Source organism: Chryseobacterium sp. Leaf201, assembly GCF_001421435.1.
Classification (GTDB): Bacteria; Bacteroidota; Bacteroidia; order Flavobacteriales; family Weeksellaceae; genus Chryseobacterium.
Genome location: NZ_LMKA01000002.1, coordinates 1 through 57,671, shown reverse-complemented (window position 1 = coordinate 57,671; position 57,671 = coordinate 1). Strand labels below are relative to the sequence as shown.

Sequence of the window (57,671 nt, the reverse complement as noted above, 5' to 3'; positions counted from 1 at the left end):
TCAGGTATTCGGGATATTTTTCGGCAAACTCCAGCGAAACATAGCCTCCCATTGAATGTCCCAGCAGGTGTACTTTATCTATATTCTGGTCATCCAGTACTTTTTTTACTTCTTCTGCCATCAGTTCCATGGTCTGCACTTCTGCCATTATTTCAGATTGTCCGTGGCCGGGAAGATCAATTTTCAGCAAAGAAAAATCACCGGAAAGATGTGGTTCCATATCACTCCATATTGTAAGGTTTTCCATGAAGCCGTGAAGCAGCACCAAGATTTCTTTACCGTTTCCTTTTCTTTCAAAATTCAGCATAATTCAATAATTAAAAATGGATATCGATATAATCAACAAATCCTGAACCATTGACCATATCCTGAAGCCTGAATGTTTTTCCACCGTCTTTGGACAGGAATGTTTTGGTACCTTTACGTGTGTATGGTTTTTCGCCGTCATTTTCAGAAATACTTTGGGTAATTTCTCCGGTGAAATTCATGTGTTTATCGGAAACAACCGCCATGAAACCTTTAATCTTCAGAGAATTTTTTCCTGAGCCGGCATTGCCTGAAACATTATAATGATCTGCTTCATCCTTAATTTTTTCGAAATTTACAGAGCCGGGATTCTTAATCAGGTTATGGGTGAATTTATGGGTGCCGCTGAAATCTTTGAAACGGTTTTTAGATTTAATACTGTCATTTATTTTGGTTCTTGCAGCATTAATGGAATCTACGATTTTTGTGCTGTCCGTATGGTTTGCGGTAGAAGAAGCTTCTTTTTTAGTACACGAAATTATAAGAACTGAGACTGCCACTGCGGTTAAAAAGTTTTTCATTGAATAAAATTATCCCCCAAAAATAAATAAAAAAGGGCATTCTGAAATGCCCTTCGATATTAAACTTTTGTTTATGAATATACTGCTTGGAAAGCTTTTCCTTATTATTTTCAAATTTATTATTGAGTTAATTCTTCATACACTTTCTTTTCCCATGGTTTAATGTCTGTTACTCCGTAGCGTTCTTTTTTGGAAATTGCGACATTGTCCAGGACATCTACGAAATTCTTATAATTCGCATCATCCGTTGGCTCAATAATAATAGTGAAGTTCTCTTTTTTAGGAGCATGGTCATACGCTTCAGAAATGATTTTAGTGATATTGATTCCGCTGAAATCAGTTTCTTTTAAATTATTTTTGTTTAAATCCTCCTTATTGCTCTGATGATAAAAAACGCGATTGTCTTTTCCTAAAATAAAAGTAACCTGATTTTTGTCTTTTACAACATTATGAGGTGGCTGTGGCCCTTTTGCCGGTAACCCTAAATCCATCACATTAGGTTTTGTGAAATTGGTGGTAAACATAAAAAATGTGATGAGTAAAAATCCTAAGTCTACCATGGGAGTCATGTCAACGCGGATTGGTTTTTTTCGCTGTTTGCCTGCTCCCTGCTTCTCTTGTGCAATGATTTCTGCCATGGTTGTAGTTTTTAAATATTAAACGGTTATTTCTTAGAGATGAGAATAGTATCTCTATTGTTTGTTTTTAATGCAAATTTCATACCTGATATTGTAAATATCTGTTGATTTTATATTCTTTGAATAGTTGTTCAGACAATACCTTAGAAATCAGGGCCATAAAAAAGCCTTACCGGTTAAATGATAAGGCTTTTGCTTTTATAAAGGAACCGTTATTTATTCTTTTTATAGAAATTAACACCGCATTCCAGGAATTTTTTGAAATCCTCTTTCGGCATATATCCTGAAACCGGAGTATTGATTACTTTTCCGTCCGGTGTTATCAATACATAGTGCGGCTGGGAATTGTTGTTGAAATTCACCTGTTGGAACAGGCTCCAGCGGTCCCCAATGGTTTTAACCTTTTTTACCTGCCCGTCACCCAAATCAATTTTTGTTTTCTGGTCTTCAGGAAGTTCTTCTTTATCATCAACATATAAAGAAGCCAGTACGATGTCATTCTGAAGGATCGGCAGGATATCGGGTTCACTCCAGACGAATTCTTCCATTTTCCGGCAGTTTTCACAGCCATATCCTGTAAAGTCAATTAACACAGGCTTATTTTCTTTTTTTGCGAGCTCTACAGCAGTAAAGAAATCATGCTCCGGATGCATTCCCAAGATTCCGTCTTTCTCGTCATGGAAGTAGCTTACATTCAGCGGAGGCAGGATTCCGCTCAGCAGCTGAAGCTTCGGGCGGTCCGAAGGAATTAATCCCTGTACCAGATAGATCACAAACCCTAATCCCAGGACACCTAAAATTTTTCTGCCCACTGAAATTTTCGGTTTTTTATCATCATGCGGAAATCTGATAAGCCCGAATAAATATAAAGTCAGTCCAAGAGCAATAATAATCCAGATGGCGATGAAAAGCTCTCTTTTCAGCAGGAATGTTTTAGAAACAAGGTCTGCTTTGGATAAGAATTTTAAGGCTAAAGCCAGTTCTACGAATCCTAAAACCACTTTTACCGTATTCATCCAGCCCCCTGATTTCGGAAGGCTCTGTAATGCCTGCGGAAACAGGGCCAGCAATCCGAAAATAATTGCCCAGGCCAGTCCGAATCCGGCCAGTGCAAAAGTCAGCAGCATCGGAACATTGGTAGAACCTGTTACGGCACTTCCCAGTAAGCTTCCCAAAATAGGACCTGTACAGGAGAATGAAACAATAACAAGCGTTAAGGCCATAAAGAAAATACCGATGATTCCGCCGGCCTCTTCTGCCTTTGAAGATTTGTTTGCAATTGAGCTCGGCAACGTAATGTCATAGTATCCGAAGAAGCTTCCTGCAAAGAAAATGAATATAATAAAGAATGCAATATTCAGCCATACGCTGGTGGAAATCTCGTTGAATACATTTCCTGCAATCCCGTCAATAATATGAAAGGGTACACTTAATAAAACAAAAATCATGAAGATGAAGAATCCGTAGATCAAAGCATCTCTTTTTCCTTTTGCCTTGTTTTTATTGCCTTTGGTAAAAAATGAAACCGTCAGCGGGATCATAGGGAACACACATGGCGTAAGCAATGCAATAAGCCCTCCGATGAAGCCCAGGAACAGATAAGTCCAGTAATTTTCATCCACTTTTGCGGCGGCTGTTCCGCAATCCGTCAAGGGTTTCTGGAAATCAATGGATACTATCTTTAATTGTTTCGGGTCCAGTTTTGAAGTTTCCATAACTGTAACTTCGTCCTTTTTGGGGTTTTCAGCAATAGTTTCCACGGCTTGTACAGAATCTTTGGCAGGTTCTGCGGTTTCAGCTGTGGCGGTTTCCTCAGGAATACCTTTAGGCGTAACCTGTTTAGTGAATTCCAGGGTGTTGGGTGCCAGACAGACCCGGTCGTCGCAGGTCTGATAGGTAATTTCGGCAACTGCATCGCCGGGTTTGGTTCCGTCCTTTAACCTGAACTTCTGCTTAAAACCCGCTGTATTGGAATAATACACGATATTTCCTCCGAAAGCTTCAGAAAACTCTTCATGTTTTTTTCCGGTTTCTGTAAATTTTCCGATCAGTTCAATGTTTTTCCCCGAAACTTTATACTCAGTCGGAATCCCCGTATCTTCCGGAATATCTTTGGAATAAATATGCCAGCCGCTTTCCATGGTTGCATTCAGCACGGCTTCATACTGGTTGTTCCCTAATTCGTTGATTGTAAATTTAAATTTTACAGGATTTTTGATTTGTGCATTAATTCCCGCTGCTAAAAACAGCAGAACCAATAAAAACCAGTTTCTAAATTTCATTTTTGCTTTTATTAAAAATTCTGAGAATATTGTTGGTTTTCTCATCCCCTGCATATCTCCGGTCCTGCCTGTACGGAATAATCCCGAGTATGGAATTTTCACGGTCAGCCAGAATCCATATTTTTCGCCTCGCTAAAATAGATATTTTTTCGTCCCTAAAAAACTTGGAGACTTTCTTTTTCCCTGAAAAACCGTACGGAAAAAATTCATCACCGTCCTGTTGCCGTCTTAACCGCAAAGGAAAGCGGAGTTTTCCGGCATCAAAACACCATTCAAAAGTTTTATTGATTTCTTCAATGCTGCCAATATTACTTTCGAGATTAATAATGATTTGGTTTTCAGAAAAATCAAAATTTTCAATCAGGACAATTTCTTCATCCTGATTTTGCTCTTCATCACCTGTCCTTTTTTTGAAAATCAGTTCTTCCCGGTTAATGATAAGCCGGTAATCTGCTGAAAAAAAAGAGCTCCCGTTTTCAGTATTAAAAATTTTAGGAATCTCGTTTTCCTGATTAAAACCGTATTTTTTTAAAATTTCAAATTTCGCAAAGTCACTTTCCTGAGCCAGTTTTTCACGGGATAAAATTGTATGCGGTCTATCAGCAATAGAAATCCGGTTTTCTGTCTCCTGGATCTTTTCCTGAACAAAATCCCTGGTCTGATTTAAATAAGACAGGCTTTTCCTGAAATTCTCCAGAAAATGATCATTGGTTTCCAGCAGTTCCGGAACAATACAGTTTCTTATCCTGTTTCTCAGGTAATCATTTTTCTGATTAGACAGGTCTTCACGATAGGCAATATTGTTTTCTCGTGCGAAACAATAAATTTCCTCTTTTGTGAAATTTAAAAGAGGGCGTAAAATACCGTTGCTGTTTGCCGGAATTCCGCTCAGCCCGTTAATTCCCGCTGCTTTGGAAAGATTGATGATGAATGTTTCCAGCTGGTCGTTCAGGTGGTGGGCAGTTACCAGAAATTCCAGATGTTCCTTTTCCTGAATTTCTCTGAAGAACCGGTACCTCAATTCCCGCGCCCAGAACTGGATGGAGTTTCCGGGCTTCCGGTCTTTTTCAGAAACTTGATATAAATGAAACTTAATATTGTTTTTTTTACAGAAATCTTCAGCAACTTTCTGGTCCAGATCCGAATCACTGCCCCGGAGCCCATAATTCACATGGGCAACCTGAAATGGATATCCCACATCCTTTAACTCATTAAACAGCCAGACGAGCACCATAGAATCAGCCCCGCCGCTTACCGCAATAAGATAGCTTCTGCGTTCAGAAAGATGGATAAGGTAATCTAATTGTTTTTTTAAGCCTGATGGGTTCAACATGGATGCTGAGAATTTCTTTGTACAAAGATAATCCATATAATTAAAATGAATTTTTTACCTTTGGACCGTCTAAAAATGATTATTTATGAAAATATTTAAAATCTTAGCAGTATCTGCAATGGTGTTGGGGATGACATCTTGTATCAGCAAAAAGCAGTATGATGCATTAAGCTCGAATTACAAACAGTGTATTGAAAACGTAGGGGAAAGACAGAGAGAAATTCAGGATCTGAAATCTCAGAACTCTGCTTTGGCAAGTGAAAACGGTTTGCTGAAAAGCCAGCATGACGCTTTAAAATCTTCGTTGGATGCCTGCCTTTCAAATACAGGGAAAAGTTCGGCAAACATTGATAAGTTAGTGGGCGAGATCAATTCTTCAAATTCTTATATCAAGCAGCTGATTTCAAGCAATGCGAAAAATGACAGCTTAAACCTGGCTTTATCAAACAAGTTGAAAAGATCTTTGGATAATGTAGCGGACAGCGATGTTCAGGTAAAAGTGCTGAAAGGAGTAGTAATGATTTCACTTTCAGACAAAATGTTATATAAGACAGGAGATTACAATGTATTGCCTGCTGCTCAGGAAGTACTTGGCAAAGTGGCCAAAGTAATCAACGACTATGACAAATATTCAGTACTGATTGAAGGGAATACCGATAATGCCCCTTTAAATTCGTCAAATTTACCGAGAGACAACTGGGATCTTTCTGCTTTAAGAGGAACTTCCGTAGCTAAAGTCCTGCAGACTCAGTTTGGTGTTGACCCGGCAAGAATTACAGCGGGAGGACGTTCTGAATTTAATCCTAAAGCAACCAACATGAGTGTTTCCGGAAGAGCTGAAAACAGAAGGACGGAGATCATCATCATGCCTAAACTGGATGAGTTCATGAAACTGATGGACATCACGCCAAAGAAATAATTAAATCAAAACATTCAATCAAAAAAAACAAATCCCGAATTGCTTCGGGATTTGTTTTTTTTATCAGATAAGTTCTTCTTTTTTAAGTAACAGGATGATTGATCCGTTTAAAAATTGATCCGGATATTTTCAGTTTGACAGTGTCTGGATAAGAATTCGCAGCACCTTGCGGCACTGCGGTTCTCTGATTCTGTGGTTAATTTGTTTTTTTTCTCCTTCATTCATCTTGGTCTTAGTGTTTACCCTGCGTTGCAAAATTAGAATTATTATCATACCAAACTATCCGTATTTCTACGGTATTTTAAGTAAATTTTTCTCTCGTGCTCTCTGTCTTCTGTATTATTCATGCTTTTTGCCTATATTTAAGTAATTTTGAATCACAAAATTTGTATCATGAGCTTTTTTGAAGAAAAAAATCCGGAAATGGACCGGTATCTGGAAACCCACGCTTCTTCGGAACCTGAAATTCTGAAAAAGTTAAGACGGGAAACCTATCAGAAAACCACGCAGCCGCATATGATTTCCGGTTATCAGCAGGGAAGGCTGTTAACGATCATTTCCAGGATGCTCCGCCCGAAAAATATTCTTGAAATCGGGACTTTTACCGGGTATGCTACACTATGCTTAACAGAAGGTCTTTCTGAAGACGGAAAAATCACGACACTGGATGTTAATGAAGACCTGGCACATTTGTCGAGGAAATATTTTGCCGAAAGTAAATATTCTTCGCAGATCGATTTCAGGCTTCAGGATGCCAAAGAATTTTTAAAGGAGACAGAGGAAATTTTTGACTTGGTTTTCATTGATGCAGACAAAGAGAACTATGCAGAATATTTCAGGCTTATAAAACCAAGAACAGCATCCGGATCGGTTATCATGTTCGATAATGTGCTCTGGTACGGGAAAGTGCTGGAAGAAAACCCGAAACAGCGGTCTACGCAGGTGATTAAGGAATTAAATGATTTGATTGCAAAAGATGACGATTTTGAAAATCTTATTTTACCTTTGCGGGACGGAGTAAATTTTCTCCGCAGAAAATAATCATTCAATAATATAACTTGATGGATAAAGGAATTTGTGTGGTTACCGTAGCACCCGTTCGTGCAGAAAGTTCTGACCGGGCGGAAATCGTTACGGAAATACTGTTCGGGGAAAGTGCGGATATTCTGGAAGTCAATAAAAACTGGACCCGGATAAAAATGCATTATGACGGCTATGAAGGGTGGATGGATACCAAACAGTTAAAACCTGTAACCGGGGAGGATCTGGCCAGACGGAAAGTTACGGTTATTACTGAAGATTTTTCTTCCGTTTTAATGCGTGACGGAAAGATGCTGCTGTCAATGGGTTCAGAGGTTGAATTTCCTGCAGTAGCTTCCAGACGGAGCCATGACGTGCGTGAGAGTATTTCCCTTACCGCTAAGGAGTTTTTAAATGTTCCTTACCTGTGGGGCGGAAAAAGTTATTTCGCGGTAGACTGTTCCGGATTTACCCAGCTGGTTTATAAAATTCACGGCGTAAAGCTGCCGAGAGATACTTCCCAGCAGGTAGAAGTGGGGGAGTCACTTACTTTTGTAGAGGAGAGCCGTCCGGGTGACCTGGCGTTTTTCGAAAGTGCAGAAGGAAAGATCATCCATGTAGGCATCATGCTGGACAATCAGAGAATCATCCATGCTTCGGGGAAGGTGAGGATTGATACGCTGGATTCTACAGGGATTTTCAATAAGGAAATGAATAAGCATACCCATAAGCTAAGGGTAATTAAAAATATTTTATAACGTTTTAATTCCTCTGAAATGAAAGATACATTTCTGGTTATTTTTGATGTTTTTAATTTCGGGCTGCTGGTTTTTTTATGGAGGTTTACCATAAAACATTATGCAACCCTGCCGCAGACCATTCCCGTTCATTTTGATTTTGACGGTAAAGCAGACCGTTTCGGCAACAGAAAATACTCTTTTTTACTGCCTGCTCTGCTCACTGTATTTTATTTTATATTCACATGGGTAAGCAGAGATGCCGGTGCTGCCAATTTCCCTGTAGAAATTACCGAAGAAAATAAATATGCACAGTTTCTTATCATGGAAATATTCATAAGGTGGCTGTTTGTTTTAATCGCACTGATTTTCCTGAACAGCCAGGATTATATGTTCAGGTATTCTTTTGATGAAACGGTGAAGCCGAAAGTTCCGTTGGCAATTTCATTTCTCACTGTCATCGGAAGTTTAATTACTGTTTTTATTCTCGTAGGCTTATTTAAATAATATCAGAAGCATGGCATTTTTGTATCACATATTTATTAATCTGCTCATCTTCGGGATGAAGGTTTTTTCTTTATTCAATGATAAAACTAAAAAAGGCGTTGAAGGGAGAAGAGAATCATTGCAGAAAGTAAAATCAGCTTTTTCAGGAACGGACCGGGTGATCTGGATGCATGCAGCCAGCCTGGGGGAATATGAGCAGGGACTTCCTGTTCTGGAGCAGCTGAAAGAAAAATTTCCTGACCGTAAAATCCTGGTTACTTTCTTCTCGCCGTCAGGGTACGAAAATGTTGTTAAAAAGAAGCATATTGCAGATGTTGTCTGTTACCTGCCATTTGACAAAAAATCTCATGTAAAGAATTTTGTATCACAGTTTTCCGTTGAACTGTTTTTTACGGTGAAATACGAGTATTGGTATCATCTGCTTCAGGAACTTAAAAATCAGGGAGCAAAAACGTATGTGATCTCGGCTCTTTTTTATGACGGACAGTCTTTTTTTACCTCTTACGGAAAATGGTTTGTACAGCAGCTGCAGAAAAATATCGACTGGTTTTTCCATCAGACGGATATGTCTTTTGCTCTGGCAAGAAGCATTGGCCTGATGCAGGCTTCCGTAACGGGAGATACAAGGTTTGACCGCGTAAAACAGCTGAGGGAACGGGATAACCACGTTCCTTTTATCACAGATTTTATCGGGAATGACAAGGCTGTGGTTTTTGGCAGTTCCTGGCAGGCGGAAGAGAAAATTGCAGAGGAAGTTTTACTCTCCAGTCCTTATGTAAAGCTGATTATTGCGCCGCATGACCTGAAACGGGTTCAGCACTTAAAACAGGTTTTTCCTGAAGCGGTTCTATACAGTGAAATTACCGGGCCGGATGAACAGTTCACATCGAGGGTTTTAATTATAGACAGCATTGGTTTACTCTCCAAATTATATTCTTATGCAGACATTGCCGTTGTAGGCGGAGGTTTCCATGATGCAGGACTGCACAATATTCTTGAAGCAGCCACTTTTGGCGTTCCGGTGATTTTCGGGAACCATTACAGAAAAAATCCGGAGGCAGATGAACTGATTTCTGTGGACGGAGGGAAACCTTTTGAAAATGCAGGCCTTGCTGCTGATTTTGTGATCTTCCTGATCAATAATGAAGAAATGCTTCAGGTTATGTCTGCCAAAGCTGAAAAGTTCGTCAGCGAAAAACCGGACTCAACAGAGTTGATCATCAGGAAAATGCTATCGTAAGAAGCCCTGGCTTTTTATATCTTTAATAATAAGGTCAAAATGATCAGGAATATTTTCAGTCCTGAGCCAGTTGAAATCTATTTCATTGTTGATAAAAAGCTTCGATAAATAGTGGTTTTTTAATACCTTTTCTTTCAGGTTTTCCAGCTGCTCATCAAATTCCATCCAGTAATCCTCATCCAGTTTTTTAATCAGAAGCAATGACCTTACTGTTTTATTGATGAGGTAAAGATAAAGCTTATACACATTGTCAAACCGCTGCCGGCTGAGATCTTCATTATGCAGTAAGATGGCATCAACCAACAGTAAATTAAGAGATACGTCCCCGAATTTATCAGTGGTTATTTTGACGTGTTCCGTAATTTCCCCGCTTATTTTCCGGATGATGGTCAGGAAATATTTAGGATTGCCGATGTATTTCGAGGCCAGCTGCACTTTCTCCTGAATATGCTCTTCCATCGCACTTCTCTTATCATCAGTCGTTTCAGGATCAATCAGTTCAAAATAGAGCTTTTTAGACAACAGCGGATCCTTCTTTAACAGCCTGAAGATAAGGCGGTCTTTCTCTATGCCAGAAAATGCACTCAATGCAGCTTTAAACTCTTTAGAATACTCCATCAGTTAAAAATTTTAGAATATTTTAGAAACCCGTTCAGGGCCCAGTTCGCGGTGTAATATAACGACGTAAAAGTAGAAAATCCCATAAAATCTTTATACACAAGATACTGATCTTTGATGATGTTTTTCTTTTTCCTGGAGACGCTGTTCTCACGCATCCTGTATTTGGCCATGGTTTTCTGTACAGGATGTCCTTCCGGGATTTCTTTCAGTAAATTCAGCCACATCACATGGTCTTCACGCTTGCTTTTTACCGGAAAGAAAAATTTCCCGACCCTTTTCGAATCATAAACGGTTGAAACCGGGGCCAGCCTGCAGGTTTTAAGCAGATTGGAAAAAGTAACGGTTTTATCCGCCAGGAAATCCTTTAAAATAGGTTCCATAGTATGCTCGTCACATCTGGAATAATTGCAGTATGCCAGCTCAGCATTATTTTCCTTCATATAAGCCGTCATCGTTTCCAGATATTCCGGATACCAGTAGTCATCAGAATCAAGGAAAGCGATATACCTTCCCTGCGCTCTTTCAAGGCTTTTATTTCTGGCATTTCCGGCGCCTCCGTTCTGCTCCAGTACCTGTAACTTAATTCTGGGGTCATTGTATTTCAGTAAAATTTCTACAGTCTGGTCACTGGAAAGATCATCTGTAATCAGCCACTCCCAGTTTTCATAGGTTTGGTTTAGTACGGACTGTATTGTTTCCTCAATAAATTCTGCGGAATTGTATGACGGTGTGATGATGGATACCAGGTCTTTCATTCGTGTTTTGCAATTAATTATAAAAATTTTTTCTCATACAGGTGCCATGAACTGATACCGACCGCAATAACCACGAGCATGCAGACGAATGCCATGACAAACGGATTGTAGTCTTTAAAAAATCCCAGTGTGGTAAAAACCCGGATGATAGGGAAGTGAAAAATATAAATCCCGTAGGTAAAGTCTCCGTATTTTCCGAAATTGTTCAGGAATTTGAGGGAATAAGCAATATAAAGAACAATGATACCGATCATCATCGGAGAGAAAAGTTTAATATCGAAAATCAGATCAATCCAGACCGTAACCACTGCAATAATGAACAGGATATTTTTATGTTTGATAAACTTGTCAAAATTAAAATAGATGAGCATTCCGGGGATGAAATAACACAATACTCCGGGAATCTGCTTGGACAGTGAAATTTTATCCAGGGATTCAAAATAATTAAGATAAACCAGCGACAGGAAATAAATAACCATTAAACTGACATTCCTGTATTTATTGTTTTTGCCAAAAAACAGGAACAACAGCGGAACGGAAAAGTAATAGCACATTTCTACCTTAAGGGTCCAGAGTGCACCGTTAACCGCCTGGTTGCCGAAAACGCCTGGAAGCCAGGGTGCCTGAAAATTTAAAAATACAGAATTCCAGAACAGGTATTTATAAACCTGCGTATTGCTGAAATATTCTTTAAAAGGAAGTGTGCTGACAAAGCTTAACAAAATAGCACATAAAAAAACAACCAGCAGATAGGCCGGGACAATTCTTTTGATCCTCTTTTTCAAATAGCTTTTTAAACTTGAAGACCGGTCATAGCTTCTGGCAATAAGGAATCCGCTGACAATAAAAAAGCCGAAAACGGCAAGTTCTACAGGACTTTTTTCGAAAATTTTGAGTTCTTCAGAGGCACTGAGTGCTCCCAGGTGTCCTACAAAAACGATAAAAGCGAGGAGAACACGTAAGAAGTCAAAGTTGTTTTTCGTAATGTCTTGCATTTGCATTGTTTTGTGCAAAAATAGTTTTTTTTAAAGAATACAGGTTTATTCCTGTATTCATAATTTATTAAATAGAGGTAATATTGTACGCCTTCAACGTTATATTTTTGAAAATAAAGGGCTTTGTTATAAATTTTTGATAAAAAATTATTAAATACATCAAAAAAATTATAATTTTAGGGCTTCAAAAATTTGATACATGAAGAAATTAGCATTACTGTTTGCAGGCTTATCATTATTCGTTGCTACCGGATGTGATAACGATGACAATGATAATACCATAGAATATCCTATTGTCGGGACATGGCAGCCTATAAAGAAAGTCGTTACAATTGTTCCTATAGGAGGTACGCCTGTTTCTGATGGTATTTCTTATGACACCACATGCCAGAAAACATCACGATGGGTATTTAAAGAAGGTTCAGCCGGGAAAAGGACAGACAACGGAGACAGTGCAATACCGGGGACGTGTGAACCTAATTTCGACAGAAACTTTACCTATACTTATGACAGAGACAGTAAGGCGATCCAGGTTAAATACCAGGGAATTGTAGAGCCGGGCAAAGGAAAAGTAACATTGCTTAATGACACCACTTTAAATGTCTCTTTTGAAGATACAACAGATCCTACGGAATTTCATTCTGAGACCTTTACATTGAAAAGAATACCTCAGTAAGATCAGGTTATTTATAAACAATATACAATCTCATCTCCGGATGGGATTTTTTTGTTTTATCATATTTAATCCAAAATTAAATTTCCATTTCTTTTAAAATCATTATTTTTGTGAATCCTGATTTTTGGAGTTAAAGAAATTTTAAGTCCGATATCTAATTCTAACATCTAATATCTAAATATAAAAAGTGTTTTACGATCATCAGCAGATAGAAAAAAAGTGGCAGAAATATTGGGAGGATAACCAGACCTATAAAACTTCCGATAAGACAGACAAACCTAAATTTTATGTTCTTGATATGTTCCCGTATCCATCCGGGGCGGGCCTCCACGTAGGTCATCCGCTTGGATATATTGCCTCTGATATTTATGCGAGGTATAAAAGACATCAGGGGTTCAATGTTCTTCATCCGGTAGGGTATGACAGCTTCGGGCTTCCTGCTGAGCAGTATGCAATCCAGACCGGGCAGCATCCTGCCGTTACCACGGAACAGAATATTACGAGATACGAAGAGCAGCTGAGAAAGATCGGTTTTTCTTTCGACTGGAGCAGGGAACTGAGAACTTCAGATGCTTCCTATTATAAATGGACACAGTGGATCTTCATTGAACTTTTCCATTCATGGTATAATAAAGATACCGATAGGGCAGAACCGATATCAACCCTGATCAGTCATTTTGAATTAAAAGGAACGGAAGGATTACATGCCAATCAGAATGAAGAACTTCATTTTAAGGCAGAAGAATGGAATGCCGCTTGTGAAATTGATAAAGAAGATATCTTATTGAATTACCGTCTGGCCTACAGAGCGGAAACAACTGTAAACTGGTGCCCTGCTTTGGGAACCGTACTGGCCAACGATGAGGTGAAAGACGGAAAATCCGAGAGAGGAGGTTTCCCGGTTTTCCAGAAAAAAATGATGCAGTGGAGCATGAGGATTTCCGCTTATTCAGAAAGATTGTTACAGGGCCTTAAAACATTGGACTGGCCTCAGCCTTTAAAAGATTCCCAGGAATACTGGATCGGGAAATCCCAGGGCGCGCAGGTGAGGTTTGAGATTGAAGGACTGGAATCAACAAAAGACAATGAAAACACCTCCGAGCCGACATCTGTTAATTATATAGAAGTATTTACCACAAGGCCCGATACTATTTTCGGTGCCACTTTTATGGTGCTGGCCCCGGAACATCCTTTAGTGGAAACCATTACCACGGCAGAACAGAAAGCTGAGGTAGATGAGTATATTGAAGAAACTTCCAAAAAAACGGAAAGGGACAGGATGTCTGACGTGAAAAACGTTTCAGGTGCCTTTATCGGAGCTTATGCTACCAATCCGTTCAGCAATAAAAGCATGCCGGTTTATATTTCGGATTATGTTTTAATGGGCTACGGAACAGGAGCTGTAATGGCCGTTCCCGCACATGATGAGCGTGATCACAGATTTGCAAAGAAATTCAATCTGGAGATCAGAAAAGTGGTTGAAACGGATGAAGACATTCAGGAAAAATCCTTTGATTCCAAAACGAGTACCTGCGTCAATTCTGATTTTCTGAACGGACTGAGCTATGAAGAAGCAAAATTGATGATCATTGCTACCATTGAGAAAAAAGGAATCGGTCAGGGAACCACGAATTACAGACAGCGTGACGCTATTTTCTCAAGACAGCGGTATTGGGGCGAGCCCGTTCCTGTTTATTATAAAGATGGGATGCCGTATACTTTGCCGGCTTCAGCATTGCCGCTGGAACTTCCGGAAGTTGAAAAATACTTACCGACAGAAGACGGAGATCCGCCGTTGGGAAATGCAAAATCGTTTGCCTGGGATGAAGCAAACCGCAAAGTAGTCGACACCGATTTGATTGACGGAAAAACAGTGTTCCCGTTAGAGTTGTCTACCATGCCCGGATGGGCAGGAAGCTCATGGTATTTCCTGAGGTATATGGATTCCCATAATGACAATGTTTTTGTTAAAAAAGAAACAGCTGATTACTGGGGACAGGTAGATTTATACATCGGGGGAAGTGAACATGCCACCGGCCATCTATTGTATTCCCGTTTCTGGAATATGTTCTTAAAAGACAGGGAATATATAAATAATGATGAGCCTTTCCAGAAACTGATCAATCAGGGGATGATTTTGGGGATGAGTGCTTTTGTATACAGAGTTGCCGGAACAAGTCAATATGTATCCAAAAATTTAGCAAAAGATTACGAGACCCAACAAATCCACGTTGATGTATCTTTATTAAAAGGAACATCCGATGAATTAGACACGGAAGCTTTCAAAGCCTGGAGACCGGATTATGCAGAGGCAGAATTTATTCTGGAAGACGGAAAATACATTACAGGCCGTGAAGTGGAAAAAATGTCCAAGTCAAAATACAATGTAGTCAATCCTGATGATATCTGTGAAGAGTACGGAGCAGACGGTTTGAGGCTGTATGAAATGTTCCTTGGTCCGTTGGAGCAATCTAAGCCATGGAATACACAGGGACTAAGCGGAGTGTACGGATTTCTGAAGAAATTCTGGAACTTATACTTTAATGGCGAAGTTTTTGAAGTGTCAGAGGCGGAACCGACGAAAGCGGAATATAAAGTATTGCACACCCTAATAAAGAAGGTAGTGTATGATATCGAAAACTTTTCTTTCAATACCTCCGTATCGTCATTTATGATTGCTGTGAACGAACTGCAAAAAATAAAATGCAGCAAACGCAATATTTTAGAACCTTTAGCCGTTATCATTTCGCCGTATGCTCCGCACATCTGTGAAGAGCTGTGGAGTTTATTAGGCCATAAGGAATCTATCGAGTTTGAAAAGTTTCCGGTTTTGAACGAAGACTATCTGGTAGAAGATGAAATAGAGTATCCGGTAAGCATAAACGGCAAAACAAAGTTCAAGTTGTCGCTTCCGGCACAGTTTTCGGCTAAAGAAGTGGAAGAAATAGTGCTTAAAGATGAAAAAATCCTGCAGATTCTGGAGGGTAAAGCACCGAAAAAAATCATTGTAGTGCCTCACAGAATTGTGAATATCGTAATTTAAAAGAAAGTTAACATTGGGGATTTAAGAAAAATAAGTGTGAATTTTTTTTGAATTTTTAACATAAACACCCAAATTAGGGAATATTACCAATAAAAGTTAAAATAATTATAATATCGAAAGCGTATTAAAATTTCATTGTCAAAAAAAAATAAAATGTTATTTGAGACTATTGTATTTTAATTATTTTTGCCTTTAATTTACATTTGTAAAATTTTAAAACAATATAATTTAGTTAAATATGGAAATGAATGTTTCAAAAAATGATGAGCAATTAGTTGCTAGAAAGGCGGGAGGTTTAAATCCAGCTGTTATTATTCCTATCATCTTAGCTATAGGAATTTGTATTTATTTATTCGTCTTGGGGAGCCCGGGGAACTTTAAAGATGCTGACAAATTAGGTGCGGCGTCTGTAGCTTTCTCCGATGTTGAAGGAAAAGACATTCACCCGGATTCGTTCTTGGGAATTATCTACAAAGGAGGGGTAATTGTACCGATCCTGATCACTTTCATGCTTACGGTAGTGGTTTTCTCTTTTGAAAGATATTTCGTGCTTAGCAAAGCTGCCGGAAAAGGTAACTTAGACAACTTCGTTGTACAGGTAAGAAGCTTGCTTAACCAGAACAAAGTTGATGAAGCTTTAGAAGAGTGCGACAGACAGCAGGGTTCTGTTGGTAATGTAGTGAAAGAAGGTCTTACGACTTACAAAGCTTTGTCTCATGACACAACATTAAACAAAGAGCAGAAAATGGTAGCGCTTAACAAAGCAATCGAAGAAGCTACAACACTTGAGATGCCAATGCTTGAGAAAAATATGATGATCCTTTCTACACTAGGTACTGTTGCTACCCTAATTGCACTACTTGGAACGGTAATCGGGATGATCAAGGCATTCTTTGCATTAGGTTCAGGAGGAGGTACTCCGGATGCAGCTGCACTTTCTACCGGTATTTCTGAGGCCTTGATCAACACGGCGTTAGGTATTGGTACTTCAGCAATCGCGATCATGCTTTACAACTACTTTACTTCTAAAATTGACGGATTGACTTATAAGATCGACGAGATCGCAATGAGCATCCAGCAGTCTTTCGCTGAATTCAACTAAGAATCAGCAGGGAATTTGTATTAAGTAACAGAAGTTTAATTAAAAATTATTAATAATAATGGCGAGAGTCAAACCAAAAAGACATGGAGTAGTTACGGATATGACGGCGATGTGTGACGTTGCATTCCTACTGCTTACATTCTTTATCTTGACCACTCAGTTTAAAAAACCTGACGTGGAGCAGATCAAACCGCCATCTTCAATATCAGAGAAGTTACTTCCTGATGCCAGCTTGATGACCATCAACGCTACTCCGGACGGAAAATTTTATTTCCAGCCGGTAGAAAATGCATCAGAGAGAGTACAGCTTTTGGAAAATATGGGTAAAAAGTACGGGGTTACTTTTGACAATAACGAAAAAGTTGCATTTCAGAAAGTACAGGCTATTGGGGTTCCTATGAACCAGCTCAAGAGCTATCTTGATTTGCCAGATGACGAGCAGAAGAATTTCAAGAGTCCTACAGGGATTCCTATGGATAGTACAAATAAGCAATTAGTGGATTGGGTAAAAGAAAGTTTAAGCGTGAATCCTGAATATAAGTTAGCGATTAAGGGTGACGTTACTACTGAATATCCAAAAGTTAAAAGCCTGTTTGAGGGTTTAAGAGATATTGATTTTCTTAAATTTTGGTTGATTACATCACAAGAAGGTAAACCTAATGAATAATATCATTTAGAAATGGCAGAAGTACAAGTACAGGAAAAGGGCGCCAAAGGCGGGAAGGTACGTTCCAAGAAACAGAGTACCAGAGTCGATATGACTCCGATGGTGGACTTGGGTTTTCTATTGATTACCTTCTTTATGTTCACAACTACATTCTCTAAACCGAATGTGATGGATTTGGGTCTTCCGGCTAAACCGAAAGATGATAAAATAAAACCACCTCCAACGGAAATTAAACTTTCAAACTCTATCTCTTTGTTGTTAGGGAAAGACAATAAGATTTTCTGGCACCAGCAGGACAATACGTCTTTAACGGACCAGACGCTTAATGAAACTTCTTTCGACAGAGAAGGAATCAGAAAGGTTATTGAGCAGGCAAAAGCAAATGCGGCAGATAGAACCAAATTTACGGTGATTATCAAACCGACTGACGATGCTGTATATAAAAACTTTGTTGATATTCTTGATGAAATGGCCATTACAAAGAGTGAGCAGTACGGAGTTACTGATCTCAAGCCTTGGGAAAAAGCCATTTATGATAGAAAAGTAGGTAACTCCGGAGCAGCTGCTGCAGCGCCGGCAACAAAGTAAATTAACCATAAAATTGTAAATCTATGGCAAACGAAAATGCGTACGATTCTAATCTTACTTTAGATGAGATTGTATTTGAAAATAGAAACAAAGAATATGGTGCATACGATTTAAGAAATCAGTACCCTAGGCTTCTGACAAAATCTTTTATTGTTGGGACAGCATTATTCCTTGTTGCGGCTTTGTCTCCTTTTATTTATCTTACAATCAAGAGACTTACTGAACCACCTCCACAAGAGGTTAAGGCAGATTTAGTAGAGATTCTTCAGGAAGATAGAATTATCGAGCAGCCGAAAGAAGAAGAACCACCTCCACCACCTCCACCAAAAGAGGAGGAGAAAATTGAGGTGATCCAGAACGTAGTTCCGGAGCCTGTAAAAGCTCCTAAAATTGAAACGCCGCCACCTCCGATTTCCAAGCAGTTGGAAACACAGACAGGTCTGGTAGCACAGGAAGGGGTAAAAGCTCCGGCTTATACACCACCGCCGCCACCGCCATCTACCGGTACCAGAACTTCAACAGCAGAAGTTAAGCCACAGGTAAATGAAAACCAGGTATATACCGAGGTTGAGCAGACTGCGGAATTCCCTGGAGGTATTAATGCCTTCAGAAATAAAGTTTCAAGTAACTTTGACGGTTCTGCGATGAACGGAGACGAAGGTACCGTGAAAACTGAAATCACTTTCGTAGTAGAAAGAGACGGAAGTATTACAGACGTTAAGGCTTCCGGAGGAAATTCAGATTTTAATTCTGAAGCGATCAGGACAATCAAATCTATTAAAAACAAATGGACGCCTGCTAAAATCAACGGGCAGTCTGTACGTTACAGATTCAGATTACCTCTGACTATGAACTTTGAAGGTTAATTATAATAAATTATCTTTAAATAATATTAAAAAAGGGAAGCATATGCTTCCCTTTTTATTTTTTTTGGTATTTTTGCTATATGATGTTCAATTGGTTATCCCTGATTACGGGATTGTTTTATATTGTTCTGGGAGTTGTAGTGATGCTTTATAAGTTCTTCTTTACAGTTCTGGAACCGGGTATCGCATACGCACTGGGTGTTTTGCTTATCCTTTACGGACTTTTTAGAATTTACAGGGCAGTAACAAGAATAAAAAACTCGGGAGATGAAAAATAGTGCTAAAATTATCATGCTGTTTTTCCTCAGTATTATAGCAACAGCCTGTAAAAAAGAAGAAAAATCACCGTCTTACCATAAAGGGGAAATGACGATTCTTACCGATGAATCCTTTAAAAGTGTTACCGAAGCTTTGGCAGAAGGATATATGATCAATTATCCCGAAACCAAAATTAAAGTAGTAACCAAAAAGGAAGATTTAGGCTTTCTGGATTTGCTTAAAGATAAGGCAAAGATCATCGTAATGTCCAGAGATCTGTCAGCAGAAGAAATAAAGTCATACGAAGAACAGGTAGACCTGAAATTCCTGCCTGCGAAATTTGCGGCAGATGCCGTTATTTTTGTTGTTCCTAAAGATTCACCAAGAGAAAGTATTTCCATAGAAGAAATAACACAGGGAATGCAGTCTGATGATAAAGCTTTTATTTTTGACGGAGCCAATTCCAGCAATCTGAATTTTATAGCCCAAAAGCTTAAAAAACAGCCCAAGGAGTTGAAGTTTTCCATTATTCCCGGAAGTAAGAATGTCATTGAAGATCTTAATAAATATCCCGGTAAAATAGGTGTTATCGGCCTTAATACATTCAGCCGCCCCTATGACAAAGAGTCTGAAAAGCTGAAAAGTATGGTTAAGATTCTGCCTGTTGAATACAAAGGCAAACAGTATACAGCAGATGCCGGAAACCTGCGAACGATGAATTATCCTTTCACAAGAGTTCTGTACTTTTTAACTAATGAGGGAAATTTTAATCTAGCTAATGGGTTCATCAGGTATTCATGTACGCAGCTGGGACAGATGATTGTGGAAAAAGAAGGTTTGCAGCCTTACAATATCTACAGAAGAGAAGTCCAAATGCGTTAAAAAGTATTAAAGTGTATCTGTAACCCAGATAAATATATTATTTTGGTCTGGAAATTGTGGACATATAATGTCAATTATAAATAAAAAAATGAAAGATATAATGAATATGAATGTAAAAAAGATTGCTTTTGGAGCAGCTGTGGTGTTTTTTACCAACTTTGCTTTTGCACAGACGGTACAGGATGGAATTAACAGTATGGATAGCGACAAGTATGCCCAGGCAAAAACTAATTTTACGAACATGATTGCTTCAGCACCAACTGCTGAGAATTATTTTTACTTAGGAAATACTTACTTAAAGCAGGGTGAGCCTGATTTTGCGGCAGCAACCGACAGCTTTAATAAAGGTATTGCTGCAGACAGCAAAAGTTATTTAAATAAAATTGGTTTAGCAACGGTTAAACTTGGAAAAGGTGATAAGAATGCAATTGCTGAAATTCAGAAGATTGTAAGTGATTCAAGAGAGAAAGATGCAGAAGTATTGTTCAGGGCTGCTGAAGCTTTGACATTATTTGAAAAGAACAACTCTCCTGATCTTGCCATTCAGTTTCTGAATAAAGCCATCGAAAGAGCTCAGAGAAAAGAAGTTCCTGCATATTACTACTATACACTGGGTGATGCATACAGATTAAAGAGAATGCCAGGAGACGCTATGACTGCGTATGACAAGGCACTTCCTTTAGCGAAGAATAAAGCTTCCGTATATACAAGAATCGGGACATTATGGATGGCAGCACAACAATGGCAGCAGGCTAAAACAAGCATAGACAAAGCAATTGCTACTGATCCGACGTATGCACCGGCTTATAAGGCCTTGGCAGCATATGATATCAGATACCAGCAGAATGCAAAAGCGACTCAGGATTTGATCAATTACACGAAATATGCTGATGAAGATCCTTACACTCAATTAGAGATTGCCAAGCTTTATTTTACCAATGAAGATTATGCAAACTCTAAGCAGGTGTTAGATAAAATCTTTGATAAGATCAATGATCCTATTAAATTTAAGTTAAGAGCTTATCAGTTGTATGCGGACGGAAACTATGCAGAAGCAAAGCAAAACCTTGATAATTTCATTTCACAGGCAGAAAAATCAAGAGTTCAGCCTGCCGATCAGGGATTACAGGGGCTAATTGCTGCCGGTCTGGCAAAAACAGAAAAGGATGCAGCTAAAAAAACTGCTTTAATGACTGAAGCACAGCAGAAAGTAGGAATTGCAAAAGCAGCAAAAGACGAAACCCTGAAGTGGGATATGGAATTGGTGAAAATTGCAGGAGGCGGAGCTTCTCAGTCTGATGTAGATGCCGGGCCTACAAACCCGACAATTGAAGGTCTGAAACAGAAGGTAGCAGCCAATGCTCAGGATTCAGATTCACTGTTTAAGCTGGCAACTGCATATCAGGACGCAAAAAACTGGAACGGGGCTATTATGACATGGCAGAAGATGAATGCGCTTCTTCCTGACTGGGCTCCCGGATATTACAGCTTAGGATATTCTTATCAGCAGGCAGCTAACAATGATGCCGCTAAAATGGCTTATGAAAAGTATATCAGCACGGTAAAACCTGCAGAAGTTGAGGCCAACAAGCAGACATTAGCGTATGCTTATTTTGCAGTAGCTTATCTGTCTAAAGATTCTGATCAGGCAAAAGCCAAAGAATATGTAGCAAAATCAGTACAGTTGGATCCTACGTATCAGGATGCCGTAAAACTGAACGCTGAGATTAATAAATAATTTTAGTCTTATTATAATATTGACTTCCCAAACATTAAGTTTGGGAAGTTTTTGTTTAAATCTTATCTTTGAAAATATGAAACGCCGGAAATTAATGAATCTTAAAATAAAGGAATTAACTGGGCGTTCCATTTGACCAATTAAAAATAAAAATAACAGATGAAGACAGATATACTTGCATTCGGTGCCCATCCGGATGATGTGGAGCTGGGTTGTGGCGGAACAATAGCGAAAATGGTTTCAGAAGGAAAAATTTGTGTTATTGTTGACCTTACCAAAGGAGAACTCGGAACCCGCGGAACTGATGAGACCAGAAAAGAGGAAGCAGCAGCATCCACAAAAATTCTTGGTGTTTTAGCAAGGGAAAATCTTGGGATGAAAGATGGGTTTTTGACAAATTCTGAAGAATACCAGATGGAGATCGTAAAAATGGTACGCAAATACCGCCCGGAAATCGTTTTGGCCAATGCAATTGATGACCGACATCCGGATCATGCAAAAGCAGCGAAATTAGTCTCGGATGCGTGCTTTTTAGCCGGACTGAGAAAAATAGAAACAATTTTGGATGGAGAAAACCAGGAGGTGTGGAGACCGAAACTGATTTTTCATTATATCCAGTGGAAAAATATTGAACCGGAATTTGTAATCGACATTTCTGAGCATCTGGATAAGAAAATTGAAGCCTGTATGGCATACAAAACCCAGTTTTATGACCCGACTTCAAAAGAGCCGGAAACACCAATTACTTCAAAGGATTTTTTTGAAAGCCTCACGTACCGTGCTCAGGATTTAGGACGGTTATCGGGAGTGACTTATGCTGAGGGATTTACGTCTGAGAAGCTGATTGCGATGAAAAATTTTGACGGAATTGTTTGGTAATTAAAAAACATTTCCTATATTTGCACTCACAAAACGGTGATTGTAGCTCAGTTGGTTAGAGCGTCGGATTGTGGTTCCGAAGGTCGGGGGTTCGAGACCCCTCATTCACCCTAAAAAGCATACTTTTAAAGTATGCTTTTTTTATTTCATACATCTTTTGAAAGCGTGTTCCATTCTATTATTTTCAAAAATTCTAAAAAATCTTCCGTACAGCTGATTCGGATATATAATTTAAGCGAATAGATAATTATTTAAATTCTATTTTTGGCGCTGTTTCCTGCATTTCATTGCCATCTTTTTTTTCAAAAAAGAATTTTTACTGCAGTCATCCCTTACAAATCTGTTTATGATTATAAATAACTGAGAATTGTAAAATGTGGTAGTGAAAATATTTTCCTATTTTTAGAATTACAATCTACAAGATATATGGAAATAAAAGTCACTGTAAAACAACTGGGCAGGAAGCATCCTGTTCTTGCAGAGCAAAGTATTGAAATTGCGCATCACGAAAGTCATATTTCATTAGAACATCTTTTACAACGGGTTGTGCAACAGCAGGTGACAGCATTCAATACAAAATCATTTGAGCTGGAAGATGAAGACCTTTCCAAAATCCCGCAGGAAAATTATCTGAATATCTTAACAGATACGGGAAAGGTTGGTTTTGGGAGCATTTATAATCAAAAAAGAGCAGATCTGCAAAAAGCACAGGAAAATGCGATTCAGGCTTTTGAAGACGGTATGTTTGCTGTTTTTTATAACGACGAACCTATTGAAAGTCTTACACAGATCATCGACTTAAATTTACAATATACCTTTACTTTTATCCGGCTCACCTTTTTGTCAGGAAGCTATTGGTAATTATAATACACTAAATCACAACATCAATGGAAATCAGCGAAAAATTAAAATCGAAAAAAATTGTCGATTACCACAGGAACTTAAAAAAAGATCTGAAGGAACAGGCAGAAAAAGGATTGCTATCCAAACTTTTTTCTAAACCTAAACTAAAAAAGGAAGTTGCAGAATTCGGATTGCTGCTTCTGGGCAAGAATGATCATTATGAACCTCCTACATTAGGCTCCTCAGCAGCTGAAAAAGCAAAGGAATATATTAAAAGCAATATCTGGGAAGATAAAGATTACTATGATTTATTGGTGTATTTCTTTGGCGATAAGGCAGATCTGGTAAAATATGCATGGAACAAAATGCCTTTCAAAATGTACCAGACAGGTTATGACCGCCGTTCATTCCGTGCACCGAATAATGAAAGGTTTGCTCTGCTGAATCAGGTTAATTTAATGAGAACTTTGCTGGAACTTCCAAGTATCTATTCTTACAGTTCGGGATATGAGTCCTATGATATTTCGTTGGAAGAGCAGATCATCTATGATACCCAGTTGTCTAATAACATGAGCCAGTTTTATATTTGGTCGGCGGCAATTGATACAGGAAATAAAGACATTTATCAGTTGATTGAAGATATTATTTTCAATAAACACCCTGAAGGAAAAGTTTCACAAAATATTATAAAGGCTTTACTGAACAGCGAGCAGAAGCATTGTTGGGAATTGGTAGAAAAACTCTTATTGGCTGCCCAGCGGCAGGAAGGTTTACGGCAGACTGTTTTAGAAGCTCTCGATGAAACCAATACACAGGCTTTGCAATACCTGACGAATGTAATTGTTGAAAATAAACTGACCCGTTTTTCATCTGTTGTAAGGGCTATCGGAACCTGGACAGGCCTTGGCTGGGAATCTGAAAAAGAAACTGTTGTTAAAAATATTGTTTCGCTGGCCAATACTTACTTTAACAATCCCGGACAAATTTCTGAAGCTGTAAAGAGTAAAAACAATAATGAAGTCTATATGGCGCTCTGGGTTCAGGGTGTCTGGGATGTGGAACAGACAGTTCCGTATCTGCATCAGCTGTTTGATAAAGGCAATATCGAAAAGAAATGTCTGGCCATAAAGTTCGCTGCGGAAACCGGAGATCCTTATATTCAGATGCCCCTGTATTACAAAGCTGTTCTGGATGGTGATGTACAGGTTCTGGCTTTTGCAGGGCAGCCGATGTCTGCGTTGTTAAGCGTAAATGTAGATTCTAAATTTTTCATCAATAATAAAGACTACCCGGATTTCTTTGAAAAAATTCATGAATTAATCCAGAAAACTGAGGTTAAGGAAAAAAAATTCGAAGGCAAGGTTTTTTCATGGCTTCATGCGGCATTCAGGAAGAGTGATTTTTATGCCTCAATGTTCTATCTGGTAGGAGAAGACAATGAAAAGCTGGATTTGATATTGTCTTATTTCGATCAGTTTGATTTAGCTTTAAGAGAGCAGTTAACAAGAAACCTTTTAGGCGATTTCTACTGTTATTCTTATTCCTACAATTTTGAGAAAAAGAAAAAATCCGTAACGCCCTTCCAAAAAGAATTTGCCTTTAAAATTATCAGAGACAGAGGAGAATCGTTGGTTGCGTCAGGAATCAATGTTTTACAGCAGAATCCTCTAAATAAAGAAGAAGCGCTGAGCTTATTTGATTTATTTAAAAGAAAAGGCGGAACACTCCGTAAAAAACTGATCGAATTGATGATGAAGCAGGAAGATTCTGTATTGATGCCATTGGCAGATGAATTAACGGTTAAAGGTGATATTGAGCAAAGAACCGCTTCTTTAGATATTATGCTTCAGCTTCAGAAGGATAAAAGGCTGTCCGGTGAGATTAAAAATTGGACGATGCAATATGCTGAAAAAACAAAGATTTCAGATAGGGAAAGAAGCTTGCTGGATCAGATCAACCCTTCCGAAGACAAGGAAATTCTTTCTGCCGAAAACGGATTCGGTTTTTATGATCCTTCTGTAAAATCAAAATATGAACTGCCAAAAGTAGAAGCCGATTCGGTCTATGCAAAAGCAACGGAAAAAGATACATACGGTTTTACGCAGCCTTTGGACCATATTAAAAAAGAATTAAAAAAGCTGAATGATTTATTCCTTGAATATAAAGATTACGAATATGAAGTTGAAGACTGGAACGATTCAGTAATAAAAGTGCTGTTAGGAAATAATTTCCGCCAGATAAAAAATAAAACTGAAGGCTTCACACCGGAACAGCTAACGGAAAATTATCCCCTGTATGAAGTTTGGGAACAGTGGTATAAAGATTCTAAGCTGGAGCCGAGAGATCTGTTTTTACTTACGTTTGTTGAAAGCTGTGACCGTAAAAAGTTCAGGGATTTTCTGGAAAAGTATGTATTCTATTATAAAGATGTTATTCCTAATCCTCTTAAAAACGATTATTACTGGAATAGCCCGGTTAAAAGCATCCTTGAGTCTCTGGAATATAAATTTGCATTTAGAGAAAAGACCGATTTTCTGATTGATGCCTGCAGTACTTTATTTGCTAATCTTCCCGAAGATATCATTAACTACAAGGCCAAACAAAATGACTACTATTACAGTAATACCGGAAACGGATGGCAGTCTTCAGGCTTTTTCAATGTGTTTTTGCAGGGCATTCCGTTAAAAAAGCTAAGCGATGAGCAATTTGTAAAAGTCTGGAATTTATACCGATGGATGCAGTTTAACGGATTGAAAGAAAACATACAGCATACGGTGCCTGCTTTCTATTTATTCGGAAAGGCTTATGAATTAAAAATTATTACCAAAAATGAACTGTATGAAGGGATTTTCACAGCAGAAAGAGCCATCAGAGATCTTACAACAACGAAATTCTATCATCACAACGAAAAATATCTGGACATATTCACTTTCTTAAAGCCTGTGATTGATGAAATACAGAATAAATTTCTGGATATAGAACTTATTCGTGGGGATGCCGGCACTGCCGTTTCTCACTTTGTACAGGAATTCCAGACGATATACGGCGCTGAACGATTCGTACAGATTTTAAGAGGATTAGGGAAGTCAAATTTATATGCGAATTATATATTCAGTTATGGCAGTGAAAGTATGACGAAGCAAAAGCTGTTTTCTTATCTTTTGTCGAACTGTTATCCTTTGGAAAGTGATACGCAGGAATCATTTAACGAAATGATGAAAAAAGAAAAAATTGCGGAGCTTCGCCTGATCCAGGCTGCGGTATATGCTCCGCAGTGGCAGAAGTTCATCAGTAATTATTTAGGCTGGAAAGGTCTGGATTCTGCCATCTGGTGGATGCATGCCCATACAAAAACGGGTTCTTATCAGGCTCAGAATTCAAGTCTTGAAAGTGAAGTGGCTAAATATTCTTCCGTTGATGTTCAGGAGTTTCAGGATGGAGCGGTGGATAAAGACTGGTTTACAGAAGCTTACCGGGAATTGGGAAAAGCCCGTTGGGAAATGTTGTATGAATCGGCAAAATATATTTCTGAAGGAAACGGCCACAGAAGGGCCAAGTTATATTCGGATACCTTAACAGGCGATTTAAAAATAAAAGAGGTAACCACAAAAGTAAAAGACAAGCGTGACCAGGATTACCTTCGGGTGTACGGACTTGTCCCTTTAAGCAAGACAAATCCTGAGAAAGATGTTTTAAACCGGTACGAATATATTCAGCAATTCAAGAAAGAAAGCAAAGAATTCGGTTCAATGAAACAGGCGAGTGAGGCGCTGGCAATTCGTGTTGCTTTAGAAAACTTAGCCAGAAATGCAGGATATCCGGATCCGATCCGGTTAACCTGGGCGATGGAAACCAGGCAGATTCAGAATCTTTTATCAAAAGAGACCCAGGTAACTATTGACGGGGTTACCGTTGGTTTAATTATAGAAGATAGCGGAAAAGCTGAATTGGTGGTTTTCAGAGACGATAAACAGCTGAAATCCATTCCTCCGAAAATTAAAAAAGATAAAGCGGTTGTAGAGTTGGGAAATCACCGTAAAATCATGCGTGAACAATGGTCCCGCTCCCGAAAAGGATTGGAGGAAGCAATGATCAGAGGCGATAAGTTCTTCTATGCTGAAATTAAAAACCTTTTTGAGCATCCGGTTATTGTAAAACATCTGGAGAAACTGTTATTTATTTCAGACAACAGTAAGATAGGATTTTATCATGGTGGGAATCTGTTAGACGCCCAGGGTGAAATTCATGAACTGAACGATGAAAGTACATTGAGAATTGCCCACTGTGTAGATCTCCATCAACATTCTGTCTGGAGCGATTTTCAGCATTATTGCTTCAAAGAAAGACTGGTTCAGCCGTTTAAACAGGTTTTCAGGGAGCTGTATGTTCCTACACCGGATGAACTGCAGGAAAAATCAATATCCCGCCGTTATGCAGGACATCAGATTCAGCCGAAACAGGCATTGGCGTTATTAAAAACAAGAGGCTGGAAAGTGGATTATGAAGAAGGACTGCAAAAAGTTTATCATAAAGAAGGCTTTCAGGTAAAGCTCTATGCTGTGGCAGATTGGTTTTCACCGGCTGACGTGGAAAGTCCGACACTGGAAACTATAGAATTCCATTCTTTAAAAGATTATAAAAATATTCCTTTTGAAGAAATTGATCCCCGGGTGTTTTCAGAAGTGATGCGGGATATAGATTTGGTGGTTTCCGTGGCCCATGTAGGTGGAGTAGACCCGGAAGCCAGCCATTCATCTGTTGAAATGAGGGCTGTATTGATGGAGGAAACGGCAAGATTATTTAAGCTGGATAATATAAGCATTGAAGGATCCCATGTATTGATTAAAGGGCAGATGGCAGAATACAGCGTGCATTTGGGCAGTGCCGTTGTGCATCAGGTCCCGGGGAAATATTTATCGATTCTTGCTGTTCATTCCCAGCACAGGGGAAGACTGTTTTTACCTTTCGCGGATGATGACCCGAAATCTGCTGAAGTGCTGTCTAAAGTCTTGTTATTGGCAAAAGACAGTGAAATACAGGACCCTACGATCCTGGCTCAAATCAGGAGAGAAGTGATGTGACATTTTAAAATTCCGGAACTAAAAAAGGTACACTTTTACGGGTGTACTTTTTTATTTTATAATATTCCTACATTCCACTTTAAATCATATTTTATTCTAAAATGCAGTACTTTATTTAATAAATTCTTGGTGCATTTAATCTCAGGCTAGGTAATGGGGATTTTTCTTAAATAAGTTCAGTGTTTTTTTTAAGTTTTTGCGTCATTACCAATATTTATTAATAAAACACTATATGGTATTCAAATTTTAATTAATTGTTTGACCCCTCCATAAAGAAAGTATATTTTTGCAGTCCACAACATGAAAAATCATCATAATGATGTGTTGTTATTAAAAACAAAAAAATCATCTGAAAAAGAATTCAAATTAAATAAATTATGAAAAAAACAATTATTGTTTTATTATTCCCATTATTTTGTTTTGGACAAACTCAAATAGGATCAAATATTAATGGTGAAGCTGCAAATGATTATAGCGGTAGGAGTGTTTCTTTATCATCAAATGGAAATATTATTGCTATTGGTGCCTCTCAAAATAATGGAAGTGGTACTGATGATGCAGGCCATGTTCGTGTGTATCAAAATGTATCAGGTGTTTGGTCACAAATAGGTGCTGATATTGATGGAGAAGCAAATGTTGATTTAAGTGGTGTTTGTGTTTCTCTATCATCAAATGGCAATATTGTAGCTATTGGTGCTAATGCAAATGATGGAAATGGTAATCTTTCAGGTCATGTTCGTTTGTATCAAAATGTATCAGGTGTTTGGACACAAATAGGTGCTGATATCGACGGAGAAGCTTCATATGATCAAAGTGGTGAAAGTATTTCTTTATCATCAGATGGAAGTATTGTAGCTATTGGCGCTCGATATAATGGAGGAAACGGTACTAATTCAGGTCATGTTCGTGTGTATCGAAATATATCAGGTGTTTGGACAAAAATAGGAGCTGACATTAATGGAGAAGCTGAAAATGATTATAGCGGTTATAATATTGCTTTATCATCGGATGGAAGTATTGTAGCTATTGGTGCCGCTCAAAATGATGGAGGCGGTACTGATTCAGGTCATGTTCGTGTATATCAAAATGTATCAGGTGTTTGGACAAAAATAGGAGCTGATATTAATGGAGAAGCCGCAAATGATCAAAGTGGCAGAAGTGTTGCTTTATCTTCAGATGGCAGTATTGTAGCTATTGGCGCACGTCTAAATGATGGAAATGGTACTGATTCAGGTCATGTTCGCATTTATCGTAATGTTTCAGGTGTGTGGACAAAAATAGGATCTGATATTAATGGAGAAGCTGCAAATGATTATAGTGGTCATAGCGTTTGTTTATCAGCAGATGGAAGCATTCTGGCTATTGGTGCTTATCAAAATGATGGAAACGGTACTGATTCGGGTCATGTTCGTGTTTATCGTAATATTTCAGGTGTATGGACAAAAATAGGCTCGGATATTAATGGAGAAGCTGCAGGTGACTATTGTGGTTATGGTATTTCTTTGTCATCAGATGGAGGTATTTTAGCTGTTGGTTCCAATTATAATGACGGAAACGGTACCAATTCAGGTCATGTTCGAGTTTATAATTTAAACGGTATTTTAGCTTCAGATTCTTTTGCTCAATCTAAATCTAGCCCATTATTATTCCCAAATCCTGTAAAAGATTTTTTAAACCTTTCTTATGATAAAACAATTACTTCTGTAGTAATCTATAATATGATAGGTCAGCAAGTGTTTGTTAAGGAATTAAATGCTAAAGAATTTAAAATTGATACTTCTAATTTAGTTGCTGGAACTTATTTAGTAAAAGTAACTTCTGATAATGAGGTGAAAACATTTAAAATTGTTAAAAAATAAAATAAATATAAAGCTTACCAAAGCTGTTTTTATCAATAAAAGTCTGTCTCACAACTAGTGAAAACAGACTTTTTTTATGATTTTTTTCGACCTCGTGTCGAAGAATGAATTTCACCCAATCCTGGGAAATATTTATCGATTCTTGCTGTTCATTCCCAGCACAGGGGAAGACTGTTTTTACCTTTCGCCGATGATGACCCGAAATCTGCTGAAGTACTGTCTAAAGTCTTGTTATTGGCAAAAGATAGTGAAATACAGGACCCTACGATCCTGGCTCAAATCAGGAGAGAAGTGATGTGACGTTTAAAATTTCAGAACTAAAAAAGGTACACTTTTACGGGTATACCTTTATAATTTCTTAAAATCAGACCACAAAAAAAGCATCTTCTTTTCCAGATGCTTGTGTTTTTTTTTAATATTCTAAACCTCGTCGTCAGAATCAATCGTATATGATCTGCTTTTGAAGTCTTTGTCATGCTTTTCAGATATTACATCCTCTCCCTTCTCATTAATGATGAAATCTGTAGATTCATTAAACATCTCCTGGAAACTTTTAAAATCCTCTTTGTAAAGATAAATTTTGTGCTTCTCAAATGTGGCTTCTCCATTTTCTCCGAAGTTCTTTTTACTTTCGGTAATCGTAAGATAATAATCCCCTGCTTTCGTCTCGCGCACATCAAAGAAATAAGTTCTTCTCCCTGCTTTTAACACCTTGGTGAAAATTTCATTTTCATGGCGTTCCTTGTATTCACTCATTGTTAGATATTTTTTAATCTTGTTAAGAACAAATATAAAAGTTTTCTTTTAATCACAAAATTATTTTTATGATTTATTTAACATTTGTGAATGAAACTGCTAAGCGGTTAAGGAATTGTTAATTTCAGTAAGGTTTATAATTTTATCAGCCTTCTGGGCACTTGACTCTCTGTGTGTAATGATTATGGAAGTGGCGTTGATGATTTTCCTTTCAATGTTTTCAAGGATATTCTGTTCCGTTTCAGTATCCAGAGCAGACAGCGAATCATCAAAAATGATAATATTGGGGTCTTTGATCAGGGCTCTGGCAATACAGATCCTTTGTTTCTGGCCCCCGGAAAGCATTACCCCGCGTTCACCCACCATGGTTTTATACTGTTCTTTGAATCCCACAATATTCTTGTCGACATCAGCAATTCTGGCATACTCCACTACCTTTTCATGGGTAGGATGGTCAACTGCAAAACCGATGTTGTTTTCAATAGAGTCTGAGAAGAGATAACTTTCCTGTGGGATATACCCGATAAAGTTTCTGTAGTTTTCAAGATTATGGTCTTTCAGATTCCTGCCGTCAATCAGGATTTCACCTTCGGTAGGGTCAAGCAGCCTGCACAGCAGCAGGGCAATGGTAGATTTTCCGCTTCCGGTTTTTCCCATAATGGCTAAAGATTCTCCCGCCTTTACCGTGAAGCTGATATTATCCAGGGCTTTAATTCCTGTATTGGGATAGACATAAGAAACATTTCTGAATTCAATATTGCCTTTGATCGGGTAATTTTCAAAATTTGTATTGACGATGTCAGATTTCTTATCCATGAATTCGTTGATTCGCTGCATGGATGCCTCCGCTCTCTGGTTGACAGAAGTTACCCAGCCGACCATTGAGAAAGGGAAAATCAAGGTATTGATATACATAAAGAAATCTGCAATCTTACCGATGCTCAGTTCTCCGGCAATATATTTCTGGCCGCCGATCCATATGATGGCAACATTCAGCAATCCGATAACAAATAAGATAATGGTAAAGAAATACGCTTCGGTTTTTGCCAGATCCAAAGCCTTATCCTGATAATCGGTCACTTTTACGCCATAATTTTTCTCAATATATTTTTCACGGGCAAAAAATTTAACCACCCTGATCCCTGAAAAGCTGTCCTGGACGAATGTTGAGATGGCAGACTGGCTTTTCTGCATAATTTTCGACTTCCTGTTGATTACAGAACTTACTTTATAAATAGCGTACGATAAAATAGGAAGTGGAAGCAATGTCCAGAGCGTCATTGAAACATCGGTCTTCAGCATGTAGATGGCTGTAATAACAACAAGGACAATCAGGTTGGCTACATACATCACACCAGGGCCCAAATACATCCGTACCGCAACAACATCCTCACTTAAACGGTTCATTAAATCCCCGATGGTTGTCTGCTTATAGTCCGTTAAAGAAAGATCCTGATAGTGCCGGTAGATTTTATTTTTCAATTCATACTCAATCCGTCGGGATGCTACAATGATGGTCTGCCGCATCATGAAGGTGAAAAACCCGGTCAGTAAAGAACAGCCGACGATTATTGCTACGTAGATCAGAACCTGCTGATTAAATCCGAGGCTTCCATTTTCGGCAGAATCTTTTAATACATCCACCGATTTTCCTACGAACTGGATTTTATATATGTTGAAAAAGTTGCTGGCAATGATAAATAATACCCCCCAAAATAATAATATTTTGTGCTTCCAGAAATAGGGGTTCAGAGTTTTTAGCGCTTTCATAAAGTTTTACAAAATTACGAAAAATGTACTCAGCCTGAGAATTTCATCAATTTAAAATTTTGTATCTTTGCGCCCATAAAAAGCTCTTTGAATGTTAGGAAGACGACAAATCCGTGAAAAAGCAGTACAGGCTGTGTACTCATATTATCAAAACCCCATAAAGTTTGATGTATTGGAGAAGAATATGTTCTATGGAATAGAGAAAATCTACCATCTTTATATCTATGAACTTAACTTTTTGGTTGCGCTTAAAGAATTGGCGGAACATCAGATTGAAATCGGTAAAAACAAATACATCAAGTCTGATGCAAATACCAATCCTAACCAAAAATTCATCAACAATCAGGTTTTAAAAAAGCTGGAAGAAAATCCCGAGCGGTTATTTTTTACAGGTCAGCATAAGGAGCTGAAATGGGATCTTCATGATGATCTTCTTGTAAAGACCTTTCAGCGAATGACGGGAGGAAAAAGGTATCAGGATTTTATGAAAGAAGAGGGATATTCTTTTGAAGAAGACCAGAAATTCATCGGAAAACTGTTTTTAAGATATATTGCGGAAAATGATGATTTCCATGATTATCTCGGGGATAAGGAAATTTCCTGGTATGATGATATCCACATTGCCAATTCAATGGTTCAGAAGACAATCGGTTTCCTGAAGGAAAATGAAGAAAGCAGGACCTTAATTAAAATGATTAAGGATGATGAGGATAAAACCTTTGCCCTGAAGTTATTGAGGAATACACTGGACAGCTGGGAGAATAACGAGAAAAAACTGAAGGAAAGACTTGAAAACTGGGATCTGGAGAGAGTTTCCCTGATGGATAAAGTCATTCTGTCAACAGCAATTACGGAACTGGATAATTTTCCTTTTACGCCTTCAAGAGTTATTATCAATGAATATATCGAAATTGCCAAAGTATTTGCAACCGACCGTTCAAATATCTTCGTTAACGGGATTTTAGATAAATATTGTAAAGATCAAAATAGAATATAAATCAATTATATGAAAAAGACGTTATCAATTATTGCCTTGTCTGTTATAGGCCTTGGTTTAGTTTCATGCAAAAAAGAAAACAAAGAAACAACAGGTACGGAAACGACTGCTGCAGATTCTACATCTATGAATGCACCTGCTGCAGTTTCCGGTGATTCTTCTGCCGTAACTCCGGTTTCAGCTGATGCTGCTACTGCTGCGCCGGCTTCTAACCAGCCTTTCACAACAATTGCCCTTTCTGAAAGCAACTTTGATTTCGGAAACATTAAAAAAGGAAATAAAGTAGAGCATGTATATGAAGTGACCAATACAGGAACCAATCCTTTGGTAATTTCAGAAGTAAAACCGGCTTGCGGATGTACAGTGCCTGACTTTACGAAAGAGCCGATCATGCCCGGTAAAAAAGGAAAAGTTACACTGCATTTCGATTCATCGAACTTTGACGGAAACGTTAATAAATCTGCCGATGTATTTGCCAACGTAGAAAAAGCGCCGATCAAGTTAACATTCACTGCGAATATCCAACCTTAAGAACATGAATATATTATCCGTTTTTTTACAGGTTCCTGCGCAGGGAGGAAATTCATCCATGATGCTGATCATGATGGGGGTGATGTTCGTAGGATTTTATTTCCTGATGATCAGACCTCAGATGAGAAAGCAGAAGCAGGAAAAGAACTTCCAGGAAACCTTAAAAGTAGGGACGAGGGTTGTGCTTACATCCGGCCTTCACGGGAGAATTGCCCAGGTTCAGGATGACGGTTTTGTTATTGAAACCTTATCCGGAAAGCTTAAATTTGAAAAAGCCGCTGTATCAAGAGAGTTTACAGAAACGCGTTTCGGAGATAAAGCAAAAAATGCAGAGAAACCTGCAGACAAAAAAGAGATTGAAGCTGAGAAAAACTAATTTTCCAGGTTTAAAATATTCGTTTCGGCGGGGTGAGCAAAGCTCACCCCGCCGAAACTTTTTTATGATCAGTTTACCTTCATTTATTAGAATAAGCGATAGCAAGTTTGAGAATGTAAGAATTAGTTCTTGCTTAAATATGCTTGAAATATAGATTAGAAGTCTTCAATAAAGTAATTAATTCCGTCAAAGCATAATAACGTCATATTCATTCACAATTATTCCTGAAATTTTAAGGTTTAAATTATCTTTGCCGGATGAATCCTGATCTCCAAAAAACCGTCCTTATTCTCGGTGCCAATTCAGATGTGGCCAAGCAGTGCATTAAACAGTATACAGCAAAAGGATTTGCCGTAATCGCTGCGTCCAGAGATACAAAATCACTGGATGAATTTGTGCAGATAAATAATTTGGAATCAAAAGTAACGGTTTTATATTTCGACGCAGTTGATTTTGATTCACATCAGAAATTTTATGATGAGCTTACCGTCAAACCTGATATTGTTGTGTATGCAGCAGGTTTTCTTGTGGATAATGAAAAAGCACTGCGGGATTTCAAAGGAACCCGGCAGATGATGATGGTCAATTATATGGGAGCTGTTTCCATCCTCAATATCATTGCCATTGATGAAAACAATAAAAAGTTAGAAAGAATCATCGGGCTGTCTTCACTTTCGGGCGTAAGAGGCAGAAAAAGCAATTTCGTATACGGAAGCACAAAAGCGGCTTTTACGCAATACCTGGCCGGATTGAGGCAGGAGCTGGCTTCACGGAATATTAAAGTCAATGCTCTGGTGATCGGTTATATCCGTACAAAAATCAATGAAGGGCTCCAACTAAACGAATCCCTGATTATGGAACCTGATTATGTGGCAAAACATATTGTTGATGCAGGAAATTCTTTCACGATTGTGCCGAATTTTAAATGGAAAATAATCTATCTGATTTTAAAAGTATTGCCGGAGAGTCTGGTAGCGAAACTTCCTTGACACTATTCCATATCCTGCAACAATTCCAGTGCCTTCATCATATCAATCCCTTTTCCTAAAACCGGTTTAAACAGATCGCCTTTTTCTTTGATTCTTTCCAGAGCATTATGGATGGTAAAATCAGTTGGCTTTAATCCCGGTTTTACCTCATCCCATTCCAGCGGCATAGAAACAGATGCGCCTTCTTTCGGCCTTATGCTGTAGACGCTGGCTAGCGTTTGTCCCTGCCGGTTCTGAAGATAATCCAGATAGATTTTATTCGTGCTTCTTTTCTGAAGGCTTCTCTCAAGCGTGGTGATTTCCGGAAGTTTTTCGTTGACCTGTTTCATCAGGATATAGGCAAAGTCTTTTACCTGGTCATAGTCATAATGTCCGCCCATCGGAATGTAAATATGGATTCCGGTGCTTCCTGAAGTTTTGCAGTATCCCTTTATCTGAACCGATTTTAAAACTTCATTCACCTGCAAAGCCGTTTCAATAACATCATCGAAAGTATTCTTTTTTGAAGGATCTAAATCAAGCACCAGATAATCCGGGTGTTCCAGGTCAGGGATTGCACTGTTCCACGGGTTCATATCAATACAGCCTAAATTGTTAAGATAGGCAAGGGTAGCTTTGTCATTGCAGATAATATAATCGATATATTTATCAGTAGATTCCGAGAACACTTCGGTTGTCTTAATCCAGTCCGGGATATTTTCACTGGCATCTTTCTGGTAAAATCCCTGTTTTTCGATGCCGTTAGGAAACCGGTTCAAGGATAGCGGACGGTTTTTAAGATACGGTAAAATGTATTCTGCGACAGACTGGTAATATTCCACAATATCGCCTTTGGTTACCTCATCTTCCGGAAAATAAATTTTGTCCTGATTGGTGAGTTTCACTTTGTGCCGGTTCAGCGTAATTTCTGTTTCGTCATCAGATGCTTTATTTTTTTTCGGAACAGTGGTTTTAGGTTTCATATCTTCAGGTTTTTCAGTGATGGATCGGATGGTCCCTGTGACTTCCTCCGGTTCTTTATCTTCACGGATCGTAAGGAAAACAGGATGCCGGAAAATACCGTCGTTGGTAATTTCCGAATATTTAATTTCACACACCAGTTCCGGACGCACCCAGGTAACGGGCGAATTGGTTTTAGGCTTATGCTCAAAAGGCGAGTTTTTAACAGCCATTTTATCAAGCCTTTCATGAAGTTCCAGCAGCGATTCATGGCTGAATCCGGTACCGGTATGGCCGCAGTAGATGAGTTCGCCGTCAATATATTTACCCAGGATCAAAGCGCCGAAGCCTTCTCTGGAACCTCTGGGCTCTGTAAAGCCGCAGATAATGGTTTCATCGGTATTGGAAAATTTAATTTTCAGCCAGTCGGTGGTCCGGTGGTTTTCCGTATAAACGCTGTCAGCTTTTTTGGCCATCATGCCTTCCAGCTTCATTTTGTTCATTTCCTCAAAAAAACTGATCCCTTTTTCATGGACGTGGTCAGAATAGCGGATGATATCGGTTTCAATTAAAGCCTCCTTTAAAAGTTCTTTGCGCTGGATCAGCGGAAGGTTTTCCGTAGAATGTCCGTTCAGCCAGAGCAGGTCAAAAACCTGATAAACCAAAGCAAGGTCAGGATTATCCATAACCTGCTGCAACAGCTGGAAATTAGGCCTGCCGTTCGAATCGTAAGCCACAATTTCACCGTCAAGGATCATCTTATGCTCCTGCTTGCTGAAATCGTCAGCTACTTTTTTAAATTTGGACAGGAAAGAAATTCCGTTGCGTGAATAGAACAAAGGTTCATCTTTACTGAGGTCGGCAACGGCCCTGTAACCATCCCATTTGATTTCGAAGATCCAGTCTTTATGGTCAAATGCTTCATCATGAAGCTTAGCAAGCATCGGACGGATAAAAGAAGAAAGCTTTTTCTCTTCATTCAGACCACTGGGATCTTTGAATCTTTTATAAGGGGTTATGTGTGTTTTTTGCCCGTTTTTAGGCTTTTTTTTTCCTCGAGGAATTTAGAAACTTCAGACTTGGAGGAAATATGTTCTTCTGCATCGTAATGTTCTTCTGCATATTCATCTTTATGCTTGATGAGAAGCCAGGCATTGCCTTCGGAATTTTTCATTTTAACCAAAGCAAATTCGCCTTTCAGTTTTTTACCATGCAGGACAAACTTTAATGAACCTCCCTTTAGCTCTTTAAGCATTTCTTTTTCATCAGAAAGCCTGCTGGTTTCATCCAGAGGCTCATAGGTTCCGCTGTCCCAGACTTCTACCTGTCCGGCACCGTAATTTCCTTCAGGGATATTCCCTTCAAAATCTTTATAGTCATAAGGGTGGTCTTCCACCATCATGGCCAGGCGCTTGTCTTTCGGATCTAACGACGGGCCTTTCGGAACGGCCCAGCTTTTCAGAACACCGTCCATTTCCAGCCTGAAATCATAGTGAAGCCTTGAAGCGGCATGTCTCTGAATAACAAAAATCAACTGATCTTTGCTTTTTTTAGCCGTACCCTTAGGTTCACTGGTTTCATCAAATTTCCGTTTGCTGTTATAATCTTGTAGAGCCATCAGGATGCATTTTTAGATTTGGAATTCTGTAAACTTGCTTTCAGTTGAGCCATTAAATCAACCACTTTACCGTCTTCAACAGGTTCAATCTTTTTGGATTTTACGGTTTTTCCTTTTGCTTTCTGCTTAATGATTTTCAGCAGTTCATTAGAGTAAGAATCTTTATACATCGTAGGATCAAACTCCTGCGAAAGCTGTTCGATAAGGTTGACCGCCATTTTAAGCTCAGCCGGTTTAGGTGCTTTTTTTGCCGGGATTTTAAGATCGTTGTAATCCCGTATTTCCTGGGCAAACCGTAACCGGTTCAGGACCAAAATATCATCATTATAAGGCCGGATCATCCCAATAGCTTCACTTTCACGGAGGACAAAAGTCCCTATGCCCACCATTTCTGTTTTTGCCAGAGCTTTCAGTAAAAGGCGGTAAGCATTTTCACCGTTTTTCTGTGGTTCTAAATAATAGGGGTTTTCAAAATAGACAGAATCAACTTCCTCTTCTTTTACAAACTGGTCAATAGAAAGGATCTTGGATTTCTCAGGGCTTGCCGCTTCATAATCATCTTCATCCAGAATGATGTATTTATCATCCATAAGATAGCCCTTTACAATGTTTTCCCATTTCACTTCTTTACCCGTACTTTCATTTACCCTTTTAAACTTGATATTGGAATAGTCGGATTTATCCAGCATATCCAGGTCTAATTTGGTAGTTTCCGTGGCAGAATAGATCTTAACAGGAATATTTACTAAGCCAAAGCCAATGGCGCCGTTCCAGATTGCTTTCATTGTCTTGATTTTCAATAAAGGCGTACAATGATTGTGCCGTGTAAATGTGTTTGCGGCGTGTGTGGTATTTAATGTAAAATCTGAATGTTAATTGTAAGAATTGAAATTTTTATTCGTACACAGAACTTCCCTTCAGAATGTCAGAGAAAATTTTCCAGTCAACTTTTTCTAAACCCATATGCTGATTTGTGTTTTTATAATATCCATCTATATCTTCAGTATAACGAGATATTGCTTCAAGATAATCTTCAATGGTTTTGTTCTCCCATTTTTCTTTATTTTGAATAAAATCTGTACGAAGATTTTCTATAAATTCAATGAATTGTTGTTTAGTCATTTGAATGAAATAAAAAAGCGGAGAAAAATCTCCGCTTCTAATTTATGCTTTTAAATTTAATTTCAGTTCCAGTTCATCAAGTTGTTCATCAGCAATGGCAGCCGGCGCGTCAATCATCACATCCCGTCCTGAATTATTCTTAGGGAAAGCGATATAATCCCTGATTACTTCGTTTCCGTCAAGGATCGCTACCAGGCGGTCAAATCCGAATGCTAGTCCACCATGAGGTGGCGCTCCGTATTTGAAGGCGTTCATTAAGAATCCGAACTGCGCTTCTGCTTCTTCTTTTGAGAATCCTAATAAATCAAACATTCTTGACTGCAGGTCTTTATCAAAAATTCTGATGGAACCGCCGCCGATTTCGTTTCCGTTCAGTACCATATCGTAAGCGTTGGCTCTTGCTTTTCCGGGATCGGTTTCCAATAAATGGATATCTTCCGGTTTTGGAGAGGTGAATGGGTGGTGCATGGCGTGGTAACGTCCGCTTTCTTCGTCAAATTCCAACAGAGGGAAGTCAACTACCCAAAGCGGTGCAAATTCGTTTCCTTTTCTTAATCCCAAACGGTTTCCAAGTTCCATTCTCAACGCAGAAAGCTGGGTTCTTACTTTGTGCTCGTTGCCGGAAAGGATCAACATTAAGTCGCCTTCTTTTGCCCCGAATTTTTCGATAATTTTTGCTAAGTCTTCCTCGTTATAGAACTTATTCACAGAAGAAGTTTTCACACCATCATTCTGGAATTTAGCCCAAACCATTCCTGAAGCTCCGATTTGTGGACGTTTTACCCAATCAACAAGCTCATCGATCTGTTTTCTTGTGTAATCTGCACAACCTTCAACATTGATTCCGACAACCAGTTCGGCATCGTCAAATATTTTGAAATCTTTTCCTTTAACCAATTCGTTAAGTTCCACGAACTCCATTCCGAAACGGATATCAGGTTTGTCGTTCCCATATTTCTGCATTGCATCGGCAAATGTCATTCTTGGGAAAGTTCCGAATTCCTGACCTGTGATATCTTTGATCAGGGTTTTCGTCATGCCTTCGAACACATTCATCACATCTTCCTGGTCTACAAAAGCCATTTCACAGTCGATTTGTGTAAATTCAGGCTGTCGGTCGGCTCTCAAATCCTCATCACGGAAGCATTTTACAATCTGGAAATATTTATCCATTCCGCCCACCATCAACAATTGTTTGAAAGTCTGCGGAGACTGTGGCAATGCATAAAACTGGCCCGGATTCATTCTGCTTGGTACAACGAAATCTCTTGCTCCTTCCGGCGTAGATTTAATCAAAACCGGAGTTTCAACCTCAATAAATCCTTCGTCTGAAAGATAATTTCTTACTTTCTGTGCCATTTTGTGACGGAAAATCAATTTATCCCGTACCGGAGCCCTTCTGATATCCAGGTAACGGTATTTCATTCTCAATTCTTCACCGCCATCCGTTTCATCTTCAATGGTGAAAGGCGGAAGCTGGGATTCATTAAGAACGGTTAATTTCTCAACTAAAATTTCAATTTCCCCTGTAGGAATATTCGGGTTTTTGCTGACTCTTTCAATGACTTTTCCTGTCACCTGAATCACAAATTCACGTCCCAGTTTTTTTGCATTCTCCATCAGTTCTGCCGAAGAACGGTCCTGATCGAAAACCAGCTGTGTAATGCCGTAACGATCCCGGAGATCTATCCAAATCATAAATCCTTTATCACGAATGGTCTGTACCCATCCTGAAAGTGTAACTTCTTCATTAAGATTTTTGAGCGTTAATTCTCCGTTTGTGTGCGATCGAAACATTTTTTTTAGATGTTAGATATTAGACTTTAGATATTAGACTTTTATGTATCTAATTTTTCGTTGGCAAAGATAGGTTTTTTGAAAGTTTTAGAAACAAAAAAACTCCCCGAAGGAAGTTTTAAAATATTTTTTGTAGAAATTTTTATAAAATCAATACAATTATTATTTCTTGATAAATTTAGAAGAGAATCTTCCGTCTTTATTTTCTATCGTTAGAATGTAATTTCCTTTAATAAGTGAAGAAACATTTACTCCTTTGCTTCCATCTATATTATCTTTAGATAGTACTAATCTTCCTTCAGATGAATAAATATTCATTTTACCGGTTGCATTGAAGTTGATGATATCATCTGCAGGATTCGGATAGCAAACTATATTTTTGGTAAGTTTAACTTCTTTTGTCCCTAAAACAGTGGTTTCAATATAAACAGCATTTTTAAATACCGGTCCCCAAACTCCCTGGTTATCTTTTACTCTTACATTAAAGATGTGAAAACCTATTGGTTGTGCAATTGGTATGTTATTTTGTAAAATATTTTCAACAGCATTATCAAAGCTGCCGTCTAAAGCTGTTAAAACAGTTGCATTTCCTTCTCCCGGATCTGCATCCCAAAAATATTCTGCATTTGTAAGATTTACCGCTCCTGTAATAGAAGGAGTTCCGGTATGAATTACATTTTTAAATATTGGTCCCCATACCCCCTGGCTGTCTTTTACCCTCACATTAAGAACGTGAAAGCCTGCAGATGTTGGAATCGTAATGTTATTTTGTAAAATATTTTCAATAGTATTATCAAAACTTCCGTCCAAAGCTGTTAATGGATTCGCACTTCCTTCTCCCGGATCTGTATCCCAAAAATATTCTGCACTATTTACTTTTACTTGTGCTTGAAATAAAAATACAAATAATGAAAAAACACCTATAAATATTTTTTTGTTCATTGTTTTCATATTTTTATTATTTAGATATTCCTGTTGCTTCTGCCTGAATAGTAGTGGTTCCCTGATAAACTCTTCTTGGCGTATTTAAGAACATTACTCTTGGCTTATTGCCAGGATTAAGTGACCAATAGTTTACCCAAGAATTTGAACCTCCTAAGGGACCAATATCGTTTCTGCTAAGATCTAAATCTTGATATTCTTCATCAGGCACTCCTGCATTTATTATTGCTCCAGAAGATGTTAGATTGTTCAGATTCAAGTTGTATGTTGCATTAGCAATATTATTGCTTTGAATATCTACGCCAGATGTAAGAAAACCATTACTAGACAAATTATAATTAGCGATTGCAGTTATCAATGGTGTATTAGGGTTTACGGTGATTTTATCTGTGTTCGTATTACCAATCAAGATGTTATTTATTATCACTACATTAGCTGTTGTGGTACTATAAGCTGCCGAGACATAAACTGGAGCGGCGTTATTCCACAGGGTCTGAACTCTATTATTTTGAATAGTATTTGTAGATCCAGGTTTAAGATCGGTTATCCAAATTGGGAGTCCACCATATATAATGTCATTGTTTAAAATATTTATTGGATAAGAGGAATACGGATTAATTTGACCGGAGGTATTGCCAATAACATATATTTCAGACGTAGCTAATGGAGCTGTATCTCCAGATATAGTCACATTTTCACAATTATTACCTGTAATTTTACCATGAACAATCTTGATATTTTTGCAAGTATTACCGTGAATATTTGCAGTAACATTTTTAGTGGCTAAATTAATGTCTAGATCAACAATACAATTAATAATGTTTACAGTAGCTCTTCCACCAGATAAAGTTACAGCTGAGGTAGAGATATTACTTTGAAAAGCATACATGTTGTTGATTGTAACGACTCTGTTTACCGCAGGAACGATAGAAATAGTCCCCTGAACATAATACTTATTAAAATTAATTTCAGATGCAAAAGTAAGTGATTTGTTAATGGTAAGATTCTCTAAATAAGGTACGTTCCCCGATTTAGGTCTGATGATAATACGGTCACCATCATTAGCGGCAGTTATTGCGGCAGAAATTGTAGGATAAGCTCCTCCAACACCTAAATCACGTACATATAGGTCAGTCGCTTTAATTTTCCCAAGACTAATTATGCATAATAATGCACAAAGAAGATACTTTGTTTTCATGGTTGTTATTGTTTATTTTTTTTAATTAGCTGGCAAAACTACATAAAAAACTTTTACTTCAGAAATAAATTTATTGTAAACCCCAACAATCTGAAGTTCTGTGGTATTTATCAGGGTTATTGGGAGTTTGCTTAAATGTAATTATTGTTGGATTTTAAAGCTTACCACTCAGTATTTTTCATTGAAAGATCATTAAGATTAACTTTTAATCCAATCCACTGCTTTTTCCAGCACTTCATCCTTGTTGTTTTTAATTCCGTCAACCGTTGGTTTTACTTCAACATCAGGAACGATACCTATTCTCTGGGTTTCTGTTCCGTCCGGGTAATAAACGCCGATTCCGCTGATCATGGTTGAAATATTTCCGGGAAGCACAATATCCGAAACATTTCCGTCGGCTCCTGCAGTTATCGAACCGAAAACTTTAGCATTCGGGGCGGTCCTGAAAGCCATCGTATGATATTCTGCACTGCTCTGCGTGATTTCATTAATTAAAATAGCAATTTTCCCTTTGTAATAATTGTTTCCGCTTCCCGGAATTTTCTGGCTGGATGTAAAAGTGAAAAGTCCGGGCTGGCTGTTGTCGGTGTTGGTAAATTTTACAAATTCCGTAGAATTTTGTTTTAACAGTTTCCCCATTTTAACAGTCACGAAATCAGAAGGGTAATTTCTGAAATCAATCACCAGGCCTTTTGTATTTTTTATCTGGTTAAAAACATCATCAAGCTTTTTAGAATCTACGCTTCCCATATAGACATACGCAACGTTGTTGTCCAGCATTTTGAAGAATTCTTTTTCCTGCTTTTTATAGTTAAGCTCTTTGAAAGAATAGGTTTTTACTGTTTTTGCTTCTGTGTTTCCGTTTCTTGAAATAGTAAGATCAATTTTGTCGGAATTACTTTTTAAAATATTGTAAGCAATATCCCTCAACTGAGTCGGATAGTTGGAAGCTGGCGTATATTTCAACCTGTTTTTAACGATATTTTCTACACTTTCGCCATTGATTTCCGTGATCACATCTCCTTTCTGAAGTCCGGTTTCTTTACTTAAATTCTCATTATAAAAACGTTCGATAACTAATTTATTTTCGGCAAAAATTACTTTCATCGGAGGATATTTTTCACCATAATATTTACCCAGTACTTTATTGTTTCCCCAGATTCCGGCGTGCGTATCATGCACCCTTGCAATAATTTCCAATGATGCAAGCGTGTATTCTGTTTCGTTTTTAGCATTCAGAAATGTTGGGATAAATTCCGGTAAAACGCTTTTCCAGTCTTCCTCGATGAGGTTTTTGTAAGGAAAGTAATACTGAATCATATTCCAGTATCTGTAAAGAGCCAGCAGGCGGTAACCTTCATCGGGAAACGTCATGCTTTCGTAAGCTTTTTCGTTTTTAAACTCAGGATTTTTAACACCGCTCACAAAATCCACATAATGATTGACTTTCGGTCTTTTCGCATTTTTAAGCTGTAACAGTTTTTCTTCCAGCTCTTTTGAAAATCCTGAATTGGTGATCCAATCAAGATCCGGTTTCATTTTTACATCTTTCTCGTCTTGAGAGGGTGCTTTTTCGGTCTGGAAAGTTCCCAATCCACTGATCCAGTTTGTCAGAACCTCATCTCTTTCTTTTGCAGACATACCATTGATTTTTGGAAGTATTCTGAACAGTTCATAATCCCAGTTGTAATTTCCTGCCGCAACGTTTGGATGGTAATACTTTAGATATCCCCAGATTAAACCAAGATTTTTCAGGTTGTTGATATTATTCTGATCTAAATTAATAGTGCTGATTTTCGAACCGTTATCAAATTCTTTATCTGCATCCGCTTTAGTTAATTTCTTTTCTAAAACCTTTGCCTTTTCAACATCTTTTCCGTCAATACTTATCTTCAGGTTATCAACCCACATTTTTCCTTTCCCGGATAAAAGAGCTCCCAAAACAATTTTCTTAGAGTTTTCGGGAGACATATTAAGTGTTATTTCATATTTCGTCCATGGAGTAGTGCCTTTAATCCCTCTGTTCTGCATATTGTCGAAAGCAATCTGAGGATCAATACGCATCCAGAGTCCGGCAAAACCATCGGTAACATTTTCAGTTTTGATGTATCCTGAAACGGTTATTCTTTTTCCGGCATAATTTTCAGGAATGGTGAAACCGAGGGCTTTAAAACCTTCACTTTCATCAGACTCAATGGCAGCAGAGAATTTTCCCTCCTGTTTTTCGGCAGTATCGGCAAAAACTTTTGCTTTTCCGTCGCCAAAAACATCCCAGCTTACAGGAAGATTATTATCGGTCTTTTCGAAATTCAGATTGTACGTTTTGTTCTGGGCAAAACAGGCAAGATACATTGCCAGCAAGGGGAGAATCAGATATTTTTTCATGGTTAAAAATTTTGTCAAATCTATGGATTAGATTCAGCGGTGATCATGATTGATGCGAATGTTTATATGATTTTATAATGTTAAAAAGAATTTTAACAGAAAATTTTAATTTTAAATCTTAAGAAATCTTAAATCCTCTTTGTATTATGAGCAATATATCCGGCAATTAGCCTGTAAAAAACGTTGGATTACCGGATATAAAGTTTATCATCTGGATTTTAGAACCATGATTTTTATTCTAAAAGTTTGACAAGCTCAGCTTTTTCATATTTTTTGGCGTAATCCAGCGCACTGTATCCTTTATCGGTTTTAGTTTCTTTTTTGGCTCCGTTTTCCAGAAGCTTTTTTGCAAATTCTAGATTTCCGTACTTCGCGGCAAACATCAAAGGTGTTTTTCCGTCGCATATTTTTTCCAAATCAGCTTTTTCTGAAATTAACTTTTGGAAAACCTGCTTACTGTTCAGTTTAATCGTCAGTGCCAGCAATGAGTAGGAATTGTTTTCATTCTGATAGCAGGTATTTATATTTTCTTTGTTTACCAATGCTGAAAATTTCGCCAGATCATCATAGGTTACCATATATTTATATTCGGTGGTCAACTCCTGTGCCGACAAAAGGCTAAATGCGATCATTGATGTCGCTAAAAATAATTTTTTCATTTTTTATACTGTTTAATTAAGGTTTATATTCCAATATGTCTCCCGGCTGGCAATCCAGTACCCTGCAGATGGATTCCAGGGTTGAGAGTTTGACAGCTTTTGCTTTTCCTGTTTTTAAAATGGAAAGATTAGCCTGTGTAATACCTATCTTCTCCGCGAGTTCCTGAGACTGCATTTTTCTTTTCGCCAACATGACGTCTACATTGATGATGATTGCCATAATTAAATAGTTAAGTCAGCCTGATTTTGAAGTTCCAGACCTTTTTTGAAAAATTCAACAACAAATAATATTAATCCGCCAAAAAATAGGAATGGTATTCCGGAATAAGCGAAGGCATACAGATCTTTTGCATTAAAAAAATTAATTATAATCATGATTACTGTGAAAATAACATTAAGCCATCCAAATCTCCGCAACCAAAGTACGACTTTGACATTAAATACATTTTCATTACTGATTCCTTTAAAAATCTGATAGCTGCTGTAGAGAAAGAGCATGATAAATAATTCTCTCAAGATATTATTCATGACACTGCCTGCATTAAATATTCCCGTAATAAGATTTTGCTTCGTAAAAGGAACATAGAATTTGAATTTAAGTAAATCATTCATCGGTAGCGTCCACTTATTTTTAGACCAGCCCACGTCAGTTCCGATAATGAAAAAATCAGAAAATATATGATTTCCTGTCTTAAGATTATAATATGACACACTAAAACCAATAAGTGCATAAATACATTGGCAGGCGAATAAAATGAATAAGATAAAAAGCAGATAGCTGATATACTGTGAAAGAGAATTTTTCCCGATTAGTTTCATAGATTTATATTTTATTACCGCAAATATATAAATAATTATTGTTTTACGATAAATATTTATTGTTGTTTTTTTTCTTTTGAATGTTGAATAAAAACTTTTCCTGTGCCAAGCCGTAATTGTTTTTGAATCTATATTTTTGCTGAAACTTAAATAATCATACGATGATGAAATATATTGCCTTCTTAAAAAAAGCGCTGAATGGCGAAGAGGCAGATTATACACGGGGCAGTATAAGAAGTGCCGTGCTTCTTCTGGCTATCCCGATGATGCTGGAAATGGCGATGGAATCTGTTTTCGCGCTGGTGGATCTGTATTTCGTCGGGCATCTGAAAGAAAGTGGTTATGCTATCCAGACGGTCGGGCTTACAGAATCTGTACTGTCCGTAATGTATTCCATTGCCATCGGGATGAGCATGGCTGCAACGGCAGTTGTTGCACGGAGGATCGGTGAGAAAAATCCTGAGCAGGCTTCCCGGAGTGCGGCACAGGTCTTATTGGTTTCTCTTGTTATCACCGTTGTCTTAAGTTTCTTCGGAGTGGTTTATGCAGAAGAAATCCTGGTGCTGATGGGCTCAAAGCCTGAAGCAGCGGCTTACGGGAAAGATTTTACAAGGATCATGATGGGAAGCAGTGTGATCATTATGCTTTTATTCCTCATTAACGGGATCTTCAGGGGAGCAGGAAATGCGGCCATTGCAATGAAATCACTCTGGATTGCCAATATCGCCAACATTATTCTTTGTCCGGTTTTAATTAAAGGTCTTGGGCCGGTGCCGGCAATGGGCCTTACCGGCGCTGCTTTAGCAACTACCATCGGGAGAAGTATGGGTGTTGCATATCAATTGTACCATCTGCTGATTGCGGATAGCAGGCTCAGGATTCGGCTTCATTACTTTAAGCCGGATTTCGGAATGATAAAATCAGTTATAAAAATTGCAACACCGGGGATTTTCCAGTTTGTCATCGCTTCGTGCAGCTGGATTTTCCTGGCTCAGCTGGTTGCCACAACAGGCGGCGAAAATGCATCGGCCGGCTATCAGACTGCATTACGGCTCATGATGTTCTTCATGCTTCCGGCCTGGGGATTAAGCAATGCCGCATCCACGCTGGTAGGCCAGAATATGGGAGCCGATGAAATGCTGAGGGCTGAGCAGTCTGTTATGAAAACGGTAGTCTACAATGTTATATTCATGGTAACAGTGAGCCTGATCTTTTTCTTTTTAGGAGACTTTTTAGTAGGATTTTTCACGCAGGACACTGAAATTAAAAGTTTTGCTGAAAATGCCCTTCATATCATGAGTATCGGATTTGTTTTCTACGGTATCGGTATGGTGATGATCAATGCTTTTAACGGAGCCGGGGATACCTGGACGCCTACCTGGGTCAATCTTTTCGGGTTCTGGCTTTTTCAGATTCCGTTAGCGTATGTTCTTTCAAAATATTTGGAAATGGGCCCGAAAGGGGTTTTCATATCCATTCCTGCTGCCGAAACCCTCATTACTGTTGTTGCCTTTATTTTGTTCAAAAAGGGTAAATGGAAAACGGTTAAAGTTTAGTTTTATAAAAATTTTAACAGCTTCGGTTTTTATTTTTACTTCATATTTTTTAATTTCGTATGAAATCAACTAAACATTTTTTATTATGGGAAAAGGAGACAAAAAATCCAAAAGAGGGAAGATCAACAACGGAAGCTATGGAAAAAGAAGACTTAGAAAAGCTTCAAAACCTGTAACAGCTTCGGCTTCAGAGGAAAAAGCAAAAAGCTAAGCATAAAAAGACCGGAAAATATTTTCTCCGGTCTTTTTTATATAACAAAATTAAATTAAATTATTTCCCGCCAAGAAAGCTTCCCAGGATATCTCCCAATCCGCCTCCGCCTTGCTGTTTTTTCTGATCTCCTCCGCCTAAGATATTTCCCAGGATATCATTTAACGGACTTCCGCTACCTGAGGACTGAGAATCATTTTTACCGAGAACACTTCCCAAAATATCATTTAAAGGACTGGACTGCTGTTGCTGTGCCTGGTTTTGGGCACCTCCTAAAATGCCCCCCAGAAGATCTCCCAAGCCTCCTGCCCCTACATTGTTCTGCTGTTTTTCCCTGCCGATATATCCCATAATAATAGGGGCCAGCATGGATAAAACAGGGCCGATCTTATCAATGGAAATCCCTGTGTTCTGGGAAAGCTTACTTTCCACATTCTGTTTGTCACTCCCGAATATATGATTCAGAATAGAACCACCTTCATCCTGACGTGCATCTGCCTGGGAAACATCATCCAGAATACTTCCGTCATGATCTTTATCAAGTGCATTATTCAAAGATTCTGCTTCTTTGGAATCCTGTGACTTCTTCCGTAAGTAAGAGATGATCAGCGGTGCTGCCACTGCAAGCAAAGCAATAATCTGATTTTTGTTGATCCCGAATTTCTGTTCGGCTTTATCAGCCACCTGGTTTCCTGTAAGTAGATCGATTAAACTCATAGTTTGTGTTTATTTGGATTTAAGATACACTAAGCCAAGCAAAAAATATTCCTTAAATTTTTTAAACACGGTTTACTGCTTGCCAGTTCCTAATTTTTCAGGATCGGAACATTGGAGCATGCTTCACCGAACATCAGTGACTTAACAAGGGGCTGCAGCTGCTCCACCAGTTCGATATACGCGTTCTCCGGGATTTCTTTATCAGAACAGCCTTTTACCAGTACCCGTTTCCCTCTCATTTCTTCAAAGTCATGGTTCTGAACGGCATTATGCATTAAAAGGACTTCCAGATCTTCACGGTTTCCGAAAACAATCTTTTTCGTGACCCCCGTAAGCTTTGCCGTGATTAAGAAATACGCCCAAAGCGGGACGATGGCATCTGCGGAATTATAAATATATACATACGCATCCCTGTATTCTTCAGCATCAATTGCCGCCACTTTTTCACGGAAATCTTTCTCTTTTAAAATCATTTCCATAAACAGAAAATCTTTCAGGTCAATACCTTTTCTCATGCCTTTCGGAACCAGATCAGTAAGATCAAAATTGATCAGGCCGCTTTCTGCAATTTTATTCCGGATTTCAAATTCTTCTGACATTTTTTATCATTATCTTTGAACAAATTTACAAATTAAGATGGTAAAGCGTCTTATTTTGTTCTCTATTCCTGTCATAGAAACCTCCCATAATTAATAATTTCCTGGAAAAGTGGGTGAGGTTACGGCTGGCAGAAAACAAATAAAGATTTCAGAAGAATGAAATATTATATTATTGCAGGAGAGGCTTCCGGAGACCTGCACGGAAGCAATTTAATGAAAGCTTTAAAGGAAAAAGATCCGGAATCTGAATTCAGGTTCTGGGGTGGCGATCTTATGACTGCACAGGGCGGAACTCTGGTAAAGCATTACCGGGACCTTGCGTTTATGGGGTTTCTGGAAGTGGCCATGAACCTGAAAACAATTCTGAATAATATTAAATTCTGTAAAGAAGACATAAGAAACAACCGGCCGGATGTTTTAATTCTGGTTGATTATCCCGGATTTAACCTGAGAATTGCAAAATTCGCCAAAGAACTGGGAATAAAAATAGTGTATTATATTTCTCCGCAGCTCTGGGCCTGGAAAGAAGGCCGGGTGGAAATCATTAAAAAATATGTGGATGAAATGATGGTGATCCTTCCTTTTGAAGAAGATTTCTACAATAAGCACGGCGTTCATTCGCATTTTGTAGGCCATCCGCTACTGGATGCCATTTCGACCCTTGAAGATATTGAAACGGATTATTTTAAAGCAGACAATGATTTAAACGGGAAAGAAATTATCGCCCTACTGCCGGGATCCCGGAAACAGGAAGTGGAAAAAATGCTGGAAATTATGCTGTCCGTAAGGCCTTACTTTAAAGAATATCAGTTTGTTATTGCCGGTGCACCCAGTCTTCCGAAAGATTTCTATGAAAAGTATACCGATGACAATGTTCATTTTGTGTCCAATAAAACCTATGACCTGCTGAGGTGTTCAAAGGCAGCCTTGGTAACTTCCGGAACGGCAACCCTGGAAACCGCTTTACTGAATGTTCCTGAAGTGGTCTGTTACCGCGGAAGCAAAATTTCTTACGCCATCGCAAAAAGACTGGTGAAGAATATCAAATACATTTCTCTGGTCAATCTGATCATGGACCGGGAAGTGGTAAAGGAACTCATTCAGAATGATTTGAATACAAATAATCTGGTAAACGAACTGAAAAAGATTCTGGAAACTGAAAAACGTTTTGAGGTTTTTAAAGATTATGAGCTGTTGAGGGAAAAGCTTGGCGGAAAAGGGGCAAGTGAAAATGCAGCTGAGATCATTCTGAAAGCTTAAAATTTTAATCATTTATAAATAATCGTAGGAATTTTTTCTGCGATTTTTCTTTTTCCGGATGAATGTGATGCGGTTTTCAAAAATTTAAAACATTGATTTGTGAATTTTTATTCAAATAAATATTTTTGGGTACCACAAATTTTGAAATTGAATAAACAGCCGCTTCTTATTCTCGTTCTCTGTCTTATCCTCGGGATTCTGTTTCAGGATCAGTATTCTTTGGATGGAAAGTATATTACCTGTGTAATTGGGTTTTGTCTGACTGTTTTAATCTCTACTTTTCTGAAACCTTATGCAGTTTATAAAATAAAGCCTTATCTGCTGGGATGCATGTTTTTCGGAACAGGAATTATACTGCATTTTTACAATTCTTCTTTTACTTCCCAAGGCCATCTTCCTGCTCAGAATAAAACCATTGTTTTCAGGATTTCCAGAAAGCTCAATTCAAATGAAAAGAACAGAAAGTATGAGGCAGCTGTACAGGTACAGGCAGGAAAAGAACACTTCAATGCGGTCTTATATGTTCCGAAAAGCGAAAAGCCGTTAGATTTTAACCATTATTATAAAACACAGGCGTATATTTCAAAACCGCGGTCTTCCCAATATGATTTCCAGTTTGATTATGCAAAATATCTCAACCGTAAAAATATTGGTTATCAATGCTATATCAATGGTGTCGTAAGGTCTGCCGAAAGGTCTGACCTGAGCTTAAATGAAAGGTTTTCTCAAAAAAGGGTAGAAGTCCTGCAGAATATTGATAATACAGAAATTTCTCCGGTGTCGCGGGAATTTTTAAAAGGGATTATCCTTGCGGACCGTACGGAAATTGATGCGCAGACTGTTCAGGATTTTAACAGGTCCGGACTGGTGCATTTCCTGGCAATTTCAGGAACGCATATCATTGTGATTTTTGGACTGTTTTATTTATTATTAATTAAAATTTTACCATTGAAGTTCAGGAAATATGCCATGATTTCAAGCTTAGCTTTTATCTGGCTTTTTACGGTATTTATTGGTTTTGGAAGTTCGGTTGTGCGTTCAAGCATTATGATTACTGTTTACTTTGTGTACGTGATGCTTCAGCGAAAACCTGATTTGCTGCATTCTCTGTCGCTTTCGGCGTTTATTATTTTAATTGTAGATACACAGCAGGTTTTTGATGTAGGCTTTCAGCTGAGCTTTCTGGCCGTTCTCGGGATCTTCTGGCTGAACCGGCCGATACTGAGGTGTTTCCCGAAGCAGAATCAGTGGTTTAAGAAAATAGTTTTCAATACCATTTCTATTTCACTCTCTGCGCAGCTGGCAACGCTTCCTTTGGTCCTGTATTACTTCCATCAGTTTTCACTTATATCAATTATTGCCAATTTTTTTATTGTTCCGTTTTCGGAAATAATTATCGTCCTGTCTTTTGTCATGACAGCCTTGATAGCGCTCAGGCTCGATTTTCATTTAATCAATACGGCTTACGATTTTATCATTCATGTATTGCTGAAGGTGATCCACTGGTTTGCCGGGTTTGATACGGTGTTTTTCGAGAATATTCCGATGAACCTGACAGAAGTTTTTTCTTTGTTCATCATCGTTTATCTGTTGAGGTTTGTCGTTCTGCATCTAAATTTCAGGAATTCTGCCAGACTGCTTATGGCTGTTCTTGCATTTTTTATATTGAGGACCGGTTTTACCCTCTATGAAAATCAGAAAACAGAAATCCTGGTTCATGAATTTTCCAAAAATAAAATACTGTCGGTAAAGAAAGGGGATAAAGCCTGTTTCTGGATTACGGAAAGTACCGACCGGCAGAAAATAATACAATTCATCATTAATCCTTACCGGGCTTCACGCAGGCTGAAAAATGTTGAGGTCAGATATCTTCCGGCATCTGCAAAGGGGATAATCTGTAACGGCAAAACATATTCTTTAAATTAAAGCCGGAATTTTTGTTTTTCTTTTATTTAAAATGCTTTAATATCTTATTTAGAAACATTACAAACTGGCTTTATGTGAGATTTCTCACTTTTTGTTGTAGTTAACATTTCTTAATTTTGTGGAAAATCAAATTTAAACTTATATGGCAGGTTTAACGAGTTCTACGATAGGTAGAAAGTATGCTATGGCATTGTCGGCAATTTTTTTGCTGATATTTCTGGTGATGCACCTTACTGTAAACCTTTTGTCGGTTTTTGGTGAGGATGCTTACAACAATGCTTCGCAATTTATGGGGTATAACCCTCTTATTCAATTTGTAATGCAGCCGGTTCTGATATTTGCTGTGGTTTTCCATTTTGTAATGGGGTTTGTTTTGGAGTTTAAAAACCAGACGGCGCGTCCTATTAAATATGAATCAAACAACCCCTCTCACAATTCCAGCTGGATGTCAAGGAATATGCTTATTTCCGGCGGTGTGATCTTGGCATTTGTTTTTCTTCATATGTATGATTTCTGGTTTCACGAGATGAACTACAAATATGTAGACGGATTACCGGTTGAAGAAACACGGTTCTGGGGAGATCTTCACGCAAAGTTTGAAGATGCCTGGAGGGTAATTATCTATGTAATTTCTTTCATTTTATTAGGACTGCATTTAGGTCACGGGTTCCAGTCTTCATTCCAGTCAATCGGGGCAAGACATCCGAAATACACTCCGGTAATCAAAGCATTTGGAAAATGGTATTCTATCCTGATTCCGGCAGGTTTTATATTTATCGCAGTTTATCATTTTATAACTCAATAATATCACTATAATAATTATGAGTAAATTAGATTCAAAAATTCCGGCAGGTCCTTTAAAGGATAAGTGGAAAAATCATAAAGACCATATGAACCTTGTTGCCCCTAACAACAGAGATAAGATTGATATTATTGTTGTGGGTACAGGTTTGGCAGGAGGTTCTGCAGCAGCTACTTTAGCTGAGCAGGGCTATAATGTAAAGGCATTCTGTTATCAGGATTCTCCGAGAAGAGCGCACTCAATTGCTGCTCAGGGAGGTATCAATGCCGCTAAAAACTATCAGGGAGACGGTGACTCTACCTACAGGTTGTTCTATGATACCATCAAAGGGGGTGACTACAGGGCAAGAGAAGCTAATGTATACAGACTGGCTGAAGTTTCTGCCAATATTATTGACCAGTGTGTTGCCCAGGGTGTTCCTTTCGGAAGAGAATACGGAGGCCAGCTGGATAACCGTTCATTCGGCGGGGTTCAGGTAAAAAGAACTTTCTATGCAAAAGGGCAGACCGGACAGCAGTTATTGTTAGGTGCTTACTCTGCCATGAGCCGCCAGATCGGTAAAGGAAGGATCAAAATGTACAACCGTCATGAAATGATGGATCTTGTAATTGTTGACGGTAAAGCAAGAGGGATTATCGCAAGAAACCTGGTAACAGGTGAAATTGAAAGACATTCCGCACACGCCGTTGTTATTGCTTCCGGAGGGTACGGAAACGTATATTTCCTTTCTACCAATGCGATGGGATCCAATGTTTCCGCAGCATGGAAAATCCATAAAAAAGGAGCGTACTTTGCGAATCCTTGTTACGTACAGATTCACCCGACGTGTATTCCGGTTCACGGAACGCAGCAGTCTAAACTTACGCTGATGTCCGAATCCTTAAGAAACTCCGGAAGAATCTGGGTTCCTAAGAAAATTGAAGATTCAGTGGCGATCAGAGAAGGCAAGCTTAGACCTGAAAATATCAAAGAAGAAGACAGGGATTATTATCTGGAAAGAAGATATCCGGCATTCGGTAACCTTGTGCCTAGGGACGTTGCTTCAAGAGCAGCCAAGGAAAGATGTGATGCCGGTTTCGGAATTGAAAATAACGATACCCAGGAAGGTGTTTATCTTGATTTCTCAACAGAGATCATGAAAAAAGGTAGAGAAGCCGCTATTGAAAAACATATCCAGAACCCTACAGACCAACAGCTTTATGATCTTGGTAAAAGCTGGGTAGAAGAAAAGTATGGGAACTTATTCGTAATGTATGAGAAAATTACGGCTGATGATCCTTACAAAACCCCAATGAAGATTTATCCTGCGGTTCACTATACCATGGGTGGTGTCTGGGTAGATTATAACCTTCAGTCTACCATTCCGGGATGTTTTGTAATCGGGGAAGCCAATTTCTCAGACCACGGAGCGAACAGACTGGGAGCTTCTGCTTTAATGCAGGGTCTTGCTGACGGATATTTCGTACTTCCTTATACCATTGCAGATTACCTTTCCTCAGATATCAGAACAGGATCCGTTCCTACAAACTCTGCATCATTCGACGAGGCTGAAAAAGCAATTAAAGACAAGGTTGATTTCTTCTTGAATAATAAAGGTACCCACTCAGTAGACCATTTCCATAAGCAGTTAGGACACATTATGTGGAATAAAGTAGGAATGGGAAGAACTCCTGAAGGGCTGAGAGAAGCAATCAGAGACATTGAGGCTGTAAGAGCCGACTTCTGGAAAAATGTAAAAGTGCCCGGAGATAATGACGGGATGAATACGGAGCTTGAAAAAGCGTTCAGGGTAGCAGACTTCCTGGAACTGGGTCAGTTGATGGCTATTGATGCGCTGCACAGGAATGAATCTTGTGGAGGCCACTTCCGTGAAGACCATTCTACTCCGGACGGTGAAGCTGAAAGGGATGACGTGAACTTCAAATACGTTGGAATCTGGGAATACCAGGAAGATGATATCAATACAGAAGTATTGCATAAAGAAGACCTGATCTATGACAACATTGAGGTGAAAACGAGAAGTTACAAATAATCTCCAATCTTTAAATATACAATTATGAGTGCAAAAAAAGGCTTACATCTTACGCTGAAAATTTGGAGACAAAAAAACAATAAATCTAAAGGTCAGTTTGAGACTTATAAAATATCGGATGTTTCTACAGATTCTTCATTTCTGGAAATGTTGGACATCCTTAACGAAAATCTTATCAACGAAGGAAAAGAGCCGATCGCTTTTGACCACGACTGTCGTGAAGGGATCTGCGGAATGTGCTCCCTTTATATAAACGGTAGAGCACACGGCCCGGATACAGGGATCACTACCTGCCAGCTTCACATGAGAATGTTCAAAGACGGTGAAACCATCGTTATTGAACCATGGAGAAGTGCCGCTTTCCCGGTAATCAAAGATTTGATCGTAGACAGAAGTGCATTTGACAGGATTATGGCTGCCGGTGGCTTTATTTCAGTAAACACTTCAGGAAATACACTGGATGCCAATGCTATTCCTGTTCCTAAGGAAGATGCAGACAAGGCAATGGATGCTGCAGCATGCATCAGCTGCGGTGCTTGTGTGGCTTCGTGTAAAAACGGATCTGCCATGCTGTTTGTAGGTGCTAAAGTTTCCCAGTTTGCTCTTTTACCTCAGGGTAGAGTAGAGGCAAAACGAAGAGTACTGAACATGGTAACGGCTATGGACGAAGAAGGTTTCGGAAACTGTTCCAATACCGGTGCATGTGAAGTGGAATGTCCGAAAGGCATTTCCCTTGAAAACATCGCCAGAATGAACCGTGAGTATATCGTGGCTCTGGCTGATAAAGCATAATTAATAATTTATTTTATACAAAAGCAGCTTCAAAAATATTGAAGCTGCTTTTGTATAAAATAAAACCTATCGTATTTTTTCTAAGCTTTTAATCTCCATCTTTAGTGTAATAATTTCCTTTCTTAAATATTCTTTATCTTCTTTCAAATCTTTTATTTGCTCTTCATACTGTTCTATTGCTTTCTGAGATAACTTTAAGGTATAGTTGTAAAGACGTGCTTTATTATCAATAATGTCAATATCTTGCTCGGGTGATTCAATTAAGGAAAGAAAAGGAGTCTCTAAAGCATCAGCTATTTTTTTTAATTTCTCTAAGTTGGGTGATACATCATCTCTTTCATATTTTCTGTATGTAGAAATATCAATACCAACTTTTTCCGCAATATAATCAGCACTGAAATTTTTTTCAGTGCTCTTCGCTTTTAGCTTTTTTCCTATTAACATGGTTAAGTTTTAAGATACAAATGTAAATAAAAAAGGATAATATATAATTAATTCATTAATAAAGTGAATTATCTCATT

Annotated in this window: 53 protein-coding genes and 1 tRNA gene (1 of these 54 running past the window's edge); 30 read left to right on the top strand and 24 right to left on the bottom strand. The window is 38.4% G+C overall.

The window, feature by feature from the left end; translation table 11 throughout:
• The 5 genes from ASE55_RS01815 to tilS form a co-directional block, all read right to left on the bottom strand.
• Positions 1-307 carry the beginning of an alpha/beta fold hydrolase gene (locus ASE55_RS01815; protein ID WP_056214732.1) on the bottom strand. The gene continues 476 nt to the left of window position 1, outside the view, so only the first 307 of its 783 coding nucleotides appear in the window; its start codon is at positions 305-307; the stop codon falls past the left edge of the window.
• 10 nt (positions 308-317) lie between these two features.
• On the bottom strand, positions 318-827 hold the full coding sequence (locus ASE55_RS01810; RefSeq protein ID WP_056214729.1) for a hypothetical protein: 510 nt from the start codon (positions 825-827) through the stop codon (positions 318-320).
• 119 nt (positions 828-946) lie between these two features.
• Positions 947-1,465: a biopolymer transporter ExbD gene (locus ASE55_RS01805; protein WP_056214726.1), complete on the bottom strand. Its 519-nt coding sequence runs from the start codon at positions 1,463-1,465 to the stop codon at positions 947-949.
• 212 nt (positions 1,466-1,677) lie between these two features.
• Positions 1,678-3,747: a protein-disulfide reductase DsbD family protein gene (locus tag ASE55_RS01800; protein ID WP_056214723.1), complete on the bottom strand. Its 2,070-nt coding sequence runs from the start codon at positions 3,745-3,747 to the stop codon at positions 1,678-1,680.
• On the bottom strand, positions 3,737-5,080 hold the full coding sequence (gene tilS, locus ASE55_RS01795) for a tRNA lysidine(34) synthetase TilS (protein WP_056214720.1): 1,344 nt from the start codon (positions 5,078-5,080) through the stop codon (positions 3,737-3,739). Before tilS ends, ASE55_RS01800 begins: the two co-directional genes overlap by 11 nt.
• Positions 5,081-5,165: 85 nt before the next feature.
• On the opposite strand from tilS, the gene ASE55_RS01790 reads away from it, so the two are divergent.
• From ASE55_RS01790 to ASE55_RS01770, 5 genes are all read left to right on the top strand, one after another.
• The gene (locus ASE55_RS01790) at positions 5,166-5,999 is read left to right on the top strand and encodes an OmpA family protein (RefSeq protein ID WP_056214717.1); all 834 of its coding nucleotides are present in this window, start codon (positions 5,166-5,168) and stop codon (positions 5,997-5,999) included.
• A 393-nt stretch (positions 6,000-6,392) separates the two neighbouring features.
• Positions 6,393-7,040, top strand: coding sequence for an O-methyltransferase (locus ASE55_RS01785; protein ID WP_056214714.1), 648 nt, complete (start codon positions 6,393-6,395; stop codon positions 7,038-7,040).
• 20 nt (positions 7,041-7,060) lie between these two features.
• A complete protein-coding gene (locus ASE55_RS01780; protein WP_056214711.1) occupies positions 7,061-7,777 on the top strand; it encodes a C40 family peptidase in 717 nt (238 codons plus the stop codon).
• A gap of 18 nt (positions 7,778-7,795) precedes the next feature.
• Positions 7,796-8,263, top strand: coding sequence for a DUF1648 domain-containing protein (locus ASE55_RS01775; RefSeq protein ID WP_056214708.1), 468 nt, complete (start codon positions 7,796-7,798; stop codon positions 8,261-8,263).
• 10 nt (positions 8,264-8,273) lie between these two features.
• On the top strand, positions 8,274-9,503 hold the full coding sequence (locus ASE55_RS01770; protein ID WP_056214707.1) for a 3-deoxy-D-manno-octulosonic acid transferase: 1,230 nt from the start codon (positions 8,274-8,276) through the stop codon (positions 9,501-9,503).
• On the opposite strand, the gene ASE55_RS01765 is transcribed toward ASE55_RS01770, so the two are convergent.
• The 3 genes from ASE55_RS01765 to ASE55_RS01755 are packed head-to-tail and all read right to left on the bottom strand — an operon-like array spanning position 9,495 to position 11,874.
• Positions 9,495-10,121 carry a hypothetical protein gene (locus ASE55_RS01765; RefSeq protein ID WP_056214705.1) on the bottom strand — a complete coding sequence of 209 codons (627 nt, stop codon included), beginning with the start codon at positions 10,119-10,121 and terminating at the stop codon, positions 9,495-9,497. The genes ASE55_RS01770 and ASE55_RS01765 overlap by 9 nt on opposite strands.
• The gene (locus ASE55_RS01760; protein ID WP_056214704.1) at positions 10,121-10,879 is read right to left on the bottom strand and encodes a glycosyltransferase family 2 protein; all 759 of its coding nucleotides are present in this window, start codon (positions 10,877-10,879) and stop codon (positions 10,121-10,123) included. Before ASE55_RS01760 ends, ASE55_RS01765 begins: the two co-directional genes overlap by 1 nt.
• Positions 10,880-10,896: 17 nt before the next feature.
• The gene (locus ASE55_RS01755; protein ID WP_056214702.1) at positions 10,897-11,874 is read right to left on the bottom strand and encodes an acyltransferase family protein; all 978 of its coding nucleotides are present in this window, start codon (positions 11,872-11,874) and stop codon (positions 10,897-10,899) included.
• Positions 11,875-12,073: 199 nt separating this feature from the next.
• On the opposite strand from ASE55_RS01755, the gene ASE55_RS01750 reads away from it, so the two are divergent.
• The 14 genes from ASE55_RS01750 to ASE55_RS01685 all read left to right on the top strand — a co-directional run bounded on the left by ASE55_RS01750 (position 12,074) and on the right by ASE55_RS01685 (position 30,356).
• Positions 12,074-12,550 carry a lipocalin family protein gene (locus ASE55_RS01750; protein ID WP_056214699.1) on the top strand — a complete coding sequence of 159 codons (477 nt, stop codon included), beginning with the start codon at positions 12,074-12,076 and terminating at the stop codon, positions 12,548-12,550.
• 187 nt (positions 12,551-12,737) lie between these two features.
• A complete protein-coding gene (gene leuS, locus ASE55_RS01745; RefSeq protein ID WP_056214696.1) occupies positions 12,738-15,593 on the top strand; it encodes a leucine--tRNA ligase in 2,856 nt (951 codons plus the stop codon).
• A gap of 238 nt (positions 15,594-15,831) precedes the next feature.
• Entirely contained in the window at positions 15,832-16,695 is an 864-nt protein-coding gene (locus tag ASE55_RS01740; protein ID WP_056214693.1) for a MotA/TolQ/ExbB proton channel family protein, read from the top strand.
• Positions 16,696-16,753: 58 nt separating this feature from the next.
• On the top strand, positions 16,754-17,362 hold the full coding sequence (locus tag ASE55_RS01735) for an ExbD/TolR family protein (RefSeq protein WP_056214690.1): 609 nt from the start codon (positions 16,754-16,756) through the stop codon (positions 17,360-17,362).
• Between the two features lie 12 nt (positions 17,363-17,374).
• Positions 17,375-17,950 (top strand): ExbD/TolR family protein, encoded by a 576-nt coding sequence (locus ASE55_RS01730; RefSeq protein WP_056214687.1) that lies wholly within the window; start codon positions 17,375-17,377, stop codon positions 17,948-17,950.
• A gap of 23 nt (positions 17,951-17,973) precedes the next feature.
• Positions 17,974-18,816 (top strand): energy transducer TonB, encoded by an 843-nt coding sequence (locus ASE55_RS01725; protein ID WP_056214684.1) that lies wholly within the window; start codon positions 17,974-17,976, stop codon positions 18,814-18,816.
• Positions 18,817-18,896: 80 nt separating this feature from the next.
• Positions 18,897-19,094 (top strand): C4-dicarboxylate ABC transporter, encoded by a 198-nt coding sequence (locus ASE55_RS01720; protein WP_238584967.1) that lies wholly within the window; start codon positions 18,897-18,899, stop codon positions 19,092-19,094.
• On the top strand, positions 19,084-19,956 hold the full coding sequence (locus tag ASE55_RS01715) for a PstS family phosphate ABC transporter substrate-binding protein (RefSeq protein WP_056214681.1): 873 nt from the start codon (positions 19,084-19,086) through the stop codon (positions 19,954-19,956). The genes ASE55_RS01720 and ASE55_RS01715 overlap by 11 nt, the downstream gene beginning before the upstream one ends.
• Before the next feature lie 88 nt (positions 19,957-20,044).
• Complete coding sequence (locus tag ASE55_RS01710; RefSeq protein WP_056214787.1) at positions 20,045-21,694, top strand: tetratricopeptide repeat protein; 1,650 nt, start codon at positions 20,045-20,047, stop codon at positions 21,692-21,694.
• Positions 21,695-21,853: 159 nt separating this feature from the next.
• Complete coding sequence (gene bshB1 / locus ASE55_RS01705) at positions 21,854-22,573, top strand: bacillithiol biosynthesis deacetylase BshB1 (protein WP_056214679.1); 720 nt, start codon at positions 21,854-21,856, stop codon at positions 22,571-22,573.
• 35 nt (positions 22,574-22,608) lie between these two features.
• A tRNA-His gene (locus tag ASE55_RS01700) sits at positions 22,609-22,684 on the top strand.
• Between the two features lie 315 nt (positions 22,685-22,999).
• The gene (locus ASE55_RS01695; protein WP_056214676.1) at positions 23,000-23,434 is read left to right on the top strand and encodes a hypothetical protein; all 435 of its coding nucleotides are present in this window, start codon (positions 23,000-23,002) and stop codon (positions 23,432-23,434) included.
• Positions 23,435-23,460: 26 nt separating this feature from the next.
• Positions 23,461-28,497 (top strand): DUF4132 domain-containing protein, encoded by a 5,037-nt coding sequence (locus tag ASE55_RS01690; RefSeq protein ID WP_056214673.1) that lies wholly within the window; start codon positions 23,461-23,463, stop codon positions 28,495-28,497.
• Positions 28,498-28,874: 377 nt separating this feature from the next.
• Positions 28,875-30,356 carry a T9SS type A sorting domain-containing protein gene (locus tag ASE55_RS01685; protein WP_056214670.1) on the top strand — a complete coding sequence of 494 codons (1,482 nt, stop codon included), beginning with the start codon at positions 28,875-28,877 and terminating at the stop codon, positions 30,354-30,356.
• Between the two features lie 420 nt (positions 30,357-30,776).
• Here ASE55_RS01685 and ASE55_RS01680 read toward each other — a convergent pair whose 3' ends face one another.
• On the bottom strand, positions 30,777-31,112 hold the full coding sequence (locus ASE55_RS01680) for a DUF3276 family protein (RefSeq protein ID WP_002976288.1): 336 nt from the start codon (positions 31,110-31,112) through the stop codon (positions 30,777-30,779).
• Between the two features lie 99 nt (positions 31,113-31,211).
• Entirely contained in the window at positions 31,212-32,882 is a 1,671-nt protein-coding gene (locus ASE55_RS01675; RefSeq protein ID WP_056214667.1) for an ABC transporter ATP-binding protein, read from the bottom strand.
• Positions 32,883-32,973: 91 nt separating this feature from the next.
• On the opposite strand from ASE55_RS01675, the gene ASE55_RS01670 reads away from it, so the two are divergent.
• The 4 genes from ASE55_RS01670 to ASE55_RS01655 all read left to right on the top strand — a co-directional run bounded on the left by ASE55_RS01670 (position 32,974) and on the right by ASE55_RS01655 (position 35,775).
• Positions 32,974-33,879 carry a transcription antitermination protein NusB gene (locus ASE55_RS01670; protein WP_056214664.1) on the top strand — a complete coding sequence of 302 codons (906 nt, stop codon included), beginning with the start codon at positions 32,974-32,976 and terminating at the stop codon, positions 33,877-33,879.
• Positions 33,880-33,888: 9 nt separating this feature from the next.
• Complete coding sequence (locus ASE55_RS01665; RefSeq protein WP_056214661.1) at positions 33,889-34,410, top strand: DUF1573 domain-containing protein; 522 nt, start codon at positions 33,889-33,891, stop codon at positions 34,408-34,410.
• Positions 34,411-34,414: 4 nt separating this feature from the next.
• Entirely contained in the window at positions 34,415-34,786 is a 372-nt protein-coding gene (gene yajC, locus ASE55_RS01660) for a preprotein translocase subunit YajC (RefSeq protein ID WP_056214659.1), read from the top strand.
• 257 nt (positions 34,787-35,043) lie between these two features.
• Positions 35,044-35,775: an SDR family NAD(P)-dependent oxidoreductase gene (locus ASE55_RS01655; RefSeq protein ID WP_056214656.1), complete on the top strand. Its 732-nt coding sequence runs from the start codon at positions 35,044-35,046 to the stop codon at positions 35,773-35,775.
• 2 nt (positions 35,776-35,777) lie between these two features.
• On the opposite strand, the gene ligD is transcribed toward ASE55_RS01655, so the two are convergent.
• The 11 genes from ligD to ASE55_RS01600 form a co-directional block, all read right to left on the bottom strand.
• Positions 35,778-37,658 carry a DNA ligase D gene (gene ligD, locus ASE55_RS01650; protein ID WP_056214654.1) on the bottom strand — a complete coding sequence of 627 codons (1,881 nt, stop codon included), beginning with the start codon at positions 37,656-37,658 and terminating at the stop codon, positions 35,778-35,780.
• A 71-nt stretch (positions 37,659-37,729) separates the two neighbouring features.
• Positions 37,730-38,332 carry a DNA polymerase ligase N-terminal domain-containing protein gene (locus tag ASE55_RS01645; RefSeq protein WP_056214651.1) on the bottom strand — a complete coding sequence of 201 codons (603 nt, stop codon included), beginning with the start codon at positions 38,330-38,332 and terminating at the stop codon, positions 37,730-37,732.
• On the bottom strand, positions 38,332-39,117 hold the full coding sequence (locus tag ASE55_RS01640; protein ID WP_056214649.1) for a Ku protein: 786 nt from the start codon (positions 39,115-39,117) through the stop codon (positions 38,332-38,334). The genes ASE55_RS01645 and ASE55_RS01640 overlap by 1 nt, the downstream gene beginning before the upstream one ends.
• A gap of 109 nt (positions 39,118-39,226) precedes the next feature.
• On the bottom strand, positions 39,227-39,454 hold the full coding sequence (locus ASE55_RS01635; protein ID WP_056214646.1) for a hypothetical protein: 228 nt from the start codon (positions 39,452-39,454) through the stop codon (positions 39,227-39,229).
• 42 nt (positions 39,455-39,496) lie between these two features.
• A complete protein-coding gene (aspS, locus tag ASE55_RS01630) occupies positions 39,497-41,251 on the bottom strand; it encodes an aspartate--tRNA ligase (protein WP_056214643.1) in 1,755 nt (584 codons plus the stop codon).
• A 162-nt stretch (positions 41,252-41,413) separates the two neighbouring features.
• Positions 41,414-42,202, bottom strand: a complete 789-nt coding sequence (locus ASE55_RS01625) for a T9SS type A sorting domain-containing protein (RefSeq protein ID WP_056214641.1) — start codon at positions 42,200-42,202, stop codon at positions 41,414-41,416.
• 7 nt (positions 42,203-42,209) lie between these two features.
• A complete protein-coding gene (locus tag ASE55_RS01620) occupies positions 42,210-43,391 on the bottom strand; it encodes a hypothetical protein (RefSeq protein ID WP_056214638.1) in 1,182 nt (393 codons plus the stop codon).
• A gap of 198 nt (positions 43,392-43,589) precedes the next feature.
• The gene (locus tag ASE55_RS01615) at positions 43,590-45,776 is read right to left on the bottom strand and encodes a S41 family peptidase (protein ID WP_056214635.1); all 2,187 of its coding nucleotides are present in this window, start codon (positions 45,774-45,776) and stop codon (positions 43,590-43,592) included.
• Between the two features lie 233 nt (positions 45,777-46,009).
• Complete coding sequence (locus ASE55_RS01610; protein ID WP_056214632.1) at positions 46,010-46,435, bottom strand: ankyrin repeat domain-containing protein; 426 nt, start codon at positions 46,433-46,435, stop codon at positions 46,010-46,012.
• A gap of 16 nt (positions 46,436-46,451) precedes the next feature.
• Complete coding sequence (locus tag ASE55_RS01605; protein ID WP_056214628.1) at positions 46,452-46,655, bottom strand: helix-turn-helix domain-containing protein; 204 nt, start codon at positions 46,653-46,655, stop codon at positions 46,452-46,454.
• A 2-nt stretch (positions 46,656-46,657) separates the two neighbouring features.
• Positions 46,658-47,254 (bottom strand): DUF2975 domain-containing protein, encoded by a 597-nt coding sequence (locus ASE55_RS01600; protein WP_056214625.1) that lies wholly within the window; start codon positions 47,252-47,254, stop codon positions 46,658-46,660.
• A gap of 161 nt (positions 47,255-47,415) precedes the next feature.
• On the opposite strand from ASE55_RS01600, the gene ASE55_RS01595 reads away from it, so the two are divergent.
• Positions 47,416-48,810, top strand: coding sequence for an MATE family efflux transporter (locus tag ASE55_RS01595; RefSeq protein ID WP_056214622.1), 1,395 nt, complete (start codon positions 47,416-47,418; stop codon positions 48,808-48,810).
• 85 nt (positions 48,811-48,895) lie between these two features.
• Positions 48,896-49,021: a 30S ribosomal protein THX gene (locus tag ASE55_RS19770; protein ID WP_082474317.1), complete on the top strand. Its 126-nt coding sequence runs from the start codon at positions 48,896-48,898 to the stop codon at positions 49,019-49,021.
• Between the two features lie 60 nt (positions 49,022-49,081).
• On the opposite strand, the gene ASE55_RS01590 is transcribed toward ASE55_RS19770, so the two are convergent.
• Both ASE55_RS01590 and ASE55_RS01585 read right to left on the bottom strand, forming a co-directional pair.
• Positions 49,082-49,738 carry a DUF937 domain-containing protein gene (locus ASE55_RS01590; RefSeq protein ID WP_056214619.1) on the bottom strand — a complete coding sequence of 219 codons (657 nt, stop codon included), beginning with the start codon at positions 49,736-49,738 and terminating at the stop codon, positions 49,082-49,084.
• Positions 49,739-49,827: 89 nt separating this feature from the next.
• A complete protein-coding gene (locus ASE55_RS01585; protein ID WP_056214616.1) occupies positions 49,828-50,337 on the bottom strand; it encodes a DUF2480 family protein in 510 nt (169 codons plus the stop codon).
• A gap of 156 nt (positions 50,338-50,493) precedes the next feature.
• Between ASE55_RS01585 and lpxB the strand changes: the two genes are divergently transcribed.
• The 5 genes from lpxB to ASE55_RS01560 all read left to right on the top strand — a co-directional run bounded on the left by lpxB (position 50,494) and on the right by ASE55_RS01560 (position 57,149).
• A complete protein-coding gene (gene lpxB, locus ASE55_RS01580; RefSeq protein WP_056214613.1) occupies positions 50,494-51,597 on the top strand; it encodes a lipid-A-disaccharide synthase in 1,104 nt (367 codons plus the stop codon).
• A gap of 141 nt (positions 51,598-51,738) precedes the next feature.
• On the top strand, positions 51,739-53,523 hold the full coding sequence (locus ASE55_RS01575) for a ComEC/Rec2 family competence protein (RefSeq protein ID WP_056214610.1): 1,785 nt from the start codon (positions 51,739-51,741) through the stop codon (positions 53,521-53,523).
• Positions 53,524-53,665: 142 nt separating this feature from the next.
• The gene (locus ASE55_RS01570) at positions 53,666-54,328 is read left to right on the top strand and encodes a succinate dehydrogenase cytochrome b subunit (protein ID WP_056214607.1); all 663 of its coding nucleotides are present in this window, start codon (positions 53,666-53,668) and stop codon (positions 54,326-54,328) included.
• 16 nt (positions 54,329-54,344) lie between these two features.
• Entirely contained in the window at positions 54,345-56,357 is a 2,013-nt protein-coding gene (locus ASE55_RS01565; RefSeq protein WP_056214604.1) for a fumarate reductase/succinate dehydrogenase flavoprotein subunit, read from the top strand.
• A 24-nt stretch (positions 56,358-56,381) separates the two neighbouring features.
• Positions 56,382-57,149: a succinate dehydrogenase/fumarate reductase iron-sulfur subunit gene (locus tag ASE55_RS01560; protein ID WP_027387463.1), complete on the top strand. Its 768-nt coding sequence runs from the start codon at positions 56,382-56,384 to the stop codon at positions 57,147-57,149.
• A 66-nt stretch (positions 57,150-57,215) separates the two neighbouring features.
• Here the strand turns inward: ASE55_RS01560 and ASE55_RS01555 are convergent, their stop codons facing one another.
• A complete protein-coding gene (locus ASE55_RS01555) occupies positions 57,216-57,593 on the bottom strand; it encodes a helix-turn-helix domain-containing protein (protein WP_056214602.1) in 378 nt (125 codons plus the stop codon).
• Positions 57,594-57,671: the final 78 nt, after the last annotated feature.

What these genes read in the sequence shown, in the direction of transcription:
- ASE55_RS01750 (WP_056214699.1), top strand. Translation starts at nt 12,074, where the DNA reads ATGAAGAAATTAGCATTACTGTTTGCAGGCTTATCATTATTCGTTGCT.
- bshB1 (WP_056214679.1), top strand. Translation starts at nt 21,854, where the DNA reads ATGAAGACAGATATACTTGCATTCGGTGCCCATCCGGATGATGTGGAG.
- ASE55_RS01755 (WP_056214702.1), bottom strand. Translation starts at nt 11,874, where the DNA reads ATGCAAGACATTACGAAAAACAACTTTGACTTCTTACGTGTTCTCCTC.
- ASE55_RS01785 (WP_056214714.1), top strand. Translation starts at nt 6,393, where the DNA reads ATGAGCTTTTTTGAAGAAAAAAATCCGGAAATGGACCGGTATCTGGAA.
- tilS (WP_056214720.1), bottom strand. Translation starts at nt 5,080, where the DNA reads ATGTTGAACCCATCAGGCTTAAAAAAACAATTAGATTACCTTATCCAT.
- ASE55_RS01800 (WP_056214723.1), bottom strand. Translation starts at nt 3,747, where the DNA reads ATGAAATTTAGAAACTGGTTTTTATTGGTTCTGCTGTTTTTAGCAGCG.
- ASE55_RS01620 (WP_056214638.1), bottom strand. Translation starts at nt 43,391, where the DNA reads ATGAAAACAAAGTATCTTCTTTGTGCATTATTATGCATAATTAGTCTT.
- ASE55_RS01635 (WP_056214646.1), bottom strand. Translation starts at nt 39,454, where the DNA reads ATGACTAAACAACAATTCATTGAATTTATAGAAAATCTTCGTACAGAT.
- ASE55_RS01685 (WP_056214670.1), top strand. Translation starts at nt 28,875, where the DNA reads ATGAAAAAAACAATTATTGTTTTATTATTCCCATTATTTTGTTTTGGA.
- ASE55_RS01560 (WP_027387463.1), top strand. Translation starts at nt 56,382, where the DNA reads ATGAGTGCAAAAAAAGGCTTACATCTTACGCTGAAAATTTGGAGACAA.
- ASE55_RS01670 (WP_056214664.1), top strand. Translation starts at nt 32,974, where the DNA reads ATGTTAGGAAGACGACAAATCCGTGAAAAAGCAGTACAGGCTGTGTAC.
- ASE55_RS01770 (WP_056214707.1), top strand. Translation starts at nt 8,274, where the DNA reads ATGGCATTTTTGTATCACATATTTATTAATCTGCTCATCTTCGGGATG.
- ASE55_RS01680 (WP_002976288.1), bottom strand. Translation starts at nt 31,112, where the DNA reads ATGAGTGAATACAAGGAACGCCATGAAAATGAAATTTTCACCAAGGTG.
- ASE55_RS01775 (WP_056214708.1), top strand. Translation starts at nt 7,796, where the DNA reads ATGAAAGATACATTTCTGGTTATTTTTGATGTTTTTAATTTCGGGCTG.
- ASE55_RS01665 (WP_056214661.1), top strand. Translation starts at nt 33,889, where the DNA reads ATGAAAAAGACGTTATCAATTATTGCCTTGTCTGTTATAGGCCTTGGT.
- ASE55_RS01715 (WP_056214681.1), top strand. Translation starts at nt 19,084, where the DNA reads ATGAAAAATAGTGCTAAAATTATCATGCTGTTTTTCCTCAGTATTATA.
- ligD (WP_056214654.1), bottom strand. Translation starts at nt 37,658, where the DNA reads ATGCTTGCTAAGCTTCATGATGAAGCATTTGACCATAAAGACTGGATC.
- ASE55_RS01595 (WP_056214622.1), top strand. Translation starts at nt 47,416, where the DNA reads ATGATGAAATATATTGCCTTCTTAAAAAAAGCGCTGAATGGCGAAGAG.
- ASE55_RS01585 (WP_056214616.1), bottom strand. Translation starts at nt 50,337, where the DNA reads ATGTCAGAAGAATTTGAAATCCGGAATAAAATTGCAGAAAGCGGCCTG.
- ASE55_RS01790 (WP_056214717.1), top strand. Translation starts at nt 5,166, where the DNA reads ATGAAAATATTTAAAATCTTAGCAGTATCTGCAATGGTGTTGGGGATG.
- ASE55_RS01695 (WP_056214676.1), top strand. Translation starts at nt 23,000, where the DNA reads ATGGAAATAAAAGTCACTGTAAAACAACTGGGCAGGAAGCATCCTGTT.
- ASE55_RS01625 (WP_056214641.1), bottom strand. Translation starts at nt 42,202, where the DNA reads ATGAAAACAATGAACAAAAAAATATTTATAGGTGTTTTTTCATTATTT.
- ASE55_RS01555 (WP_056214602.1), bottom strand. Translation starts at nt 57,593, where the DNA reads ATGTTAATAGGAAAAAAGCTAAAAGCGAAGAGCACTGAAAAAAATTTC.
- ASE55_RS01600 (WP_056214625.1), bottom strand. Translation starts at nt 47,254, where the DNA reads ATGAAACTAATCGGGAAAAATTCTCTTTCACAGTATATCAGCTATCTG.
- ASE55_RS01565 (WP_056214604.1), top strand. Translation starts at nt 54,345, where the DNA reads ATGAGTAAATTAGATTCAAAAATTCCGGCAGGTCCTTTAAAGGATAAG.
- ASE55_RS01710 (WP_056214787.1), top strand. Translation starts at nt 20,045, where the DNA reads ATGAAAGATATAATGAATATGAATGTAAAAAAGATTGCTTTTGGAGCA.
- ASE55_RS01675 (WP_056214667.1), bottom strand. Translation starts at nt 32,882, where the DNA reads ATGAAAGCGCTAAAAACTCTGAACCCCTATTTCTGGAAGCACAAAATA.
- ASE55_RS01805 (WP_056214726.1), bottom strand. Translation starts at nt 1,465, where the DNA reads ATGGCAGAAATCATTGCACAAGAGAAGCAGGGAGCAGGCAAACAGCGA.
- ASE55_RS01610 (WP_056214632.1), bottom strand. Translation starts at nt 46,435, where the DNA reads ATGAAAAAATTATTTTTAGCGACATCAATGATCGCATTTAGCCTTTTG.
- ASE55_RS01760 (WP_056214704.1), bottom strand. Translation starts at nt 10,879, where the DNA reads ATGAAAGACCTGGTATCCATCATCACACCGTCATACAATTCCGCAGAA.
- lpxB (WP_056214613.1), top strand. Translation starts at nt 50,494, where the DNA reads ATGAAATATTATATTATTGCAGGAGAGGCTTCCGGAGACCTGCACGGA.
- ASE55_RS01615 (WP_056214635.1), bottom strand. Translation starts at nt 45,776, where the DNA reads ATGAAAAAATATCTGATTCTCCCCTTGCTGGCAATGTATCTTGCCTGT.
- ASE55_RS01765 (WP_056214705.1), bottom strand. Translation starts at nt 10,121, where the DNA reads ATGGAGTATTCTAAAGAGTTTAAAGCTGCATTGAGTGCATTTTCTGGC.
- ASE55_RS01735 (WP_056214690.1), top strand. Translation starts at nt 16,754, where the DNA reads ATGGCGAGAGTCAAACCAAAAAGACATGGAGTAGTTACGGATATGACG.
- ASE55_RS01690 (WP_056214673.1), top strand. Translation starts at nt 23,461, where the DNA reads ATGGAAATCAGCGAAAAATTAAAATCGAAAAAAATTGTCGATTACCAC.
- ASE55_RS01730 (WP_056214687.1), top strand. Translation starts at nt 17,375, where the DNA reads ATGGCAGAAGTACAAGTACAGGAAAAGGGCGCCAAAGGCGGGAAGGTA.
- ASE55_RS01605 (WP_056214628.1), bottom strand. Translation starts at nt 46,655, where the DNA reads ATGGCAATCATCATCAATGTAGACGTCATGTTGGCGAAAAGAAAAATG.
- aspS (WP_056214643.1), bottom strand. Translation starts at nt 41,251, where the DNA reads ATGTTTCGATCGCACACAAACGGAGAATTAACGCTCAAAAATCTTAAT.
- ASE55_RS01810 (WP_056214729.1), bottom strand. Translation starts at nt 827, where the DNA reads ATGAAAAACTTTTTAACCGCAGTGGCAGTCTCAGTTCTTATAATTTCG.
- ASE55_RS01570 (WP_056214607.1), top strand. Translation starts at nt 53,666, where the DNA reads ATGGCAGGTTTAACGAGTTCTACGATAGGTAGAAAGTATGCTATGGCA.
- ASE55_RS01590 (WP_056214619.1), bottom strand. Translation starts at nt 49,738, where the DNA reads ATGAGTTTAATCGATCTACTTACAGGAAACCAGGTGGCTGATAAAGCC.
- ASE55_RS01780 (WP_056214711.1), top strand. Translation starts at nt 7,061, where the DNA reads ATGGATAAAGGAATTTGTGTGGTTACCGTAGCACCCGTTCGTGCAGAA.
- ASE55_RS01725 (WP_056214684.1), top strand. Translation starts at nt 17,974, where the DNA reads ATGGCAAACGAAAATGCGTACGATTCTAATCTTACTTTAGATGAGATT.
- ASE55_RS01645 (WP_056214651.1), bottom strand. Translation starts at nt 38,332, where the DNA reads ATGGCTCTACAAGATTATAACAGCAAACGGAAATTTGATGAAACCAGT.
- ASE55_RS19770 (WP_082474317.1), top strand. Translation starts at nt 48,896, where the DNA reads ATGGGAAAAGGAGACAAAAAATCCAAAAGAGGGAAGATCAACAACGGA.
- ASE55_RS01640 (WP_056214649.1), bottom strand. Translation starts at nt 39,117, where the DNA reads ATGAAAGCAATCTGGAACGGCGCCATTGGCTTTGGCTTAGTAAATATT.
- ASE55_RS01740 (WP_056214693.1), top strand. Translation starts at nt 15,832, where the DNA reads ATGGAAATGAATGTTTCAAAAAATGATGAGCAATTAGTTGCTAGAAAG.
- yajC (WP_056214659.1), top strand. Translation starts at nt 34,415, where the DNA reads ATGAATATATTATCCGTTTTTTTACAGGTTCCTGCGCAGGGAGGAAAT.
- ASE55_RS01655 (WP_056214656.1), top strand. Translation starts at nt 35,044, where the DNA reads ATGAATCCTGATCTCCAAAAAACCGTCCTTATTCTCGGTGCCAATTCA.
- ASE55_RS01720 (WP_238584967.1), top strand. Translation starts at nt 18,897, where the DNA reads ATGATGTTCAATTGGTTATCCCTGATTACGGGATTGTTTTATATTGTT.